This window comes from Pacificimonas flava (genome assembly GCF_000342165.1).
Lineage (GTDB): Bacteria > Pseudomonadota > Alphaproteobacteria > Sphingomonadales > Sphingomonadaceae > Pacificimonas > Pacificimonas flava.
In genome coordinates this window covers 1-57503 of sequence record NZ_AMRV01000005.1, presented here as the reverse complement: position 1 = coordinate 57503, position 57503 = coordinate 1, and the positions used below count along the sequence as shown (strand labels likewise).

The 57503-nt window shown below is 66.4% G+C and carries 52 protein-coding genes (1 of these 52 running past the window's edge); 19 read left to right on the top strand and 33 right to left on the bottom strand.

The annotated features are described in order from the left end of the window. From C725_RS08720 to C725_RS08700, 5 genes are all read right to left on the bottom strand, one after another. Positions 1-394, bottom strand: the 5' end (the start) of a protein-coding gene (locus C725_RS08720) for an amidase family protein (protein ID WP_008602016.1). Its footprint begins 929 nt before the window's first position; only the first 394 of its 1323 coding nucleotides appear in the window; its start codon is at positions 392-394; its stop codon lies off the left edge, out of view. A gap of 100 nt (positions 395-494) precedes the next feature. Further along, positions 495-2552 carry a 3-hydroxyacyl-CoA dehydrogenase NAD-binding domain-containing protein gene (locus tag C725_RS08715; protein WP_008602014.1) on the bottom strand — a complete coding sequence of 686 codons (2058 nt, stop codon included), beginning with the start codon at positions 2550-2552 and terminating at the stop codon, positions 495-497. A gap of 60 nt (positions 2553-2612) precedes the next feature. Beyond that, complete coding sequence (locus C725_RS08710; protein ID WP_008602012.1) at positions 2613-3851, bottom strand: serine hydrolase domain-containing protein; 1239 nt, start codon at positions 3849-3851, stop codon at positions 2613-2615. Positions 3852-3860: 9 nt separating this feature from the next. Next, complete coding sequence (locus C725_RS08705) at positions 3861-4631, bottom strand: acyl-CoA thioesterase (protein WP_008602010.1); 771 nt, start codon at positions 4629-4631, stop codon at positions 3861-3863. After that, positions 4628-5428: an SDR family NAD(P)-dependent oxidoreductase gene (locus C725_RS08700; RefSeq protein WP_008602009.1), complete on the bottom strand. Its 801-nt coding sequence runs from the start codon at positions 5426-5428 to the stop codon at positions 4628-4630. Before C725_RS08700 ends, C725_RS08705 begins: the two co-directional genes overlap by 4 nt. 135 nt (positions 5429-5563) lie before the next feature. Here C725_RS08700 and C725_RS08695 point away from each other — a divergent pair, with 135 nt between their 5' ends. Beyond that, complete coding sequence (locus C725_RS08695) at positions 5564-6310, top strand: 3'(2'),5'-bisphosphate nucleotidase CysQ (RefSeq protein WP_008602008.1); 747 nt, start codon at positions 5564-5566, stop codon at positions 6308-6310. Here C725_RS08695 and C725_RS08690 read toward each other — a convergent pair. The 5 genes from C725_RS08690 to C725_RS08665 form a co-directional block, all read right to left on the bottom strand. Beyond that, entirely contained in the window at positions 6307-6831 is a 525-nt protein-coding gene (locus C725_RS08690) for an LptA/OstA family protein (RefSeq protein WP_008602007.1), read from the bottom strand. The two genes, C725_RS08695 and C725_RS08690, sit on opposite strands and share 4 nt — an antisense overlap. After that, positions 6828-7454 carry a hypothetical protein gene (locus C725_RS08685; protein ID WP_008602006.1) on the bottom strand — a complete coding sequence of 209 codons (627 nt, stop codon included), beginning with the start codon at positions 7452-7454 and terminating at the stop codon, positions 6828-6830. The genes C725_RS08690 and C725_RS08685 overlap by 4 nt, the downstream gene beginning before the upstream one ends. A gap of 16 nt (positions 7455-7470) precedes the next feature. Next, positions 7471-8088: a ribonuclease D gene (locus C725_RS08680; protein ID WP_008602004.1), complete on the bottom strand. Its 618-nt coding sequence runs from the start codon at positions 8086-8088 to the stop codon at positions 7471-7473. A gap of 7 nt (positions 8089-8095) precedes the next feature. Further along, the gene (locus tag C725_RS16835; RefSeq protein ID WP_008602002.1) at positions 8096-8905 is read right to left on the bottom strand and encodes a cold-shock protein; all 810 of its coding nucleotides are present in this window, start codon (positions 8903-8905) and stop codon (positions 8096-8098) included. 262 nt (positions 8906-9167) lie between these two features. Further along, positions 9168-10478, bottom strand: a complete 1311-nt coding sequence (locus C725_RS08665; protein WP_008602000.1) for an MFS transporter — start codon at positions 10476-10478, stop codon at positions 9168-9170. Positions 10479-10641: 163 nt separating this feature from the next. Between C725_RS08665 and C725_RS08655 the strand changes: the two genes are divergently transcribed. Next, entirely contained in the window at positions 10642-12498 is a 1857-nt protein-coding gene (locus C725_RS08655) for a DUF885 domain-containing protein (RefSeq protein WP_008601997.1), read from the top strand. A 997-nt stretch (positions 12499-13495) separates the two neighbouring features. Here C725_RS08655 and odhB read toward each other — a convergent pair. The 5 genes from odhB to mdh form a co-directional block, all read right to left on the bottom strand. Further along, complete coding sequence (odhB, locus tag C725_RS08650) at positions 13496-14797, bottom strand: 2-oxoglutarate dehydrogenase complex dihydrolipoyllysine-residue succinyltransferase (RefSeq protein ID WP_008601996.1); 1302 nt, start codon at positions 14795-14797, stop codon at positions 13496-13498. 64 nt (positions 14798-14861) lie between these two features. Next, positions 14862-17771: a 2-oxoglutarate dehydrogenase E1 component gene (locus tag C725_RS08645; protein WP_008601989.1), complete on the bottom strand. Its 2910-nt coding sequence runs from the start codon at positions 17769-17771 to the stop codon at positions 14862-14864. A 183-nt stretch (positions 17772-17954) separates the two neighbouring features. Beyond that, positions 17955-18830, bottom strand: a complete 876-nt coding sequence (sucD, locus tag C725_RS08640; protein ID WP_008601987.1) for a succinate--CoA ligase subunit alpha — start codon at positions 18828-18830, stop codon at positions 17955-17957. Positions 18831-18934: 104 nt separating this feature from the next. Then, positions 18935-20131: an ADP-forming succinate--CoA ligase subunit beta gene (gene sucC, locus C725_RS08635; protein ID WP_008601984.1), complete on the bottom strand. Its 1197-nt coding sequence runs from the start codon at positions 20129-20131 to the stop codon at positions 18935-18937. 93 nt (positions 20132-20224) lie between these two features. Further along, a complete protein-coding gene (gene mdh, locus C725_RS08630; protein WP_008601982.1) occupies positions 20225-21187 on the bottom strand; it encodes a malate dehydrogenase in 963 nt (320 codons plus the stop codon). 182 nt (positions 21188-21369) lie between these two features. Here mdh and C725_RS08625 point away from each other — a divergent pair, with 182 nt between their 5' ends. Both C725_RS08625 and C725_RS08620 read left to right on the top strand, forming a co-directional pair. Further along, entirely contained in the window at positions 21370-22698 is a 1329-nt protein-coding gene (locus tag C725_RS08625) for a GntP family permease (protein WP_038282632.1), read from the top strand. Between the two features lie 76 nt (positions 22699-22774). Continuing rightward, a complete protein-coding gene (locus C725_RS08620) occupies positions 22775-23074 on the top strand; it encodes a hypothetical protein (protein WP_008601978.1) in 300 nt (99 codons plus the stop codon). Positions 23075-23324: 250 nt separating this feature from the next. On the opposite strand, the gene zapE is transcribed toward C725_RS08620, so the two are convergent. Together zapE and C725_RS08610 are read right to left on the bottom strand one after the other, a co-directional pair. After that, the gene (zapE, locus tag C725_RS08615; RefSeq protein ID WP_008601977.1) at positions 23325-24443 is read right to left on the bottom strand and encodes a cell division protein ZapE; all 1119 of its coding nucleotides are present in this window, start codon (positions 24441-24443) and stop codon (positions 23325-23327) included. Further along, positions 24440-24883, bottom strand: a complete 444-nt coding sequence (locus C725_RS08610) for a PaaI family thioesterase (RefSeq protein WP_008601975.1) — start codon at positions 24881-24883, stop codon at positions 24440-24442. The genes zapE and C725_RS08610 overlap by 4 nt, the downstream gene beginning before the upstream one ends. A gap of 198 nt (positions 24884-25081) precedes the next feature. Between C725_RS08610 and C725_RS08605 the strand changes: the two genes are divergently transcribed. From C725_RS08605 to C725_RS08595, 3 genes are read left to right on the top strand one after another with little or no spacing between them, the layout of a single operon-like run. Beyond that, positions 25082-26401 (top strand): serine hydrolase domain-containing protein, encoded by a 1320-nt coding sequence (locus C725_RS08605; RefSeq protein ID WP_008601972.1) that lies wholly within the window; start codon positions 25082-25084, stop codon positions 26399-26401. Positions 26402-26442: 41 nt separating this feature from the next. Then, positions 26443-26919 carry a disulfide bond formation protein B gene (locus C725_RS08600; RefSeq protein ID WP_243442725.1) on the top strand — a complete coding sequence of 159 codons (477 nt, stop codon included), beginning with the start codon at positions 26443-26445 and terminating at the stop codon, positions 26917-26919. Beyond that, positions 26877-27458 carry a demethoxyubiquinone hydroxylase family protein gene (locus tag C725_RS08595; protein ID WP_051051282.1) on the top strand — a complete coding sequence of 194 codons (582 nt, stop codon included), beginning with the start codon at positions 26877-26879 and terminating at the stop codon, positions 27456-27458. Before C725_RS08600 ends, C725_RS08595 begins: the two co-directional genes overlap by 43 nt. A 9-nt stretch (positions 27459-27467) precedes the next feature. On the opposite strand, the gene C725_RS08590 is transcribed toward C725_RS08595, so the two are convergent. Continuing rightward, positions 27468-27977, bottom strand: coding sequence for a GDYXXLXY domain-containing protein (locus C725_RS08590; RefSeq protein WP_008601965.1), 510 nt, complete (start codon positions 27975-27977; stop codon positions 27468-27470). Next, positions 27974-29083, bottom strand: a complete 1110-nt coding sequence (locus C725_RS08585; RefSeq protein ID WP_008601963.1) for a DUF2157 domain-containing protein — start codon at positions 29081-29083, stop codon at positions 27974-27976. The genes C725_RS08590 and C725_RS08585 overlap by 4 nt, the downstream gene beginning before the upstream one ends. A gap of 148 nt (positions 29084-29231) precedes the next feature. Between C725_RS08585 and C725_RS08580 the strand changes: the two genes are divergently transcribed. Continuing rightward, the gene (locus tag C725_RS08580) at positions 29232-30725 is read left to right on the top strand and encodes a replicative DNA helicase (RefSeq protein WP_051051295.1); all 1494 of its coding nucleotides are present in this window, start codon (positions 29232-29234) and stop codon (positions 30723-30725) included. A 30-nt stretch (positions 30726-30755) separates the two neighbouring features. Here the strand turns inward: C725_RS08580 and C725_RS08575 are convergent, their stop codons facing one another. From C725_RS08575 to C725_RS08535, 9 genes are all read right to left on the bottom strand, one after another. Further along, positions 30756-31520, bottom strand: coding sequence for a siderophore-interacting protein (locus C725_RS08575; RefSeq protein ID WP_243442724.1), 765 nt, complete (start codon positions 31518-31520; stop codon positions 30756-30758). A gap of 103 nt (positions 31521-31623) precedes the next feature. After that, a complete protein-coding gene (locus C725_RS08570) occupies positions 31624-34017 on the bottom strand; it encodes a TonB-dependent receptor (protein WP_008601956.1) in 2394 nt (797 codons plus the stop codon). Positions 34018-34175: 158 nt separating this feature from the next. Then, positions 34176-35003: a DUF3298 and DUF4163 domain-containing protein gene (locus C725_RS15365; RefSeq protein WP_008601955.1), complete on the bottom strand. Its 828-nt coding sequence runs from the start codon at positions 35001-35003 to the stop codon at positions 34176-34178. Positions 35004-35035: 32 nt separating this feature from the next. After that, positions 35036-36397, bottom strand: coding sequence for a cysteine--tRNA ligase (gene cysS, locus C725_RS08560; RefSeq protein WP_008601953.1), 1362 nt, complete (start codon positions 36395-36397; stop codon positions 35036-35038). Then, a complete protein-coding gene (locus C725_RS08555) occupies positions 36394-36981 on the bottom strand; it encodes a CvpA family protein (RefSeq protein ID WP_008601951.1) in 588 nt (195 codons plus the stop codon). The genes cysS and C725_RS08555 overlap by 4 nt, the downstream gene beginning before the upstream one ends. 252 nt (positions 36982-37233) lie before the next feature. Continuing rightward, complete coding sequence (locus C725_RS08550; RefSeq protein WP_008601950.1) at positions 37234-37527, bottom strand: GIY-YIG nuclease family protein; 294 nt, start codon at positions 37525-37527, stop codon at positions 37234-37236. Positions 37528-37648: 121 nt separating this feature from the next. Continuing rightward, positions 37649-39022, bottom strand: coding sequence for a DNA repair protein RadA (radA, locus tag C725_RS08545; protein WP_008601948.1), 1374 nt, complete (start codon positions 39020-39022; stop codon positions 37649-37651). Between the two features lie 57 nt (positions 39023-39079). Beyond that, positions 39080-39943 (bottom strand): hypothetical protein, encoded by an 864-nt coding sequence (locus tag C725_RS08540; protein WP_008601946.1) that lies wholly within the window; start codon positions 39941-39943, stop codon positions 39080-39082. Between the two features lie 12 nt (positions 39944-39955). Next, positions 39956-41443 carry an ATP-binding protein gene (locus C725_RS08535; RefSeq protein WP_149864617.1) on the bottom strand — a complete coding sequence of 496 codons (1488 nt, stop codon included), beginning with the start codon at positions 41441-41443 and terminating at the stop codon, positions 39956-39958. Positions 41444-41661: 218 nt separating this feature from the next. Between C725_RS08535 and C725_RS08530 the strand changes: the two genes are divergently transcribed. The 6 genes from C725_RS08530 to C725_RS08505 are packed head-to-tail and all read left to right on the top strand — an operon-like array spanning position 41662 to position 45435. After that, the gene (locus C725_RS08530) at positions 41662-42690 is read left to right on the top strand and encodes an alanine racemase (RefSeq protein WP_008601942.1); all 1029 of its coding nucleotides are present in this window, start codon (positions 41662-41664) and stop codon (positions 42688-42690) included. Next, entirely contained in the window at positions 42687-43472 is a 786-nt protein-coding gene (locus tag C725_RS08525; protein ID WP_008601940.1) for an MlaE family ABC transporter permease, read from the top strand. The genes C725_RS08530 and C725_RS08525 overlap by 4 nt, the downstream gene beginning before the upstream one ends. Next, entirely contained in the window at positions 43469-44251 is a 783-nt protein-coding gene (locus C725_RS08520) for an ABC transporter ATP-binding protein (protein WP_008601937.1), read from the top strand. Before C725_RS08525 ends, C725_RS08520 begins: the two co-directional genes overlap by 4 nt. Next, complete coding sequence (locus C725_RS08515; RefSeq protein ID WP_008601935.1) at positions 44248-44613, top strand: VOC family protein; 366 nt, start codon at positions 44248-44250, stop codon at positions 44611-44613. Before C725_RS08520 ends, C725_RS08515 begins: the two co-directional genes overlap by 4 nt. A gap of 16 nt (positions 44614-44629) precedes the next feature. After that, positions 44630-45082 carry an iron-sulfur cluster assembly scaffold protein gene (locus tag C725_RS08510; protein WP_008601933.1) on the top strand — a complete coding sequence of 151 codons (453 nt, stop codon included), beginning with the start codon at positions 44630-44632 and terminating at the stop codon, positions 45080-45082. Further along, positions 45079-45435 carry a DUF423 domain-containing protein gene (locus C725_RS08505; protein WP_008601931.1) on the top strand — a complete coding sequence of 119 codons (357 nt, stop codon included), beginning with the start codon at positions 45079-45081 and terminating at the stop codon, positions 45433-45435. Before C725_RS08510 ends, C725_RS08505 begins: the two co-directional genes overlap by 4 nt. Here C725_RS08505 and C725_RS08500 read toward each other — a convergent pair. Further along, positions 45401-46342: a metal-dependent hydrolase gene (locus C725_RS08500; protein ID WP_207790983.1), complete on the bottom strand. Its 942-nt coding sequence runs from the start codon at positions 46340-46342 to the stop codon at positions 45401-45403. The two genes, C725_RS08505 and C725_RS08500, sit on opposite strands and share 35 nt — an antisense overlap. Before the next feature lie 104 nt (positions 46343-46446). On the opposite strand from C725_RS08500, the gene C725_RS08495 reads away from it, so the two are divergent. Then, entirely contained in the window at positions 46447-47049 is a 603-nt protein-coding gene (locus C725_RS08495) for a hypothetical protein (RefSeq protein WP_149864616.1), read from the top strand. Positions 47050-47138: 89 nt separating this feature from the next. Beyond that, positions 47139-47933, top strand: coding sequence for an enoyl-CoA hydratase-related protein (locus tag C725_RS08490; protein WP_008601925.1), 795 nt, complete (start codon positions 47139-47141; stop codon positions 47931-47933). A gap of 15 nt (positions 47934-47948) precedes the next feature. On the opposite strand, the gene tgt is transcribed toward C725_RS08490, so the two are convergent. After that, a complete protein-coding gene (tgt, locus tag C725_RS08485; protein WP_008601923.1) occupies positions 47949-49079 on the bottom strand; it encodes a tRNA guanosine(34) transglycosylase Tgt in 1131 nt (376 codons plus the stop codon). A 205-nt stretch (positions 49080-49284) separates the two neighbouring features. Between tgt and C725_RS08480 the strand changes: the two genes are divergently transcribed. Then, positions 49285-49935, top strand: coding sequence for a PEP-CTERM sorting domain-containing protein (locus C725_RS08480; RefSeq protein ID WP_008601921.1), 651 nt, complete (start codon positions 49285-49287; stop codon positions 49933-49935). Positions 49936-50051: 116 nt separating this feature from the next. Here C725_RS08480 and queA read toward each other — a convergent pair whose 3' ends face one another. The 3 genes from queA to C725_RS08465 form a co-directional block, all read right to left on the bottom strand. Then, entirely contained in the window at positions 50052-51080 is a 1029-nt protein-coding gene (queA, locus tag C725_RS08475; RefSeq protein ID WP_008601920.1) for a tRNA preQ1(34) S-adenosylmethionine ribosyltransferase-isomerase QueA, read from the bottom strand. A 23-nt stretch (positions 51081-51103) separates the two neighbouring features. Further along, positions 51104-51889, bottom strand: a complete 786-nt coding sequence (locus C725_RS08470; protein ID WP_078056229.1) for a peptidylprolyl isomerase — start codon at positions 51887-51889, stop codon at positions 51104-51106. 182 nt (positions 51890-52071) lie between these two features. Then, a complete protein-coding gene (locus C725_RS08465) occupies positions 52072-55098 on the bottom strand; it encodes a TonB-dependent receptor (RefSeq protein ID WP_038282562.1) in 3027 nt (1008 codons plus the stop codon). A 222-nt stretch (positions 55099-55320) separates the two neighbouring features. Between C725_RS08465 and C725_RS08460 the strand changes: the two genes are divergently transcribed. Beyond that, complete coding sequence (locus C725_RS08460) at positions 55321-56766, top strand: FAD-binding oxidoreductase (RefSeq protein WP_243442723.1); 1446 nt, start codon at positions 55321-55323, stop codon at positions 56764-56766. Between the two features lie 294 nt (positions 56767-57060). After that, positions 57061-57492: a GNAT family N-acetyltransferase gene (locus tag C725_RS08455; RefSeq protein ID WP_008601909.1), complete on the top strand. Its 432-nt coding sequence runs from the start codon at positions 57061-57063 to the stop codon at positions 57490-57492. The last annotated feature ends 11 nt before the right edge of the window (positions 57493-57503 follow it).

Sequence of the window (57503 nt, the reverse complement as noted above, 5' to 3'; positions counted from 1 at the left end):
TGCTGCTGTGCCAATCGGCAAGGACGGGCGGCACGTTCGTCTTGCCCAGAAGGATCGCGCCCGCCGCCTTCAGCCGCCGTACGACCTCCGCATCCCGGTCCGCGATGAAATCCTTGTGTTCGGCCAGTCCCCAGGTCGTCGGCAGGCCGGCGACGTCGAAACTTTCCTTGATCGTCATGGGAACGCCGGCAAGCGGCAGGTCCGCCCGGTCGCTGCGCACGTCGAGGGCGCGGGCGGCGTCCAGCGCCCGATCGAAATCGCGGACGACGACGGCGTTGAGGTCGTCGTCGCGCGCCTCGATCCGCGCGATGGCTGCTTGCGCCTCGGCCAGCGCCGTTGTCCGACCCGCCCGAACGGCATTGGCGGTTCCGATGGCGGATTTCAAAGTCACCACATGTCCTCCCCCAGGAAAGCGGGAGGGTGGCGGACGGACGCCTCTTCGTGCGCGTGCTGCCCGCCGGAATCCGCCGGCCCCTCCCGGACCGGCTACCGGATCAATTGAAGGTTTCGCCCTTCGCGGCCTTGTCCTTCAGAAGCTGCGAGATCTTCAGGTCGGGCATCTTGTCCTGATGCTTTTCGAGACCGGCGAGGATCGTGTCCGCACCCTCCAGGTCGGCCCAGAACATCGGGCCGCCGCGATAGCGCGGCCAGCCATAGCCGTAGATCCACACCACATCGATGTCGGAGGCGCGCTGGGCCATGCCCTCCTCCAGGATAAGCGCCCCCTCGTTCACCATGGGGTAGAGCGTGCGCTCGCGGATCTCCTCGTCGGAGATTTCGCGCTGCGGCGTCCCCTCCTTCTCCGCCCATTTGCGGATCAGCGCCTCGACCGTGTCTGATGGCGTGCCGCGGCGGTTCTCGTCATAGTCGTAGAAGCCGGCGCCCGTCTTCTGCCCGCGCCGGTCCATGGCACAGAGTTCGTCGCGCAGGCTCTCGATCCGGTTCGTGTCGCGGTGCCAGCCAATGTCGAGGCCGGCAAGGTCGGACATCTGGAACGGCCCCATCGGCATGCCGAATTCCTGATGCACCTTGTCGATCTGCCAGGGGGTCGCGCCCTCCATGATCAGCTTGTTCGCCTCTCGCTGGCGCGGGCTGAGCATGCGGTTGCCGATAAAGCCGTGGCACACACCGGCGACGACCGCCACCTTGCCGATCTTTTTGGACAGCGCCATCACCGTGGCCAGCACGTCGGGGCGGGTTTCGGCGCCCCGCACCACCTCCAGCAGCTTCATGACATTGGCCGGCGAAAAGAAGTGCATGCCCACGACATAGCCGGGGCGCTTCGTCGCCTGCGCAATCTCGTCGACGTTGAGGTAAGAGGTGTTGGAGGCAAGGATCGCGCCGTCCTTCACATGCGCGTCCAGCTTGCCGAACACGTCCTTCTTCACGTCCATCGATTCGAACACGGCCTCGATTACGAGATCGCAGTCCGCAAGGTCGGCATAGTCGAGCGTCGTGGAAAGCAGGTCCATCGCCGCCTTCGCCTTCTCCTCGGACATGCGGCCGCGCTTGACGTTCCCCTCGTAATTCTTGCCCATGACGCCGGTGCCGCGGTCGAGCGCCTCCTGCTTCATCTCGAGCATGGTGACGGGGATGCCGGCAGACAGAAAGTTCATGGCGATGCCGCCGCCCATCGTTCCGGCACCGATGATGCCGACCTTCCTGATGGGGATGAGCGGCGTGTCCTTTGGCACATCGTCGATCTTGGCGGCCTGTCGCTCGGCGAAGAACAGATGGCGCTGCGCCTTTGACTGATCCCCCTGCATCAGCTTCATGAACTCCTCGCGCTCGACCTTCACGCCCTCGACATAGGGCAGCTCGGCCGCGGCGCGAACGCAGCGCATGCAGGCGGCGGGGGCATCGAAACCGCGCATCTTGCGGCCGTTCTTCGCCTTGAAGTCGTCGAAAATCTGGCCGATGTGCGCGGCGTCGGGCAGCCGGTCGGTCCGGCGAGAGGTCGCCGGATGGCTGTCCGCCTTCGCCTTTTCCCGAGCGAAGGCGATGGCGTCCGCCTCCAGACTGTCCTCGCCCGCCAGCGTGTCGACCAGGCCGATCTTCTCCGCCTCTCCGGCGCCGATGGGCCGGCCGAAAACGATCATGTCGAGCGCCTTCTCGACGCCCACGACGCGCGGCAGGCGCTGCGTGCCGCCCGCACCGGGGAGGAGGCCCAGATTGACCTCGGGCAGGCCCAGCTTCGCGGACGGGACCGCCACGCGGTAATGGCAGGCCAGCGCCACCTCCAGCCCGCCGCCGAGCGCGGTGCCGTGGATCGCCGCGACGATGGGCTTTGCCGACGCCTCCATCGCGTCCAGCGTCTCCGGCAGGCTCGGTCCCTGCGGCGGCTTGCCGAATTCGGTGATGTCGGCGCCGGCGTGGAAGGTGCGGCCGTCGCAGCGGATGACGATCGCCTTCACGCTGTCGTCGGCAAGGCCGGCCTCGACCCCCTCCTTCAAACCCTGCCGCACGGCGGCCCCGAGGGCGTTCACCGGCGGATTGTCGGAAATGACGACGAGCACATCGTCATGGCGTTCGGTGCGGACTGGACTGGTCATCGTTCGGGGTTCCTCCTCAATTATGTCTCCGCCCCCCGGCGGCATTCGGGCGTCGCGGCGTCAGGCGTAGCTTTCCGTCAGCGCCGCGTGGATCAGTGTCTTCAATTCGCGGCGCACGTTGAACTGCATGGACGGGCCGACCTGCGTCATGAACACCATGATCAGCCGCTCGACGGGATCGATGAAGAAGGCCGTCGAGAAATAGCCGCCCCAGTAGAATTCGCCCTTCGACGCCGGCACCAGCGTCCGGTGCGGGTGCATGGTCGTCGCAAAGCCCAGACCGAATCCGACCCCCTCGTTCGCCGCCTCCGAAAACAGCGATTGCGAGACCTGCGTCAGATCCTTGCCGCCGGGCAGGTGGTTCGCGGTCATCAACGCGACAGTCGTCGGCGACAGGATGCGCGCGCCGTCCAGCTCTCCGCCGTTCAGAAAGGCGTGGCAGAACCGGTGGTAATCGGCGGAGGTCGAAACGAGACCGCCGCCGCCCGACAGCAGTTTCGGCCGCGCGCCCCACGCGCTCTTGTCGCGGCTGTCGAGCAGGCGGTTCTTGCCCGTCGGCGTCACGGCGTAACAGTCGGGCAGCCGGGCCAGCTTGTCCGCCGGCGCGAAAAAGCCGGTGTCGTCCATGCCGAGCGGCCGGAAGATGCGCTCGGCGAACACCTCGTCCAGCGGCTTGTCCGCAAGGCGCTGCACGACGGCGCCGAGGACATCCGTCGCCACAGAGTAGTTCCACGAGGTGCCCGGCGAGAATTCCAGCGGAATCTCGCCCAGCGCCTGCACGAAGCCATCAAGGTCGAAATTGCCGTGGGTGTTTTCCAGCTTCGCCTTGCGGTGCGCATGATCGACGGCGGTGCGATACTGAAAGGAATAGGTGAATCCGGCCGTGTGACGAAGGAGGTCGACCATCTGCATGGGCCGGTCGGGCGCCTTCGTCTGGAAGGGCGCTTCGAACCCGCCGGCGACCAGGACGCCCGTGTCCTTCAGTTCCGGCAAAACTTTCGACACCGGATCGTCGAGCTGGATGCGCCCCTCCTCGAACAGGGACATGAACGCGGCCGATGTAACGGGCTTCGACATGGAGGCGATACGGAAGATCGTGTCGTCGGCCAGCGGAACGCCGTCCTCTCGCAAGGTGCCCTGCGTGGAAAAATGAACCGGCTCTCCATCGCGGCTGACCAGTAGCTGCACGCCGGGCAGGCGTCCCGTGTCGACGTAGCGCCGCTTCAAGAATTCATCGATGTGCGCCAGCCGCGCGGGATCGAACCCCTGCGACTTCGGATCGACCGTCATGATCGTCATGAAACCTCCCTAACCGAACAGCGCTATGGATTGCATGCCGCGCGCGATCAGGGAACCACCGGCGTTCCATACGCTCATGTCCTGGCTCGACGCGCCATCCTTCGCATGGTCCGAACGCGCGCTGAGCAGCCACCAGCCGTCGCGGGTTTCCGGCGGCCGCAGCACGTTGAAGATCCAGGTCAGCGAACTGATCGGCGCGCGCGTCGTCATCACCGCCATCGCCGCGGGCGGCAGGCCGTCGCCCATCAGCACCAGTTCGGTCATGGGGTCGAGGCCGTGCCGATCCTTCAGCCGGAACCAGCGGCGAATATCGGCGCCGCCCCGCCCGGCAGTAAAATCGATGGGCTCCCCCTCGAAATTCTGCGCAAAGCTGGGACCGGTGCCAGCGGGTATCTCCTTCGCCTCGAACGGGGGAACGAGGTCGGGCAGGTCACCATCGGTAAAGGACACCTGGCTTTCCATCGGCCGCATGAAAACGAACATGGCGGAGAGGCCGATGCCGCCTTCCCCCGTTACCGAAGCGGCCACGAAGGCGGCGTTGCGGCCCTGCCGCTCCAGTTTCGCCGTGACGCTGACGCGGCCCGACAGCGGACCGATGAAACTGATCTGGGCGGAGCGCAGCGGCGGCAGGTCCTCCCCCGCCCGCTTGGCCGCCTCATAGGCCAGCGCGGCGCTGATACCGCCATAGGCCGTGCGGCCCTGCTGCCAGCTTTCCGGGATGACGACGTCGAAGCCATCCGCCCGGTCCTCCCGGGATGTCAGGATCGCCGGCAGGCTCATACGGCGACCTGCCCGTAGACCTGACGCGTGACGGGGTGGGATGACGACAGGCCGCCATCGACGGCAATGGATTGGCCGTTGAGGTAGGACGCATCCTCAGACGCCAGGAACAGCGCGACGCGCGCGACCTCCTCCGGCGCGCCGTACCGCTGCAGCGGGTTCAGGCGGCCGACGCGGTCCAGCTTCCCCTTTTCGCGTGCATAGTCGAAGACGGGCTTCGTCATGCCGGTTTCGATGATGCCGGGGCAAACAGCGTTCACGCGCACGCCGGCACCGGTCAGTTGCTGCGCGGCGGTCTTGACCAGGCTCATGACGCCGGCCTTCGACGCGGAATAATGCGCCGAGCCCGCGCCCGAATTGATACCGGCGACGGAGGCGGTGCAGACGATGGCGCCGCCACCCGAATCCTGGATGAGGGGCGCACCGTGCTTGATCGCCATCGCCGGTCCGATCAGGTTCACGCGCAGCGTTTCGGCCCACAGATCGGCGCTTCCCTCCAGCACCGAATCGCGGCCGCCGCCGACGCCGGCATTGGCGAAGATGATGTGAAGGTCGCCATGCGCCGCCTTCGCGGCCGCCACCATCGCCTGCGTCTCGGCCTCAACCCCGACATCCACCTTTCGGCCGGTGGCCGTGCCGCCCGCAGCCTTGATCTCCTCCGCCGCCTCCAGAACGCTCTCCGACCAGTCGGCGAGGAAAACCTTGCCGCCTTCCTCTGCGAACAGCCGCGCGGCCGCGCGGCCGATGCCGGAGGCGGCGCCGGTGACGATGATGGACTTACCCTCGAAACGGGCCATAAGCGGGCCTCTCCCCTGTTCGATCCTGCCCGCTGATGGGTAGGGAGCGCGGCAGCAGCCGTCCACCCCCGCGAAAAGCAGAGTAGGCCGGGTTTTCGCTGGTTTTCCGGGCGCTCGCGCGGAATGATGCCAGGCATGGACGATGCCGAGCTTGCCGCTGCGATCGCCGAAGAGGCCGGATGCCTGCTGACGGCGCTGGCGGATGCAGGTCGGCTGACCGGCAAGGCCCTTGGCGATGAGGGCGACAGGCGGGCGAACGACCTGATCATGGCGCGGCTGGCAGCCGACCGCCCCCATGACGCAATCCTGTCGGAGGAGAGCGCCGACGGGCCCGCCCGCCTGTCTGCCCGGCGGGTGTGGATCGTGGACCCGCTGGATGGAACACGGGAGTACGCCGCCGCCCGCGACGACTGGGCGGTCCATGTGGGACTGGCCGTGGACGGTGTGCCGAGCGCCGGTGCCGTGGCGGTACCGCGGCGCGGCCTCGTTCTCAGCAGCGCCGCGCCGCCGCCGCTGCCGCCCGAGGGCGAGCCCTTGCGGATCATCACCAGCCGCACGCGTCCGGCGCCGATCGCCGCCTATGCCGCGGAGCAGCTCGGCGCGCGGCTGATCCGAATGGGTTCGGCGGGCGCGAAGGTCGCGGCCGTGATGCTGGGAGAGGCAGATGCCTATCTGCACAGCGGCGAGCAGAGCGAATGGGACAATCTGGCGCCCGTGACTGCCGCGCTGGCGGCGGGGCTGCACTGTTCCCGCCTCGACGGGACGCCGCTGCGCTACAACCGCGCGAACGTCATCGTGCCCGATTTGCTGGTTTGCCATCCGGGCAGGGCGGCGGCGCTCGTCTCTCTGGCCGCAGCTTTCGAAGTGCGCGGAAACCCTTAGTCGGTCTGCGCGGGAGTGAAGCGGCCGGTCACGCGTCCGTTCGCGCCGGCGGCGATAGAGGACTGACCCGAATTCAGGTCGATCACCAGCCGCTCGCCCGACAGGGTGTCGCCCCCCCGGTCCAGCCGAACATTGCCCAGGAGCGTGATCAGGCTGCGCGGCACGTCGTAAATGGCGCGCGACGCGCTGGCACTTTCCGCCGGCGTCGTCACCGTCACCGACCCGTCCGCCACGAGTTGGCTGACCGACAGGCCATCGGCATCGGAATAAAGGACGCGGACCGTGTTCGCGGTCAGGTCGAGCGTTGCCTGCTCCACCTCCACATTGCCGCTGAACAGCGCCTCCTTCTGCTGCTCGCGCACCTCTATACGGTCGGCGGCGAAGTCGATCGGTGCCTGCTTGTCATAGTTGCGCAGCGATCCGCCGACGATCTGCGCGCGGCCCGGCCCGGTCACGAGCGCCGCCGCCAGAGCGAGAAGCGCGGAAAGCACGAGGCCGGTCATAATGCGGGACAGCGTCACGGATTGATCCTCATCTTCGTGTTCCCGTCCAGGGTCACGACACGCGAGCCGAGGTCCACCTTCAGCTCGTCACCTTCGAAACGGCCGAGCGGATGCACGCCCTCGACGCGCCCCCTTCCGACCATGCTGCGCGCCGGAATATCGACAAGCATGTCCCCCGTCACCAGCCGATATCCATCCGTTCGCGTCACCTGCACGGGACCGTCGACGAACAGCGTCTCCGCCTCCAGGTCGTATACGCCCTGATCGCCGGCGACACGTGCCAACCCCTCCTCCATCTGCAACCGGGCGCTGAGGCCGCTGAGGACCAGCCGCGGGTCGGCACTGGTCTGCTGAACGCCGCTTCTGGCGCGAATCAGGAACGGCCGGCCCAGATCGTCCTTGCCGCGGTAGACGGCCTCATCGAGGCGCATGCGGTCGCCCGCCATGTCGACCTCGTCCTTGGAAAGGATGAAGCTGAATTCCTGATCCTGCGTCATCGGCCAGACCAGGCCGATCGCCAGCAGCACCGCCGCGGCAGCCGGCAGGGCAACGCGCATGGCGGCGGCGAAGCGGTCCCAACGGGAATGGGGAAGCGCCCAGTCCCGCCGGCTTTTCCGAAGGTCCTCCGCTGCCGCGCTCATGGCCGTCCCGCCCCCTTCAGCTATGGGCGAAGATGTCGACCTGGTCCCAGCCCAGGAGGTCGAGTTCGGCGCGAACCGGTAGGAAATCGAAGCAGGACTGCGCCAGTTGGGTCCGCCCCTCGCGGGCCAGACGCTCGTCCAGCACCTGCTTGATCTCGTGCAGATAGCGAACGTCGGACGCCGCATATTCGACCTGCGCGTCGGTCAGCCGCGGCGCGCCCCAGTCACTGGATTGCTGCTGCTTGGAGATATCCTGACCGATCGTTTCGCGCGCAAGGTCGCGCAATCCGTGCCGATCCGTATAGGTGCGAACGAGCTTCGAAGCGACTTTCGTGCAGTAGACGGGCGCCATGGTGACACCCAGCCACTTGCGGACCGCGGCGATGTCGAACCGGGCGAAATGAAGGATCTTCAAACGATTGGGGTCCGCCAGCAGCGCCTTCAGCACCGGCGCCTCGTAACACCCCTTGTCGAGGCGGACGAGATGCTCGTCCTCGCCCCCGCTCGACAATTGCACGACGCACAGCCGGTCGCGGTGCGGGTCGAGTCCCATCGCCTCGCAATCGACGGCGATGGGACCCGTATGACCTAGCGCGCCCTCCGGCAGATCCCCTTCATGAACATAGGCCGTCAAGGTCGGGTCAGATCAGCTCGATCTTGTCGGCGGACACGCGTCCACGCCGATCGCGGGCCAGCTCGAAGGACACGCGCTGCCCCTCGGTCAGGCTCTGCATGCCCGAGCGTTCCAGCGCGCTGATGTGCACGAAGGCATCGGGCTGCCCATCGTCGCGACTGAGGAAGCCGAAACCCTTCATGGCATTGAAGAATTTGACCGCACCATCCAGCCGTTCGCCGGGCGTGAAGTCGACATCCTGGTCGCGGCTGCCGCCGCCGCCTTGATCCTGACGCGGTGCGCGTGCCGGTGCTGCCGGAGCCTCGCCGTCGATCTCCAGGTCCGATGCGGACAGGCGTCCACCGCGGTCCATCAGGTTGAAACGCACGGCCTGCCCCTCTGCCAGGGTGGTGTGGCCGGCGCGCTCGACGGCGCTGATGTGAACGAAGACGTCCTCACCCTCGTCGCGCGCGATGAAGCCGAAGCCCTTCGTCGGGTTGAACCATTTTACCGTGCCGCTGGCGTTGCCAAGCGACATGCCGGCATCGCGGCCACCGCCGCCGCCGCCACCGCGAAAGCCGCCGCCGCCGCCGCGTCCGCCGCGATCGTCGCCATAGCCACCGCCATAACCGCCGCCGCCACCGAAGCCGCCGCGGTCCTGGCCGTAACCGCCACCGCCGCCGCCATAGCCGCCGCCACGATCATTTCCGAAATTGCCGCCGCCGAAGCCGCCGCGGTCATAGCTCTGGCCGCCATAAGGCTCTTCCGCGCCAAAAAAATCGTCGCCGCCACGACCCTTGTCCCGGCCGCGTCCGCGCCGGCGTCCGTCAGAACTCATTCGATCCCTCGTCCACTCTACCGTCTCGATTCGCAGCCGACCTGGCGCGTCCGGCCGCTCTGACCCCCACTCGAATCGGTAAAGCCGAAATGCGAAGGCAGCACATCTAATATTCGTTCCCGCGCGCCGCGGGCGTCCCTTAATCCGCCGAAAAGCATTTTCGGCAATCTTTATCATAGCGCGCCCGCGTCCGGACCGATAGGGCCTTTCTAAGGGGAACCGCGGATCGGGGTGCTGGTCAACTGGCCGGCCGCTCACCACGCTACGCAGCGCGGCTGGCGGCATGGCGCAGGCGGTCGCTTTTCAGAAAGACCATGAACAGCGCCGCCGGCAGCAAGGTGACGGGAATGACGCAGAACCACACGGTTTCCAGCCAGAACAGCGACTCGGGCGTGTTTTGCGCGCCCGGCTCCGCATTGAAGCCGGCCAGATCGAGAAGCGGCAACAAGACCCCGACCGGCACGGCGTAGCCGAGTTTCTGCGCCGTCGTCAGAACCGCGTTCAAGAGGCCGATGCGGTCGTTCGCCCCCTTCTCCTTCGCAGCGTCGTTGAAATCGGCGAGAATCGAACGCAGGAGAAATGTGGGGGCGGCAAAGCTGATACCGGCCAACGCCATCAGGACGATGCCGAGGCCGACATTGTCGCCGGACAGGAACGGGAAGGCCGCGACATGGAGCGTCATGTGGTAGAGGCAGGCCGCGCCTGTCGTGCGCGCCTTGCCGATGCGCCTCGCGAGGGCGAGCCACAGCGGCAGCGCGGCCAGCCCACTGACGAAGAAGACCAGCAGCATGAGCGAGGAACCCGTGTCGGTGAACCCGCGCGATTGTTCCAGGAAGAAGCGCAGCAGCGCGCCAAGCGAACCGGCGCCGAGGCTGAACAGGATGTCGACGATCAGCAGCGTCCGCAATTCGCCCTGACCGAAGAACAGCTTCAATTCCTGCCAGCCGATCTTCGGATGATCGACGCGGTTGTTGCTGCGCGGAACGAAGATGACGGCGCACAGGATCGCCACCGGCAGCGATACGAGAATGAAGATGCCCATGGCCTGCACCGCGCCGGGCGCATCCTCCCCCAGCACGCCGTCGAGAATCGCCGGCAGCAGCAGGACGAGGACGAGGCCGACCAGATGACCGCCCTGCCAAAAGCTGAAGACCCGGCTGCGCTCGTGATAGTCGCTGGAAATCGTCGCGCCCCACGATGTGTGGGGTACGTTGATGCAGGACTGGCCGGCGTATAGCGCGAGCAGCGTCAGGAACAGAAAGGCTGTACCGACACCCTCCGGCGGAAAGAAGACGAGGGCCGTGGCGACGAAGGCGGCAAGACCGCCCCCGATCAGCCATGGCTTGAACCGGCCGAGGCGCGTGCGCGTATTGTCGGCCCAGTGTCCGACGAGCGGGTCGAACGGCACGTCGAGCGCGCGCACCAGGAAGAAGACAAGGCCGACCGCCGCGAGGTTGAGACCGAGTTCGCCCGCGTAATAGGGCGGCAGGAACGCGACGAGGGGCAGGCCCATGGCCGCGATCGGGATACCGGGTCCGGCATAGGCCAAAAGGCGGGCGGCAGGTTGACGCATGGCCCTCAGGGTTAGAGGCGGCCGGCCCCAACGGCACCTGTGACTTGCGCGAGGCAGGTCGCTGGCCTAGCCACAAGCGCATCGGGGGCGGCGGCACGGCCGGGGGCAATTCGGGACGTGCCGGCCGTTGCGGCAGCTCGCCCCCCATGATCCGGGAGCTTTCATGAATATCAGTCACGGTCTGTCCATCCTGGCGCTTGCCGCCGCCCTGTCTGCATGCGCAGGAGCGCCGGGCGAAACCGCCGCCCCGCCGCCGCCCGCGCAGGCCGGGGATGGTGCCGCCGTTGCAAGCGGCAGCCAGGACGCGGCCCATGCGGCGCTGTGGGCCCTGTTCCGGACGTCGGACGAGGACCAGCTGAAGCGGAACCCGCTATCGGCGCTCGCGCGCGGCGACATGCGCTACGCCGACCGCCTCGGCAATTATCTGACCGACGCGTATTACGCGGCTGAGAAGGCCGCAGCGCAGTCAGAGGTGGCGGCCCTGCAGGCCATCGACCGCAGTGCGCTGAACGAAACCGACCGCCTGGCCTACGATGTCTTCGAATATGAGAAGACGCAGGCGATCGAGGGGCTGACGGACGAGCTTATCGCGCTGCAAGTGGTGCGGCCGCTGAACCATTTCTACGGCTTCCACACCTCCTATCCGGTGCTGGCGAGCGGTGAGGGCGCGGCGCCGTTCAAGACGGTCGAGGATTACGAGAACAATCTGAAACGGCATGCGCAGTTCGTGGAACTGATGGACAGGGCCGTCCAGCGCTTTCGCGAAGGGATGGCGAGCGGCGTCGTCGAGACCAGGCTGACGATCAACAACGTCATTGGGCAGCTGGACACGCAGCTGGCGCAGGACCCGAAGGATTCGCCCTACTACGCGCCGGCGCTGAACTTTCCGGACAGCTTTTCGGAGGCGGACAAGGCGCGGCTGGCAGCGGAATATGAGCGCGTCATCCGGGGCGACATTTTCCCCGCCTATCGCCGGCTGCGCGATTTCCTGGCGGACGAATATGTCGCGCAGGCGCGCGATCAGGTCGGCCTGTCGGCCATGAAGGGCGGCGAAACGCTGTACAAGCGGCTGATCGAGGAAACGACGACGCTGCCCCTGGAGCCCGACTATATTCACGAGCTCGGCCTGAGCGAGGTCGCGCGGATCCGGGGGCAGATGGAGGCGATCAAGACCGAGGTCGGTTTCGAGGGGACGCTGGCGGACTTCTTCGAGTTCCTGCGCACCGACCCGCAGTTCAAGCCGAAGAGCGTCGAGAGCTTCACGCAGGGCTTCTACGACATCGGCGCGAAGGTGGACGCGAGAATCGGCGAGCAGTTTTCGACCATCCCCAAAAGCCCGCTGGAAATTCGCCGCGTCGAACCCTTCCGAGAGGCGGGAGAAGCCGCCGGATCCTATAATAGCGGTACGCCGGACGGCAGCCGGCCGGGCGTCTTCTATTTCAACGCCTACGACCTCGATAACCGGCAGACCTATGGCATGGAGACGCTGTACCTGCACGAGGGGTCGCCCGGGCACCATTTCCAGATCAGCCTGGCGCAGGAGAACGAGGCGCTGCCGAGCTTCATGCGCTTTGGCGGCAACACCGCCTTCGTGGAGGGCTGGGCGCTTTACGCCGAAACGCTGGGGCCGGAACTGGGCCTGTTCACCGACCCCTATCAACGCTTCGGGCATCTGAACGACGAGATGCTGCGCGCCATGCGGCTGGTCGTCGACACCGGCCTGCATTCCAAGGGCTGGACCCGCGATCAGGCGATCAAATACATGCTCGACAATTCGGGCATGCCGGAGGTCGACGCGATTTCGGAGGTCGAGCGCTACATCGCCATCCCCAGCCAGGCCGTGTCCTACAAGATCGGCGCGCTGAAGATTCAGGAACTGAAGAAGAAGGCGATGGACGCGCTCGGAGATCGCTTCGATCCGCGGGAGTTCCACGCGCAGGTGCTGATGACCGGCGCGCTGCCCCTGCCCATTCTGGAGCGCAAGATCGACGATTGGATCGCGCAAAGAACGGGCGGGTAGAGCCGCGGGCGGTGGCGCGAATGCCGCTGGTGCTCGTCGCGATAGCGAGCGGGGGCTTGGTTCACGCTTCACATGGGCAACCCCTCGACCCCGTCATCCCAGCGAAGGCTGGGATCCACCTCTTGGTTTCGCAGCCGCCGCCCGACGTTTCGAATGGGCGAGGCCATGCCGGGTATTCTGCACGGCTGCGCCTTAGATAAAGCTTAGGAGGTGGATCCCAGCCTTCGCTGGGATGACGGTCGTTAGGTGTGCGGTGGTAAGAGGGCGGTCAGCCCTTCTCGCAGGGGGCGAGTTGAGCGGCTAGCCCTCCCCACGGTTGCGGGATCCGGTTCGTTCGGGTGTCGGTTCACTCGTGACATTCGGCGCGCGTCACCCGTGCCGCTCCCTCTAAAATCGTCATCCCAGCGAAGGCTGGGATCCACCTCCCGGTTTCGCAGCCGCTGCCGGCGCTTCGAATGGGGTTAGGCCATGCCGGGTGTCTGAACGGCTGCGTCTTAGATCAAGCTCAGGGGGTGGATCCCGGCGTTCGCCGGGATGACGGTCGTTGGTTGTGAGGTGGTGAGAGAACGACCAGCTTTCCTCGTGGTGGGCGGAGGTAGGACGTCCAGCCCTCCCTGCAGCAGGCGACGGTTGGCCGTCCCGCCTCTCCTCACGACTGCGCTGGGTGCGTTTTGTTCGGATTTCGGTTCGCTCGTGACACTCGCCGCGCTTCATCAAAGCCATCCCCTCGACCGTCATCCCAGCGAAGGCTGGGATCTACCTCCCGGTGTCGCAGCCGCTGCCGGCGTTTCGAATGGGGTTAGGCCATGCGGGTGTTCTGAACGGCTGCGTCTTAGATCAGGCTTCGGAGGTGGATCCCGGCCTTCGCCGGGATGATGGTTTGGGGAGGGAGAGAAACTTGACAGGGCGCAGGCGGCAGGTCGGCAGGCGACGGGTCGGCGCGTCAAAGGTAAGGTGCGCCGACCCTTGTTTTTCCCTTTTCGGGCGGTGTTCCGCCCTACAGGTCGAGGACCAGACGTGTCGGATCCTCGATGGCTTCCTTGACGCGGACGAGGAAGGTCACGGCCTCGCGGCCATCGACGATGCGGTGGTCGTAGCTGAGCGCCAGATACATCATCGGACGGATGACGATCTCGCCATCGACCACCACCGGGCGCTCCTCAATGCGGTGCATGCCCAGAACGCCGGACTGCGGCGGGTTGAGGATGGGCGTCGAAAGCAGCGAACCGAACACGCCGCCGTTCGAGATGGTGAACGTACCGCCCTGCAGCTCCTCCAGCTTCAATTCGCCGTCGCGCGCGCGGCGGCCGAAATCGCCAATGGCCTTTTCGGTGTCGGCGAAGCTGAGCTTGTCGGCATCCTTGAGGATCGGAACCACCAGACCGCCCGGCGAGGAGACCGCAATGCCGATATCGGCATAGTCGCGGTAGACGATCTCGTCGCCCTCGATGGAGGCGTTCACGGCCGGCACATCCTTCAGCGCCAGCGCGCAGGCCTTGGTGAAGAAGGACATGAATCCCAGGCGCACGCCATGCTTCTTCTCGAACATGTCCTTGTACTGATCGCGTGCCTTCATCACCGCCGACATGTCGACGTCGTTGAAGGTGGTCAGCATGGCGGCCGTGTTCTGCGCCTCCTTCAGGCGCTTGGCGATCGTCTGGCGCAGGCGCGTCATGCGCTTGCGCTCCTCGTTGCGACCCGCGCCGGCCGCCGCCTTTGTGAGCGGTCTCGAGTCCACCGCGCCCGCCGGGGCCGTATCCTCGATCTTCGTCTTCGTTTCGCCGGCGCCGCCCGCGCTCTTCTTCGCGGCGCCGCCGGAAACCGCGCGCTTCACGTCTTCCTTGAGCAGGCGTCCGCCCTTGCCGGTGCCCTTGATGGAGGACGGGTCGAGATCATGCTCGGCGAGCAGCTTCTTCACGGCCGGGGACAGGGCATCGCTGGCGGAATCGTCGCCGCCTGCCGCCTCATCCGCGCTGTCTTCGGCCTCTGCGGATCCGTCCTCGTCCTCGGCAGCCTCTGCCTTGTCGGCCTTCGGAGCGGCCGTCTTCGCCGCGCCTTCGCCGCCCGCCTCGATCCGCGCCAGAACCGCGCCGACTTCGACATCGTCGCCCTCCTGCGCAAGGATCTCGCCGAGGACGCCTGCGGTGGGTGCCGGCACCTCGACCGCAACCTTGTCGGTTTCGAGGCTGGCGATGATCTCATCCGCCTCCACGCTGTCGCCGGGCTGCTTCAGCCATTCGCCGACCGTGGCTTCGGTGATCGATTCGCCAAGGGTGGGTACGACGACATCGGTGGGCATTTTCGGGGTTCGTCCTTCTGATCGTGAAAATTGGGCTGATCGAGACTTCGTATGGGAAGGAGGATCAGGCGGTCAGCGCGTCCTCGACAAGCTGTTTCTGCTGGGCGGCGTGGCGAGAGGCAAGACCCGTGGCCGGCGCCGCGGACGCTTCCCGGCCGGCATAGACCGGACGGGCAGGCCCCTGTTTCGCATCGGCCAGCGCCTTCTCGATGAACGGCTGGACGAAGAACCAGGAGCCGTTGTTCTTCGGCTCCTCCTGCGCCCAGACCACCGTTTCCAGGTTCGACATGCGCGCCAGACGCAGCGCCAGCGGATCGGTCGGAAAGGGGTAGAGCTGCTCGATGCGGACGATGGAGGTGTCGTCCAGACCAAGCTCGTCGCGCTTGTCCGCCAGGTCGTAATAGACCTTGCCGGAACAGAGGATGAGACGCTTCACCTTCTCGTCGTCGATCTCGGTCCGATCCGACAGGATACGGCGGAAATGACTGTCGCCGCTCAGGTCTTCGAGACCGGACACCGCCGCCTTGTGCCGCAGCAGCGACTTCGGCGTCATGATCACGAGCGGCTTGCGGAAATCGCGGTGCATCTGGCGGCGCAGAATGTGGAAGTAATTCGCCGGCGTCGTGCAGTTGGCGACCTGCATATTGTCGTGCGCACACAGCTGCAGGAAGCGTTCGAGACGCGCGGAACTGTGCTCCGGCCCCTGCCCCTCATAGCCGTGCGGCAGCAGCAGGACGAGACCGTTGGCCCGGTTCCATTTCGCCTCGCCGGACGCGATGAACTGGTCGATCATGATCTGCGCGCCATTGGCGAAATCGCCGAACTGCGCCTCCCACATGACGAGCGATTTCGGATCGGTCAGCGCATAGCCATATTCGAAACCGAGGACGGCATATTCGGACAGCGGGCTGTCATAGACCTTGAAGCTTTCATCGATGCGCTTCAGCGGCAGATACTTGTCGGAGGAGTTCTGATCGACCCAGACGGCGTGGCGCTGGCTGAACGTGCCGCGCCCCGAATCCTGGCCCGACAGGCGTACGCCGAAGCCCTCCTGCAGCAGCGAACCGAAGGCCAGCGATTCGGCCGTGGCCCAGTCGATCCCCTCGCCCGTTTCCACCGCCTTCACACGCGCATCCATGACGCGCTTCAAGGTGCGGTGCATGGCGAACCCCTCCGGCACGTCGGAGATGGCTTTCATGATGCCCTGCAACGTGTCGGAAGAGACGCCGGTTTCCGCCGCGCGCCGGTCACCTTCGCCGCCGCCGGGCATGCCGAGGCCGGCCCAGCGCCCCTCGAACCAGTCCATCTTGTTCGGCTTGTAGCTCGGCGCCGCCTCGAAATCTCTTTCGAGCATCGCCTTGAATTCGTCGGCGCGGCCGGAGGCCCAGTCCGCATCGACGACGCCCTCGTCCACCAGGCGCTGCGTGTACATCTTGGCGACCGACGCCTTCTTCTTGATCGCCTTGTACATCAGCGGCTGGGTGAAGCTGGGCTCGTCCCCCTCATTGTGGCCGAAGCGGCGATAGCACCACATGTCGATGACGACGTCGCGGTTGAAGCGCTCGCGGTATTCCACGGCCACCTTCGTCGCAAAGGTCACCGCCTCCGGATCGTCGCCGTTCACATGAAAGATCGGCGCCTGCACGATCTTCGCCATGTCGGACGGGTAGGGGCTGGAGCGCGCGAATTGCGGGCTGGTGGTGAAGCCGATCTGGTTGTTGATGACGAAATGAATGCAGCCGCCGGTCGAATAACCATCGACCCCCATCAAGCCGAAGCATTCCGCCACGACGCCCTGCATCGCGAAGGCGGCGTCGCCATGAAGAAGAAGCGGCATGACCTGATCGCGGCTCTCGTCTCCGCGAAGCTGCTGCGCAGCCCGCGCCTTGCCGAGGACGACAGGGTCCACCGCCTCCAGATGGGAGGGGTTCGGCGTCAGCGACAAATGCACCTCATTGCCGTCGAAGTCGCGGTCGGTGGAGGTGCCGAGATGATATTTCACGTCGCCGGAGCCGCCGACATCCTCCGGATTGGAACTGCCGCCGGCGAACTCGTGGAAGATCGCCTGGAACGGCTTCTGCATGACGTTGGCAAGGACGTTCAGCCGGCCGCGATGCGACATGCCGATGACGATTTCCTTCACGCCGCCGGCGCCGCCATATTTGATGATGCTTTCCAGCGCCGGGACCATGGCCTCGCCGCCGTCCAGGCCGAAACGCTTGGTGCCGACATATTTGCGGCCCAGGAAGCCCTCGAACTCCTCCGCCTCGATCAGCTTGTTGAGGATCGCGCGCTTGCCAATGTCGGTGAAGTGAATCTCGTTCTCGCGGCCTTCCACACGCTCCTGGATGAAGCGGCGCTCCTCATCGTCGTTGATGTGCATGTACTCGACGCCGACATGGCCGCAATAATTGCGCCGCAGAATGGCGACGAGATCGGCGACCGTCGTCGCCTCCAGCCCCATGACACCGCCCAGATGCACGACGCGCTGCTGATCGGCGCCGGTGAAGCCGTGATATTCCGGCGTCAACTCTTCCGGAATCTCGCGCTTCGACAGGCCGAGAGGGTCCAATTCGGCCGCCAGGTGCCCGCGCACGCGGTAGGTACGGACGAGCATCATCGCGCGCAGCGAATCCTCCGCCGCGCGGCGAATGTCCTCGGCGGAAACCTGCCGGCGGTCGTCGCTCTTGGGGGCAGGCGCGATCGCGCCGGTCAGTTTCGGAGACACCGGCTGCTCGACCGACATCTGCGTCGGATCGAGCGCGGCGGTCAGATCATCCGTGGTCGCGACCGGCCAGCCGCTGCGCTGCCAGGAGGGGCCGTTCGAATCGGCAACGCGCTCCAGACCCTCGAAATAGCGGCGCCAGCTTATGTCGACACTATCCGGATCGTCCGCATATTTGCGGTAGAGCGCTTCGATGAAGCCTGCGCCCACATTCTCGAGTGCGTCCGGAAACTCGCCTTCAAAGCCCATGCGGCTACTCTCTCCTGCCCGCGCCCATCACGGCGCGCACGAATATTTCAGCCGGGGCGCCCCTCCCCAACGCGATCGGCCTGTCACGGGTCCACTTAGCGTGTCGGCGGCCGGCTTCAACCTTCAGCGGCTCAGGCCGCCCGCGCGCCGATGCGCGGACGGACCCGAATGGCCGCGGGTCGATCAGCCCTTCAGCACCTCGACCAGGGTGGTGCCGAGTTCGCTGGGGGAATCGACCACCGTGATGCCGGCATCCTGCATCGCCTTGATCTTGCTTTCGGCGCCGCCCTTTCCGCCCGACACGATCGCGCCGGCGTGGCCCATGGTGCGACCCTTGGGCGCAGTGCGGCCCGCGATGAAGCCGACCATCGGCTTCTTCTTGGGATAGCTCTTCAGGAACTCGGCGGCTTCTTCCTCGGCGCTGCCGCCGATCTCGCCGATCATGATGATCGATTCGGTCTCGTCGTCTTCCAGGAACATTTCCAGGACGTCGATGAAGTTGGTGCCGTTGACGGGATCGCCGCCGATGCCGACGGCCGTCGTCTGACCGAGACCCGCGGCTGAGGTCTGCGCCACCGCCTCATAGGTCAGCGTGCCGGAACGCGACAGGACGCCGACCGACCCGTCCTTGAAGATATTGCCCGGCATGATGCCGATCTTGCATTCGTTCGGCGTCAGCACGCCGGGGCAGTTCGGGCCGATCAGGCGCGATTTCGAGCCGCACAGCGCGCGCTTCACCTTGACCATGTCGAGGACGGGGATGCCCTCTGTGATGCAGATGATCAGCGGCACCTCGGCCTCGATCGCCTCCATGATGGAATCGGCGGCGAAGGGGGGCGGCACGTAGACGACGGACGCGTCGGCCTTCGTTTCCTTCATCGCCTCGCTCATCGTGTCGAAGACGGGCAGGCCCAGATGCTCCTGGCCGCCCTTTCCGGGGACGACGCCGCCGACCATCTTCGTGCCGTAGGCAAGCGCCGCCTCGGTGTGAAAGGTGGCGGTATTGCCGGTCAGGCCCTGACACAGGACCTTCGTGTTCTTGTCGATAAGGATGCTCACTTGGCTCTCCTGAAGCTGGCCCCCGGGCCGGTCTTCTGCCGGGCGGGGGCGTCATTCCGTTCTGCGGGTCGGGATGCGTGCCGGCGGGACCGGCACGCCGGTCCTCAGCCCTTCTTCACCTCCGCGACGATCTTTTTGGCGGCATCGCCAAGATTGTCGGCGGACACGATCGGCAGGCCGCTGTCGGCCAGGATCTTCTTGCCCTCCTCGACATTCGTGCCCTCCAGGCGCACGACCAGCGGCACGGACAGGTTCACCTCCTTCGCCGCCGCGACGATGCCGTCCGCGATGATGTCGCAGCGCATGATGCCACCGAAGATGTTGACGAGGATACCCTCCACCGCGTCATCCGACAGGATGATCTTGAAGGCGGCCGTCACCTTCTCCTTGCTGGCACCGCCGCCCACGTCGAGGAAGTTGGCGGGCTCCGCACCGTTCAGCTTGATGATGTCCATCGTCGCCATGGCGAGGCCGGCGCCGTTCACCATGCAGCCGATATTGCCGTCGAGCTTCACATAGGCCAGGTCGTACTTGCCGGCCTCCAGCTCGGCGGGCGCTTCCTCGCTCTCGTCGTGCAGTTCCTTGATGTCCGGGTGACGATAGAGCGCGTTGCCGTCGAAGCCCATCTTCGCATCCAGCACCAGCAGATCACCGGAGCCCGTTTCGACGAGCGGATTTACCTCCAGCATGGCGGCGTCCGTCGCAAGGAACGCCTCGTAAAGCGTCTTGCCCAGCTTCGCGGCCTTCTTGGCCGTGTCGCCCGTCAGCTTCAGCGCGGCGGCAACGGCGCGGCCGTGATGCGGCTGATAGCCGGTGGCCGGATCGACGGTAATCGTCAGAATCTTTTCCGGCGTCTCGGCGGCCACGTCCTCGATGTCCATGCCGCCCTCTGTGGAGACGACGAAGGCCGGCATGCCGCTGGCGCGGTCGACCAGCAGCGACAGGTAATATTCCTTGGCGATGTCGGCGCCGTCCTCGATGTAGAGGCGGTTCACTTCCTTGCCCTCGGGCCCCGTCTGGTGCGTGACGAGAACGCGGCCGAGCATTTCCTCGGCATTCGCCTTCACCTCGTCGACGGACTTGACGACGCGCACGCCGCCGGCCGCATCCGCGCCCAGCCCCTCGAACTTGCCCTTGCCGCGACCGCCCGCGTGGATCTGGGATTTCACGACATAGACCGGTCCCGGCAGCTTCTTCGCCGCCTCGACCGCCTCGTCCGCCGTAAAGGCCGGGAAGCCCTTGGAAATGGGCGCCCCATGCTTGGCGAGCAGCTGCTTCGCCTGATATTCGTGGATATTCATCTGTCAGTCCGTCTCCGCTTTCAATTCCGCCGCATCATGTGACCGCCACCCCGGGAAAAAACCGGGACGGCTGAAATAGGGTCAGCGCAGCCCTCAGGCCAGCGAGCTGTCGAGGCCCTTGCAGGCTTCCATCAGCTCCTTCACGGCATCGACCGACACCTGGAAGTTCTTCTGCGCCTCGCCGCCGAGTTCGATCTCGACAACCTTCTCGACGCCCTCCTCGCCAATGATGACGGGGACGCCAACATACATGCCGTCGCAGCCATATTCGCCGGTCAGCCAGGCCGCGCACGGCAGCAGGCGGCGCTTGTCCTTCAGGTAGCTGTCGGCCATCGCGATGGCGCTGGAGGCGGGCGCGTAATAGGCGCTTCCATTGCCCAGCAGCTGCACGATCTCGCCGCCGCCCTTGCGCGTGCGGTCGACGATCGCGTCGATCTTGCCCTGGCTCGTCCAGCCCATCTTGATGAGGTCGGGGATGGGGATGCCCGCGACGGTCGAATATTCGACCACCGGCACCATCGTGTCGCCATGGCCGCCCAGAACGAAGGTGGTCACGTCCTCGACCGAAACATCGAATTCCTCGGCCAGGAAATGCTTGAAGCGCGCGCTGTCCAGCACGCCCGCCATGCCCACGACCTTGTTCGTCGGCAGGCCGGAGAATTTCTGCAGCGCCCACACCATGGCATCGAGCGGGTTGGTGATGCAGATGACGAAGGCGTCCGGCGCGTGGGCCTTGATGCCCTCACCCACTGCCTTCATGACCTTCAGGTTGATTTCGAGGAGGTCGTCGCGGCTCATGCCCGGCTTGCGCGGCACACCCGCGGTGACGATGCAGACGTCGGCGCCGGCGATGTCGGCATAATCCTGCGTGCCCTTCAGGACGGCGTCATAACCCTCGACTGCGCCGGCCTGGCTGAGGTCGAGCGCCTTGCCCTTCGGCATGCCCTCGGCAATGTCGAAAAGCACCGCATCGCCCAGTTCCTTGAGACCGACCAGATGGGCGAGCGTGCCGCCGATCATGCCCGAACCGATAAGTGCAATCTTGCTGCGTGCCATTCCGTCAGAATCCCTTGCGATTGGAAGTTTGGGATGGGCGATAGCGAGCGCCGCGCCATCGGGCAACCGGCACCGGCACAGGAGCGCCCGGCAAAATCGTGAGGGTGCGCGTTCCCGGGGCGCCGGTCTTTCGTTTCGGCGCAGGCTTCGGCATGAGAGCGATCCGAAGAAAGGGGCAGGATATGCTAAGCTGGATCGGGCTCGTGGGGGGCCTTGCGCTGCTCATCTGGCTGACCGTCAGGGGTGTGAACATTCTGATCGCCGGGCCGGTGGCGGCGCTGGTGGTGGCGGTGACGGCCGGGCTGCCGCTGTTGCCACCATTTGCGGAGGCCGCTGGCACCGGGACGCAGGCGGGCGCGGATTTCGCGACGAGTTACATGGCGGGCTTCACCAGCTTCTTCGCCGACTGGTTCCTGATGTTCCTGCTGGGTGCGATCTTTGGCGAGGTCATGGCCGCATCGGGCGCGGCGGCATCGGTCGCGCGCTGGATCACCGCGAAGTTGGGCAGCAAGTACGCGCTGCTCGCCACCGTCCTGGCGGCCGCCGTCCTGACCTATGGCGGCGTCAGCGTCTTCATCGTCGCCTTTTCGGTCTATTCCCTCTCCGTCAGCCTGTTTCGGGAGGCGAACCTGCCGCGCCGGTTCATTCCGGGGGCGCTCGCCTTCGGCTCCGTCACCTTCACTATGACGTCGGCCGGCAGTCCGGAAATCCAGAACCTGATCCCCATGCAATATCTCGGCACCACCGCCTATGCCGGGTGGCAGGTGTCGCTGGTCGTCGCGGCGTTGATGGCGAGCCTGGGCTATGCTTGGCTGTCGCGCATGGTGCGCGCGGCGGTGGCGAAGGGCGAGGGGTTCGAGGCGCGCGGCAGCGACGATGCGCCGGAGGAAGGCCGGCATCTGCCCCCGCCCCTTCTGTCGCTGCTGCCGCTGGTTGCGGTCCTGGGCGTGTTCCTGACGACCCAGAGCCTTGGCAAATGGGCGCTGCTCGCTGCGCTCTCGAGCGGCATCGTCGTCGCCGCTGCGGTCGGCTGGCAAAGCCTGCGCGCGCTGCCGGGCGCCTTCTCCACCGGGGCCACGGGCGCGACCATCGCCATCGCGAACACCTGCGCCGTCGTCGGCTTCGGCTCCATCGCGCAGTTGACGCCGGCCTTTGCACAGGCGCTGGGCGCGGTGCAGAGCCTGCCCGGCAGTCCGCTGATCGGCGCGGCGGTGGCCGTCACGACGATCGCGGCGCTGACCGGATCTGCGTCCGGCGGGCAGACCATCGCCCTGCCGCTGATCGCGCCCTTCTATCTGGGGCAGGGGGCGGACCCCGCCGCGCTGCACCGCACGGTCGCCATCGCGTCAGGCGCGCTCGATAGCCTGCCGCACAATGGCTATGTCGTGACGACAATCCGGGTCGTCTGCGGCGAGACCCACGCCCGCGCCTACGGCGCGGTGGGCGCAACGACGGTGGTGGTGCCGACCATCGGATTGGTCGTGGCGCTGATCCTGTTCAGCATCTTCTGACCGCAGGCCCGTCCCGGGCGTAACAAACCGGGAACGGGTGGACGGCCTTGCCCGTTCAATGGGTAAGGAAAGGAGCATGTTCACCATGCGCAAGATCATGATTTCGCTGGCGGCCTTCGCGGCTGCGGGTATTGCCGTGCCAGCCGCGGCGCAGCCGGCGGACGATACCACGGCCGCCAGTGCCGAGGACGCCTACAAGGTCGGCGAGACCCTGCCAGAGGGGCGTTACGCCTTCCTCGACCCGCGCAGCTATTTCGAGCTGCCGGAGCGCGGCGACACTCTTTACGCGTACAAGGATGGCTGGGCCTATCTGCTGGATCCGGACACGCGGATCATTCGGGATGTCGTCAGCCTGATTCAGGTGCCGCGCTACTGACGCACCTGCGGCGGTATCACGTTTATGGGGAGTATCACGTGACGCGATCGCCAGTCTCCATCGTCACCCCTGCGGAGGCAGGGGTCTACTGCCTGGGCAGCGGTCGGATGATGCAAGGAGTCGGCGGGTGTGTGGATTCCTGCCTTCGCAGGAATGACGAGAATCGAAATTTATTCTTTCTGCCTTTGGCGTGCTGACAAGTGTGCAAGGTTACTCTTCCCGCCCTTGCACGAATCACGTGCTTGTCGGCTTACTCGCCGAGCCCATGGCCGAGGGCCATGTAGTCCTTTGACTGCATTTCCATCAGGCGGCTGATCGTGCGTTTGAATTCGAAGCTGCCGTCACCGGACGGATAGAGGTCGTCCGGCGGCGCATCGGCGGCGATCAGCAGCTTCACCTTGTAATTGTAGAGGGCGTCGATCAGCTGCACGAACCGCGCCGCCTCGTTCCGATTTTCAGGTCCGAGTATGGGCACGCCGACAAGAATCACCGTGTGAAAGGTCTGCGCGACGGCGATATAGTCCGCGCTGCCCCGCGCCTCTCCGCACAGGCGCTTGAAGGAAAAGACGGCGACGCCCTTCAGCGCCTTCGGCACATGCAGCGTGCGGCCGCCCCCGACATCCAGATCGCACCCGCCGACCGCGTTCCTGTCCTCCGGCGGATAGTCGGTCAGGCGAAAGAACGCGTCCGACAGGGCCTGGGTCGCGGCCTCTCCGTTGGGCGAATAATAGGTCTGCACGCCGGCCATGCGTTCCAGCCGGTAATCGGTCGGACCGTTCAGGGAAAGGATGTCGAGCTTCTGGTTCAGAAGGTCGATGAAGGGCAGGAAAAGCTGCCGGTTGAGGCCGTCCTTGTAGAGATCCTCCGGCGGGCGGTTCGACGTCGCGACGACGGTGACGCCCGCCGCGAACAGCGCGGTGAACAGGCGTGACAGGATCATGGCGTCGACGACGTTCGTCACCTGCATCTCGTCGAAGCAGAGGAGCCGCGCCTCGCCCGCGACCTTCTCGATGACGGCGGGCATGGCGTCCGCCCCCTCCGCCCGCGCGGTCTTCATCGCGGCATGCACGTCCAGCATGAAGGCGGCGAAGTGGACGCGGCGTTTGCGCGCCAGATCCGCCTGCGCATAAAACAGATCCATCAGCATGGATTTGCCGCGCCCGACCTCGCCCCACATATAAAGGCCGCGTGGGGGCTGCACCGCATCGCCGCCGCCGAACAGGCGTTTCATCAGGCCGGGCGTCTCGCGCTTCGCCTCCACCTCCGCCTCCAGCGTATCGAGCCGTACCGCCGCCGCGCGCTGATCGGCATCGGGTCGCAGTTCGCCGGCCGCGATCAGCGCGTCATAGGCCGCCAGTGTCCCCGTCATTTGCGGCGCGGGAATTTTCGCAGCACGCCGGAGAAGGTGCAGATGATGCGGTCCTGCTGCATCAGCTCGCCCCGAACGAAGATCGTCTTCTGCGTCTCGTGCACGATTTCGCCCGTGCCGTCGAGCGGCACCCCCACCTCTCCGGCGCCGACAAATTCCGTGTTGCAGGTGAGGGTGACGGCGACATGATCCGTCAGCGACGGCCGCGCGACGCCGAACATCACCTGATCGATAAACGCCATCAGATACCCGCCGTGCAGATAATCCTGCCCGTTGGAATGGCGGCGCTCCGTCGGCGCGCGGCACAGGACGCGGCCGTCCGCCTCCGTACGCAGCCACATGGGACCGATCAGGTCGGAGAAGCGCTGCTGGTCCTGGGCGTGCCAGCGCGTCCAGCCGGCAAAGGGACCCTCGGTCTCGATATGGGGTTCGGGAGGCATGGGCCGGGGAGTTAGCCGCAGCGCGCCCCCTGTCAACAAGTGCGAGTTGCTAGGTACGCGGCTCGGTCCTAGCGTGACGACACAAAGAGCGGCTTGGGGGAAAAAGATCGTCGAATGGGCCGGATGCAGAAGTCCGGCCGCAACGCCAGAAGCCGTCCGCCTTTGCCCACGCCTTATCATCGGAAAGGTTCGTGCCTCATGAAATTCGGGTCTTCACTTCGTTACCGCCTTGCCGCCGCCATCTTCGCGCTCGCGCTGACCGCCCCGGGCGCGGCCCAGCAGGCTGCCCCGCAGACACAGGGCGCGCATACCGGCCACGGGGCGCATGCCGGCCACGGCGCGGCGGCGCTGACCAACCTGCAGGGCCTCGCCGATCGTTACGTGGCAGAGGGCAAGACCGCGAACATGGTGATCGGCGTCGCGATGCCCAGCGGCGAGACGGCCTGGGTGAAGGCCGGCACGCTGGCGATGAGGGGGACGACCCCGGCGGACGAGCAGAGCCTCTACCGCATCTATTCGATGACGAAGCCCATCGTCGGGCTGGCGACCGCGCTGCTGATCGGCGACGGCAAGCTGACCCTCGATACGCCGCTTTCGGACATCTATCCCGAATTTTCAGACATGCAGGTGCTGGTCGATCCGGAAACGCCGGGCGAAACGCGGCCGGCAACCCGGCCCATCACCATCCGCAACCTCATCACCCATACGGCGGGTCTCGGCTATTCGATCGTGCCGAGCGGCGTCGCGGAACTGTACCGTACGCAGGGCATCGTGCCGGGCATGCGCCGGCCGAACCCGATGATGCCGTCGGGCGAGCAGCCGGCGTCGCTGGACGATTTCGTCAGCCTGGTGGCGAAACAGCCGCTGATCACCGACCCGGGCACGGAATGGCGCTATTCCATCGGCCTCGACGTGATGGGCGCCGTCATCCAGAAGGTTTCGGGCATGCCGCTGGAGGATTTCCTTCAGCAGCGCATCTTCACGCCGCTCGGCATGGACGACACCGGCTTCGTCGTGCCGCAGGAGGATCTTGGCCGGCTGACGACGAACTATTTCCTGATGGACGGGTCGCTGATCCCCATCGATAACCCGAACAACAGCGAATATTCCGCACCCGCCCCTTTTCCCTCGGGCGGCGGCGGCCTTGCCTCTACCGGTGAGGATTATCTTCGTTTCATGACCGCGCTCGCGAATGGCGGCATGCTGGAGGGGCGGCAGGTCCTACCGGCCGAGGCTATCGCGCTCGTCACCTCCAACCTGCTGCCCGAGGGCGTGACCTATGAAAGCGGCGGCTACGGCGCGGGCGGACGGGTCGTGACGAGGGCGGACACCGGGCCGATGGGCAGCTATGGCTGGGGCGGGGCGGCCGGAACCCTCGCCACCGCGCTGCCGGCGCAGGGGACCGCCGCCGTTCTGATGACGCAGTACATGCCGCAGGATGCCTATCCGCTGCCGAAGGATCTCGCCGCCGCGCTGATGGCGGACATGATGGCGATGGGTGCGGCGAACGACAATTAGACGCGATTGAACGAACGGTGAGAATGGGCGAAAGGACGCCGATGCGGACCGCCCACCTCCTCGTTCTTGTCGGCCCGGCGCTGCTGCTGGGCGGCGCCCTTTTCGGCCAGCACGTCTTCGGCCTCTATCCGTGCGAGCTGTGCATGTACCAGCGCTGGCCGCATGCCGCCGCGCTCGCCATCGGCACGATCGCCCTTCTGGTGGGCGGGGCGCCCCGCCGGGCGGCCGTCGTGCTTGCCGCCCTCGCCGTCCTCGCAAGCGGCGCGATCGGCGCCTTCCATGCCGGCGTCGAGTATGGCTGGTGGACCTCGCCCCTGCCCTGCACCGCGGTGGAAACCGGCACGAGCGGGGATTTCATGCGCGACATCATGGCGGCGCCAATCGTGCGCTGTGACGCCGCAGCCTGGGAGCTGTTCGGCATCTCGCTCGCTGGTTACAACGCGATCTTCTCATTCTTGATTGGGGGCATGGCCCTATGGCTGATGAACCGAAATTCGAGGCGGCGGTGGCAGAAATAGAGCCGCCGCGCCGCCTGCCGGGCGATCCGGGCGTCGACACGCCCTCCATGATCCGCGTCGATCAGGCCGGGGAATTCGGCGCGGCGCGAATCTATGCCGGGCAACTCGCCGTCATGGGCAGCCGCCATCCTGCCGCGTCGGAGATCGCGCGCATGAAGCAGCAGGAGCAGCGCCACCTCGACACGTTCGACCGGCTGATGACGGAGCGGCAGGTGCGTCCGACGCTGCTGTCACCCTTCTGGGACACGGCCGGTTTCGCGCTCGGCGCGGTCACCGCCCTCATGGGTCCGCGCGCGGCCATGGCCTGCACCGCCGCCGTCGAGACGGAGATCGACCGGCATTATGGCGAGCAGCAGGACGCGCTCGGCGACAGCGACCACGAGCTAAGGGCGCATATCGACGATTTCCGTGCCGAGGAGCAGGAGCACAAGGAAACCGCGATCGCGCACGGCGCGGAGGACACCTTCGGATATCCGGTGATGAGCGCGCTGATCCGCGCCGGATGCCGCGTCGCCATCGCTGCCGCCAAGCGCATCTGACCCCTCGCCTCAGCGCGCGGGCACGATATCCTCCGCAACGAGGCGGCCGCCGCGCGTCAGGCGGACCGTCGCGACCATGGGCTGCTCGCGCAGCATGCGGTCGACCGCACCCGCGCGCCGTTCGTCCAGATAGACGCGCGCCGGCACGCTGACGGCGACTGCCGCACGCTGGCCGCCGAGGGGACGGTCATATTGGACAGCGAAATCGCCCTCCGCAAGCCGCACGGGGAACGCGCATGCCGCCCCGTCCGGTTGAACGACGGCGGTGCTGCCGTCGGGCGGCGGGCCCTCCAGGCAGATCTGGCAGGAGGACCCGGTGCAGTCGGCCGGATCGCCCGACAATCGCCAATCATAGGTGAAGGCGGCGTACCGGCCACGAAGGGGATCGCGCGGATCGTAGCCGCGGACGGGAATGCGCCATTCGCTAGCGCCGCTGAGCGCGATCTGGTTCGCGGCGATCCCGGCGGCGGTGCCGACGAGAGGCAGCAGCAGAGCGGCGGCAAGCAGGGCGGGCTTCATGCGGGCACCTCCCGAAGCAGGCGGCGGCTGGCATAGGCGAGAAGGATGAGGAGTACGCCGGCGGCGATCAGGCCCAGGCCGGTCATGGCCAGCGATCCGAACAGCTCGAAATAGACGATGAACAGACGCACCGCGATGGCCCCCACCGCGACGCCGAACAGCAAGCGGTATCCGGCGCGCGCGGCCGTATAGCCGACCGCTGCCCACATGGCGCCGTAGACGAGCGCGCCGACCAGACGGGACGGCCAATCGTCGTTATGCGGAATGCAGATGGCGAGTGTAAGCGCGATGGCCGGTCCGATCAGCAGCGAGACCGCGACATCCCGCGGCAGGCGTGCAAAGCGCAGCACCAGCCACAAAGACAGAACCGCTGCCGCCGCAACGGGGATCATTCGCATCAGCATCTCGCCCGCATCGCTGCTGCTGATCGTTCCCGCCCAGGCGAGATGGGCCAGGCTGATAGCGGGCAGGATCACGGCCAACCCCGCTTCCGTCAGGCCGCCGCCGAAGGGCCGCCGCGCGGTATAGAGCGCGCCGATCGCCACGAGCAGCCAGGGTGCGGCCATGGCGACACCCTGGATCAGAAGCTCGCCGGCGCTGCTGCCGTCCATGGCCGCCGCGCAGCTCGCCAGAGCCCAGATGGCCATGCCGGAAAATCCGAACGCCGTGAGGCGGGTGCGGCCCGCCAGCAGCAGGGCCGGGCCGGCCAGCGCCAGCCATGTCATCAGCAGGCGCCAGATCTCCCCGGAAAGCTGATAGATCTGCGCCTGCAGGGCGAGGCCGCCGAGGGCTAGACATGCCAGAAGGAACAATGCCCCCTCGCCCAGCCAGCGGCGACGCTGCCGCACGCCGATCCATGCCGCCGCGGCGCTGCCGGCCATCAGGAGGTAATGGACGCCCAGCTTCACGGCTGCCGGGATCGCATCCCAGTTGGAGCCGATGACGGCGATGATGCCCAGCGCGAGCGCCAGAAAACCGAGGCCCGCGACGGCCCACAGCCAGATGGGCCGCGCATGGGCATCCTCGTGCGCCTGAATGCGCGCGGCGGCGGCGGCGTCGATCAGCCCCGCGGTCTGCCATTCGTTCAGCTTATCGCTTAGCGCCATGATGCATGGTTTTGGAGCCGGACCACGCGATTGTCGAGAGACGGCAGCCCGCGTCCACAGCTTATCCACAGGCTTGCGCAGGCTTCTCCCCAGAATCATGCGCGCATCCGCCTCTCCCCTGGCGGCGCTTTCTGCTATGGGCGCCCGCATGGCCAGCAACCCCCTCGTTCCCACCGACATCATTCCCATCGCCCCCGGCAGCACAACGGAGATGCCGCAGAATCTGGAGGCCGAAACCGCGCTTCTCGGCGCGCTGATGCTCGACAACCGCCTGTCGGAGGATGTGCAGCTGAAGCTGAAGCCGGAGCATTTCTTCGAGCCGCTGCACGCGCGTCTCTACGAGCAGATCATGCGCCTGATCGACAAGGGCATGCTGGCGAACCCGGTGACGCTGCGCCCCCTGTTCCAGGAGGATCCGGCGCTGAAGGAACTGGGCGGCCCCGCCTATCTGGCGGCCATGACGGAGAGCACTGCCGGCCTGATCGCCGCGCGCGACTTCGCGCAGCAGATCTACGATCTCGCGCTTCTGCGCGCGCTCATCACCGTCGGGCGCGACATGGTCGAAAGCGCCACCGACACCAGCGAGGACGTCAATCCGCAGCGCAAGATCGAAGAGGCGGAAATGTCGCTCTATACGGTCGCCGAGCAGGGCGAAGCGACCGGCAATGTGCGCGAGTTCAAGACGGCGGCCGCGATGGCCGTCGACATGGCCAGCCGCGCGCTGAAATCGGGCGGGCATCTGTCGGGCTTCACGACCGGACTCGACGGGCTGAATTCGAAGACCGGCGGCCTGCACCGGTCGGACCTTCTGATTCTCGCCGGCCGTCCGGCTATGGGCAAGACGGCGCTTGCCACCAACATCGCCTTTTCCTGTGCCGAACGGTTCATGAAGGACAAGCTGGACGGCGACCCGACCGACAGTCCGGGCGCACCGGTCGGCTTCTTCAGCCTGGAAATGTCCGCCGACCAGCTGGCGACGCGTATTCTGGCGGAACAGGCGCGCGTCAATTCGGAAGATCTGCGTATGGGACGGATCAGCCAAGACCAGTTCCGCCAGCTGGGCCGCGCCGCCGGGCGCCTCGAGACGCTGCCGCTCCTCATCGACGACACGCCGGGCCTGACCATCGCCGCCCTGAGGAGCCGCGCGCGCCGCATGAAACGGCAGCACGGCGTGGGCCTGATCGTCATCGACTATCTGCAGCTGCTGCAGGGCACCAGCCGCAAGTCGGCGGAAAACCGCGTGCAGGAGATTTCCGAGATCACGCGCGGCCTGAAGACGCTGGCAAAGGAACTGAACGTGCCGGTCCTGGCCCTGTCGCAGCTGTCGCGTCAGGTCGAACAGCGGGAGGACAAGCGCCCGCAGCTTGCCGACCTGCGCGAATCCGGCACCATCGAGCAGGATGCCGACATCGTCATGTTCGTCTACCGCGAGGAATATTATCACGCTGCCAAAAAGCCTGAGGACGGCAGCGAAAAGTTCGCGCAGTGGATGGAGAAGGCCGAATCCATCGCCGGCCATGCGGAGGTGATCGTCGCCAAGCAGCGCCACGGCGCCACCGGCATCGTGCCGCTTTACTTCGAGGCGAACGTCACCCGCTTCAAGGACCGCGCGCCGACCGGTTACGAAGACAGCTACGAATAGCCCGCCGCCCGGCGCGCCAGCGTCTTCGGGTCAGGCGGAAACGACGTCCGTTTCCGCATCGGTGCGCTTCGCCACCTTGTGTTCGTCCTCGATCAGGCCGCGTTTCCAGTAGCTGGAGATATACAGGCGGTCGGGGCCGAGGCCGCATTCCGCGCGCAGATACTGGCGCAGGCGGCGCATCGCGTCGAACTCGCAGGCGGCCCAGGCATAGGCCGTGCCGTCGCCCCCGCCGGCCGCGCGCACGGCCCCGCGCACTGCCGCGTCCAGTACCTCCGGCCGCGCCCCGGGCGAGGGGTTGATCAGCCATTCGATGGCCATGCCGGACGGCGCGGCAATATCCTGCCGATCGTCCTCGCTCTGCACCTCGATCACGGCGCGGCCAACCGCATCCTCGGACAGCGCCTCCAGATTGACTGAGATCGCCGGCAACGCCGTCATGTCGCCGCACAGGAGGAAAGGACCACGGCCGGGCGGCAGCGGCTTTGCGGGACCGGGGCCGCCGACCTCAAGTTCATCGCCGGGCGCGGCCGTTAAGGCCCAGGAGGTGGCCGGTCCGGCGGCCGCCCCCTCTCCGTGCAGCGCGAAATCGAGCGTCAGCGCCTCCTCCGTCTGCCGGCGGATCGTATAAGTGCGCACACAGGTCTTCTCGCCGGGAATGCGCAGCTTTACATAGCCGCCATCCTGTTCCGGCGGAAAACCGGTCAGTCCCGGCCCGCCCAGAAGAACGCGGTGCATGTTCGGCGTCACGCGCGTGGTCTCGAGAACGGTCAGTCGCCTCGGTTCGGGTCTTTTCATCATCATGCCTCTCAATCGTACCGGAAGCATGTAGGGATAATGCGAACTGTTCTCAAGTTAGCGGATGGGGCGCCAGCGACGATCGCGCGGCGCCCCTGCCATCCTAGAAGCGTGCGCTGATCCCGGCGCCGTAAAAGGCCGGCTCGCCTTGAATGAAGGTCGCCGTGCCGAAGCCGCCGCCGGTATTGCCCGCGTCGATGATATAGTCTTTGTCCAGAAGGTTCGTGGCGAACCCGAAGATGGAATAGCGATCGTCCATGAAGGACACGGCGCCGCGCAGGTTGACGAGGGTATAGCCGCCCTCGCTGATGGCCTCCGTGTTCGGAATCTCGAAGAAGACCTTGCTGCGATAGGTGACCGTCGGCGTCAGCGAGAGGGCCGTGCCGCTGCCCAGATCGTAGGAGAATTCCAGGCCCGCAGCGGCGGAATGACGCGGCTGCAGGCGAAAGCGGCTGCCCGCATAGTCCGACGCACCGCCATCGTCCGGGGCGTCGATCTTCGCATCGATATAGGCGTAGCTGCCAAAGACGTTCAGCCAGGGGAAGATGCGCGCCTGCGCCTCTGCCTCGACACCCACATTGGACGCCGTGCCGGCATTCACGGGCACGATGGACCCGGTTTCGTCGAAGAAGCTGGTCTGGAAGTTGGAATAATCCTGGTAGAAGACGCCGACGGAACCGACGACGCCGCCGAGCGCGCCCTTGATGCCGCCCTCGTAATTCCAGACGCGCTCTTCCTCGACCAGGGTGAAGTCGGGGATCGTGCCGGCCGCGGACGCCTGGGCGCCGAGATCGAGAACAGGCGCGCGCCGGCCCTTCGACACGGTGCCATAGACATTGATGCCCGGCGTCAGTTCGTAAAGGGCGTTGAAGCGCGGCAGCCACGCATCGAATTCGTCGCTGACGGAAAATACCTGCCCGCCCGTGTCCGCCGTCCCGAGCAGACTCTGTCCGGGAATGCCGAGGCCGGCCAGGATCTGACTTTGCGGCTGAATGTTCGAATAGGTCGACCGCCGACGTTCGTACAGATAGCGCACGCCGGCCGTCAGCTCGAGCCCGTCCATCGGCGCGATCGTGGCGTCGGCGAAGACCGAATAACTGCTATTGTCGCCGCCATTGGTGAAGCTGCTGGCATAGGGAACGGCATCGGCCGCGCCGCCCGTCAGGATGGCGGAGGCGTTCGCCGCGTTCAGTGCGCCGTCCGCGCCGACGCATGGCGCGGCGCCGCCCTGCGCCGCCGACAGGGCGGCCTGAACCGGTGCGAAGGCGGCGAAGGGCGCGCAGGCCAGATAGGTGCCCTCGTCCGTGGAGAAGGGAACGCCCTGCGTACCGTCCTCAACGAAGATATTGCCGCCGACGAAGCCGCGGATCATGCCGCCGTTGTCATAGGCGAGACGCAGTTCGGTCGACATCTGTTCGCCCTGCGCGTCTTCCCCGAATTCCAGATAGAAGAGCGGCGAGCCGTCCGCATCGAACGTCTCCACACTGTCGAAATTGCGGTAGCCGCTGACGGAGGTCAGGGTCAGCGCGTCGGACAGCGGGAATTCGGCCGTCAGGTTCACGTCCAGCACCTGCCGCTCCAGCTTCAGCTCGTCGATGCCGAGCGCCTCCTCGCTGAACGGCGAGCCGCCCAGCTCCGCGAAGGTGAAGGGCGAGGTATCGCCGCCCGTTGGCGGAATCGACCCCGATTTGAACGCCGTGCCGGGGTTGTTCTGCTCCTCATAGGTGACGGTCAGGTCGGCCGTCCCCTCGCCCAGAAAGGCGCGGACGGACCCGCGCAGGCCGAACTGGTCGATGCCGTTCAGATCGTCCTGATCGACGCCCACCAGATCCGCGCTCGCCGTGCCGGGCTCTCCGGCGATGTTGCGGACATAGCCGTCTCGGGTTTCGTAAAAACCGGCGATGCGCGCGGATACCGTCTCGCCGCCGGTGTTCACCATTCCGTTCACCTGAACCGCGCCGAAATTGCCGTAGGAGGCCTGTGCGAAGGCACCGGGTTCCTGCTCCGGCTTGGCGGGCACGACGGAAATCGCGCCGATGGTGGCGGCGGTGCCGAACAGCGTCGCCTGCGGCCCCTTCACCACCTCCACGCGCTCGATGTCGTAAAGCTTGAAATAGGACCCGCGCGAACGCGAAACGTCGACGCCATTATAATAGATGGTGACGCGCGGCGCGATCTGCGCGCTGCCGCTGTCCGACGTGATGCCGCGAATGACGAAGCCGGGATTGTTCGCGCTCTGCTCCTGCACGACCAGGCCGGGAACGAAGGCGCTGAGTTCGTCGAATTCGTCGACATTGATGCGCTGCAACTGCTCACCGGACAGCGCGGACACGGTCACCGGCACGTCGGTGATCAGTTCCTCACGCTTCTGCGCGGTGACCACGATGACCCCGTCGGAAAGCTCGCCGGCCACCGGCTGCGAGGCGGTCTGCGCGTGGCCCGCCGTCGCGGCGACGGCCGCGAGGGAGGCACCGGCAAGGAAGTGCGTGAAGGACATGAAAGGCTCCTGAGAGGGGTTGCATCGTATTGACGATGCGGGCCTCTAGGAAGCTTGTGAGACAGACCGTTTACATTGCGGCGCAGCAATATGAAGAGCTCATGACAGCAACGATTTAGAGCAATATTGTTGCTTTGCAGCAACAGAAATACCGGGCGCTAGCCGGCTGGTACGTAAACCGTCTTCATGGCGCCGCGCAGGCCGTTCGATAGCGGGATGGTGACCTCGTAGCTGCCCTCCGCATACGGCCCGGCGGCATAGGGTTCGACCAGCACCTTCAGCGCCGGCTCTCCGATGCCGCCGTTCGACAGAGCCCAGGGGAAATCGGTCACGTCCGGACAGTCGCTGAAGCCGAGGCCGCCATCACCGACCTCTCCGCCCCGCCGGTCGGCGCGCATCCGATCGAGATTCTCGCAGAATAGCGAGGCGATCCTCTCGCGCGCCTGCGGCCAATTCACGAACAGCGCGCTGCGATCCACGGCGGCCCCCGCCTCCTTGTCCCAGAACAGCGAATCGAAGGTCGTCATGCCGTGCGCCCCGCCGTCATACCGGTAGGTTTCCGAGGTGAAGTTCATCAGGCCCGGTGTTTCGTAGCCGAGCGTCCAGTCCTGCCGGTAGCTGAGCTGGCGCGGATCCTGCCCCTCTTCCGCCAGCATCTGCGAAAACTCCCGCGCTTCCTTCTGCATTTCGGCGCGTGCCGTGTCAGCCTCAGCGCGCATGGAGGACAGCGCGCCCGGCGCGCCGGCGATTTCCGGTGGCGCGTGCCAAGCGAAATCCAGCGTCGGGCTCGTTTCGCGAATGAACAGGTCCGTCGCGAGGACAGGTCCCTGCCTGTCGTCAACCGAGGCGCGCTCGGCCTTCAGGCTTTGATTCTCCAGCCCCTCCGGCACATCGCCGCCACCTCCGCGATCCTGACCGCATGCGCTCAGCAGCAGCATGGCGGCCGCAGCAATGGATGCGAACATCGCCTTCATCGAATAGGGCATAAGCCTCCTCCCGGGTGCAAACCGCGCGGCGCTCATTTGCGGCGCCACGTCGTGCCGTTCGGCCCATCCTCAAGCAGGATGCCCTCCGCCGCAAGCGCATCGCGAATCCGGTCCGCCTCCGCGAAGTCCCTGTTCGCCTTCGCCGCAGCCCGGGCGGCGATGCGGGCGTCCACATCCACGGTCGACTCTGACGAGAGTTCACCCCGCCGCCAGATCGCCGGGTCCTCCCCCAACAAGCCGATCAGCCGCGCACTTGCCGCGAGCGCGGCCGGATCGCCGCTCAGTTGCGACAGGCGCGCGAGCGCCGCCGGCGTGTTCAGGTCGTTCGACAGCGCGGCCACGAATTCCGCATCCGGCGTGCCACCGCTCATGTCCGCGCCCTCCAGCACCCGGTACCACCGGTCCAGCGTCGCCTTCGCCTGCGCCAGAAGATCGTTCGTCCATTCGAGCGGCTGGCGGTAATGCGCCATCAGCATGGCGAGGCGGATGGTCTCGCCCCGGTGACCGGCCTCGATCAGCGACGGCACGGTGACGGTATTGCCGAGGCTCTTCGACATCTTCTCGTCCGACATGGAGAGAAAGCCGTTGTGCATCCAGTAATTCGCCAGCGGCGCGCCGTCATGGGCGCAGCGTCCCTGCGCCGCCTCGTTCTCGTGGTGCGGAAAGATCAGGTCCTGCCCGCCGCCATGAATGTCGATGGTGTCGTCCAGTTCCGTGCGGATCATGGCCGTGCATTCGGTATGCCAGCCGGGACGCCCCCGGCCCCATGGCGAATCCCAGCCGGGCTGGTCCTCCGCGCTTGGTTTCCACAGGACGAAATCCTGCGGGTTCTTCTTGTAGGGCGCGACCTCCACGCGGGCGCCGGCGATCATGTCCTCCAGCGCGCGGCCCGACAGCCCGCCATAGGCGGCGTCGGAGGTGGTATCGAACAGAACATGCCCCTCCGCCGCATAGGCATGGCCGCCCGCGATCAATCGCTGCATCAGCGCGATCATGGTCTCCAGATGCTCGGTCGCGTGCGGGGCGAGCGGCAGCGTCTCGACGCCCAGCGTGCGGGCATCCTCCACATACCAGCCCTCCGCCTCCGCGCTGACCTCGGCAATCGAGCGTCCGCTTTCGTGCGCACGGTCCATGATCTTGTCGTCGATGTCGGTGATGTTGCGCGCATGAACGACGGCATCCGCGCCGTAGCGGTGGCGCAGCAGCCGGGCGAGCACGTCGAAGACGATCTCGGGGCGGAAATTGCCGATATGCGCGCGGGCATAGACGGTGGGGCCGCAGACATACATCGTGATCCGGCCCGGATCGATGGGCACGAAATCGCGCTTCTCCCGACGCGACGTATCGTAGAGGCGGATCGCGCGCCCCGCCTCTCCCGCGCCATCACCCGTCATGGCATCATCCCCTGCGCATCCTCGAACAGATCGTCGAGCGCGTCGCGTTCGCCGGCATCATAGCCCGTCTCCTCCGGCTCCTCGTCGAAGACGGCGCTCTGATCGGCGACGAAATCGCGCACCTCCGCCGCGAACATGGAGACGACGGGACCGGACCGTGCATCCGCCAGCCAGTCCGGCCGGCCGCCGGGCATGAAGCCGAAGATAAGGATCAGGAGCATCCACACGAGCGTGACCGCCAGCAGCCCCTTCACCGCCCCGAAGCCGAAGCCCAGCAGCCGGTCGAGCGGGCCGACGACGCTTTTCTTGACGCGTCCCCCGAGCGCGGAGGCGATGCCCCGCAGCACCAGAAAGGCCGCGAAGAAGAGGACGATGACCGCCAGCACGGCCGCGGCGGTCTCGCTGTCCAGGAACCCCAGCGCGAACCGGCGCGCGTCCTCAAAGAACAGATTCACCGCGACGATCCCGCCGACCCAGGCCATCAGACCCAGGATTTCGGAGACGAAGCCGCGCTTCAGCCCCAGCAGGGCGAGGATGCCGATGACGGCGAAGAAGAAGATGTCGAAGGCAGTAAGGTCGGACATGGAAGCGGCCTGATAAGCAGATTTTCGAGTGAGGTCAGCCCCAAAGCGTTGGAGTGGAGGGGGCTGGGACGGTGAACTGGGCAATTGGGGTGGGCGGGGCAGCAGGCGCGCCGGCGAACGGCTCTTGCTCAGTGCTCACGTCCCTCCAGCCGCGCCGAACCGCCGATAGGCCCCTGCCTTCGCAGGGGCGACGAGTCTCAGCAGTGTTTCTTTCACCGTCACCCCTGCGGAGGCAGGGGTCCATCAGGACTTTCACCACAAGCCTTGCTCGTAAAGATCATCCCAGCGGGGGTTGAGGCTTTCGATCTCGCGGATCTTCCACGCGCGTTTCCAGGCCTTGATCTGCTTTTCGCGTGCGATGGCGTCCTCGATGCGGTCGAAATCCGCATACCAGACGAGGCGGGTCAGGTTCCACTTGCGGCAAAAGCTCGATCTCTTGCCGATGCGGTGCTGATAGACCCGCGCCGGCAGGTCCGCCGTAACGCCGGTATAGAGCGTGCCGTGCCGGCGGTTGGTCATGATATAGACGTGGCCGCCATAGGTCATGGCGTCTCCCTTTTCGCGATGGGCCCCTGCCTGCGCAGGGGCGACGAAAACTTTATTCCACACTTCAGACCGTCACCCCTGCGGAGGCAGGGGTCCATGGCGCAGCGTTGAAGGCCTCCCCTCACCCACCGCCGGCCAGATGCGCCACCAGGTCGGCGAGGTGCGCGAATTCCTGCGCGCGCATGCCCTTGGGCGCGCTGGCGCCGGCGCGGGGCATGTAGGCCTGGTCGAAGCCGAGCTTCTGCGCCTCCTTCAGCCGCAGGGCGAGATGCATGGCCGGCCTGATCTCACCCGACAGTGCCAGTTCGCCCAGCGCGACGGCGCCAAGCGGCACGGGCCGGTCGGTGAGCGCCCCGACGAGCGCGGCGGCGACCGCGATGTCCGCCGCCGGATCGGAAATCCTGAGGCCGCCGGCGATGTTCAGATAGACCTCCGCATTGGAGAAGCTCATGCCGCAGCGCGCCTCCAGAACGGCGAGGATCATGGCGAGGCGGCCGGAATCCCAGCCCACGACAGCGCGCCGCGGCGTCGCGCCCGAAGCAAGCCGCACGACCAGCGCCTGCACCTCCACCATGACGGGGCGGGTCCCCTCCAGCGCGGGAAAGACGACAGAGCCGGCGACAGGCTCCGTGCGCTGCGTCAGGAACAGGCTGGAGGGGTTCTTCACCTCCCGCAGCCCCTCCTCCGCCATGGCGAAGACGCCGATCTCGTCGGTGCCGCCAAAGCGGTTCTTCACCGCGCGCAAGATACGGTACTGATGCGATCGCTCGCCCTCGAAATAGAGCACGGTATCGACCATGTGCTCCAGGACGCGGGGGCCGGCGATATTCCCCTCCTTCGTCACATGCCCGACCAGAAAGACCGCGCTGCCCGACTGTTTGGCGAACCGGATCAGTTCCTGCGAGGCGGCGCGCACCTGCGCCACCGTGCCGGGCGCGCCCTCCAGCATGTCCGAATGCATGGTCTGCACCGAATCGATGATGAGGAGGGCGGGCGGCTCCCCCTCCGACAGGGTCGTCAGAATATCGCGCACGGAGGTGACGCTGGCGAGTTCGACCGGCGCGTCGCCAAGGCCGAGGCGCTGCGCGCGCAGGCGCACCTGATCGGCCGCCTCCTCCCCCGAGATATAGACGGTACGCCTGCCCGATTTGGCGAGCCGGCCGGCCACCTGCATCAGTATGGTGGACTTGCCGATGCCCGGATCGCCGCCAAGCAGCACGGCCGAACCGGCGACGATACCGCCGCCCAGCGTACGGTCGAGTTCGGAAATGCCGGTCTTCGTCCGTTCGGGCAGCGCCGTCTGCGCGCTCAGCTGTTCCAGCCTGAAGCGCGTGCCGCCGCTGGTCAGCGAGTGTTTGGCCGAAAAGGCCGTGACGACCGCGCCGGCATCCTCGACCAGGCTGTTCCATTCGGCGCAGTCGGGGCACTGGCCCTGCCATTTCGGCTGAACCGAGCCGCAGGCCTGGCAGGTGTAGCGTTTTTGCGGTTTTGCCATGCCGCCCGGATAGAACGAACGGCGAACAGCGGCAATGCCTTTCGCCGCGACCCGTCGCTAGAGCGCGAAGCTGACCAGCGCACCGATCGAGAAATCGCTGGTGCCGTCGCTCAGCCCGGCGGAGCCGTAGCCCGTCCAGGTAAAGCCGCCGCCGATCGTGCCGCTGATCGCCGCGAACAGTGCGTGGCTGTCGTCCACGAAGCGCGTGGCGCTCTCGTCATAATCATAGGAAAGAAGGAGGACGGGATCGGCCGTTTCCGCCAGCGGCAGGGTCAGGCCGGCCGACGCGCTGACAGTGTTGCGGAGGTCATAGCCGTCGGGATCGCCCAGAAAGCGATAGCCGGCGGAGACGAAGGGCACGACGCCGCCGACCGGCTTCGACACATCGGCGCTGAGGCTGACGTCGGTCTTGCCGGTGCTGAGTCCCGATCCGTCCGATGCGGTCGGCAGTTTCAGCCGGCCTGTCAGGTCGACGGCAAGACCGTCCGCGCGCCCCTCCAGCGCCGACCATGTCGCGCCGACGGTGATATCGCCCAGCCCGTCACGCACGCGCCCCTCCGGCGAGGGACGCGTCGTATCGACCAGGATCGGACCGCCATCGGTGCCGGCAAACAGCACCCCGTCGCTTTCGACCCGCATATAGGGCAGCGTCGCCCAGGTCCTCAGGGGTCCGCTGTCATAACGCAAGCTGACGGCGGCCACGAAGATGTCGGACGTGGTGGGGCCGCCGAAATCGCCGCTCCAGAAGGCCGGACCGGCACTGATGCTGAACCCGCCCAGGCTCGTCCGGTTGTCGATCTGCACATTCGGCATGGGCGCATCGTCGGAGGCGGCGCGTGCCGGTGCGTGAACGGCCGCAAGCGTCACGAGGCCCGCAAGAAGGGCGGCAGGCCGGGGGTCCCGGTAAAATTTCATATGCATGCGCTCATCCTTCTATCGTCTGACGGACCGAAGCCGGTCGCGCGCGGCCTGGGCCGCGTTCGACAGGCGTTCGGCTTCCGTATCGTCCCGGTCTTCATCATCCGGCTGCTGTTCGGCGGCAGGAGCGGGCGGCACCGGCGCCGGCGGCGGCGTTGCAATGTCCGCCAGGGTCAGCGGCGCGTCCTGCGATTCCGCCGGCGTCGAAGGCGTGGACTGGGTGGATCGCGGGGGCGGCGGCGCACCGGCTCCATCGCGTGGAGCCGGTTCTAACGCCGCGGAGGGTGCCGGATCGGCCGGACGAACGATGTCGACGAAGGGCCGCTGCGCGCGCGGCGCTGCCCGGCGGACGGGCGCGCGCCTTTCGCTATTCTGCTCCGCAGGATCGGCCGCCGCCTCGGCACCGGGGGCTGGCTGCCGCGGCGGGATGGGCGCCGGGATCGACGGGGCACCCGGAATGGGGCGCGGTGTGCGTGCGGACAGATCGGACTTGGCCTCGTTCGCTTGCACCGTCGCCGCACCGGAGCGGCCGCCCGCCCGCGTCAACGCCGCGTCCATGGGCGGGTAACCCACGGCAAGGAAGACGAGGTTCGCCGACAGAAGCGCCGCCGCCGCGAACCCGATCATGCCGGCGGCGCGGCGGCCGCTGCTCCACCGGGACGCCGGCGCCGCATCCGCGCCCGCGCCCGCCGGATTGTTCGGGACAGCACGGATCGGCAGGGCGTGGGAGATTGCCGCGGTCGCGGGTCCATTGGGGTCTTCGGCGCCATTCGCGGGCGCCGGCGCATGGCTCGCACCGTCGCTGTCCCTGGCATCGTTCCTGTCGCTGTCGATCCCCGCCGATGCGCTCAGCACATGCCGTTCGCAGACCATCCCTTCCTCATCGATCAGGGCCTCGATTAGCGCGGCCTGCACCAGCGTCCGCACGATGCGCGGCCGTCCGCCGGATGCTTCGACGATCCGGCTCAGTCCGTAATCCGTAATTTCGGTGGGGGCGGCCAGTTGCAGCGCAAAGCGGCGCACCTCCTCCTCCGAAAACAGGCCGAGCGTCACGCGGGGAATGCCGCCCTGCATCCGGTCGCCGCCGAGTCCGCCGCCGCCGTCGACCGAAACTCCGCACCGCGCGACCAGAACCAGCACCGCGCGCCGGTGCGCCCCCTCATCGTCCATTGCGCCATCGTTCTGCCCGGCGCGCCACGCCGCCAAGGCGGAAAGACCCGCATCGCCAAGCGTGTCGGCCTCGTCGATAAGGAGGACATCGGCACCGTCCGTCCTCAGTTCCTTTCCGCCCGTAAGGAAGACGCGGCGCCCCTCCCTCGCCAGGTCGTCCGCCACCAATGTCGCAAGATAGCTTTTCCCCGACCCGCTCTCGCCGTCGAGCAGAACCACGGCATTCGCACCGCCGCGAATCAGTTCCAGAAGCCGCGCCCGGGCGGTTATGAAGGACGACGCCGGAAAGGGCCCCGCGGCCGATCCGGTCGAGGGCTTTCCTGGCTGATCCAAACCCTTTCGGCCGTGTTCCATCGTTTCAAATCGCGCTGGGCGTTCGCGCCCCTACAACAGCAAGAAGACGCCAATATCGTTACTTATAGTTAACCATTTATTCATTTGCTGGCAAAGGTAGAGTTCATAACTTACGTCAGCGTTCGCACCCCAATCCCGGCGGACGGGCACCCACAAGATTTGCGTCGGATTCCACGGCTGGCTAACGCGGGCGCCGCATGACCAGCCCTCTTCGCCTCTCCATCGACCTTCAGGCTCTTGCCGGCAATTGGCGCTGGTTCGACGCGCGTTCCGGCGCGGCGGAAACCGGCGCGGCGGTAAAGGCCGACGGGTACGGCCTCGGCGCGGCGGCGGTGATCGCCCGCCTGGCGGAAGAGGGATGCCGCGATTTCTACATGACGACCTATGACGAAATCGCTGCGGCCGGCCCGTTGCCGCCGGGCTGCACGGCCTACGCCCTGCACGGATTTCGGCAGGGCGACGATCCGCGCATGCCGGTTGTTCCGGTGCTGAACAGCAAAGAGCAGATCGCGCACTGGCGGCAGGCCGCGCCCGGACGGGCATGCGACGTCATGGTCGACACCGGCATGAACCGGCTCGGCATCGGCTGGCGCGAGTTCACCGCGGACCTGCTGGCCGGCCTGAACCTTCGCACCCTGCATTCGCACCTTGCCTGCTCCGATGAACCGGACAGCCCAATGAACACGGAGCAGCGTACGCGGTTCGCCGGGATCGTCGACGCCGTGCGGCCGGCCCGCGCGGCGCTGTCGGGCTCGGGCGGCGCCTGCCTTGGCCGGGCCTACCATTTCGGGGCGATCCGGCCGGGCCTCGGCCTCTATGGCGGGGTTCCCCATCCGGCCGCGGCAGGGCAGTTGGCGAGCGTCGCGGCCCCGGCGGCGGAAATCCTCCAGGTGCGGGCGGTCGCGGCGGGTGAGAGCGCGGGCTACAATGCGCGCTGGACCGCCACGCGGCCGACGCGGCTCGCCACCGTCAATATCGGCTATGCCGACGGCTATCTGCGCGCCTTCTCCTCCTGCGGAGAGATGCTCGTGCAGGGGCGGCGCTGCCGGGTCGCCGGCCGCATTTCGATGGATCTGACGATCGTGGATATCGGCGATGCGGATGCACGGCCCGGCGACTGGGCGACACTGGTCTATTCGCTTGCCGATGCGGCAAGAATTTCCGGATTGAGCCAATATGAGTTGCTGACCGGCCTCGGTCACCGCTATCAGCGCCGCTACCTATGACGGACAGCTTCACCCGACTGTTCGCGCCCATCGGCGCGGCCGCCCTCTCCTTCTTCGCCGCCATAGGCCGGGCGGCGATCTTCGCCGGCCGCGCACTACTAGCTGCGGTAAGGCCGCCCTATTATCCGGCGCGCTTCGTGCAGCAACTGCTCAGCATCGGCTATTTTTCGCTGCCGGTCGTCGGCCTGACCGCCCTGTTCACCGGCGCGGCGCTGGCGCAGCAGATCTATGTCGGCGGCGAGCGCTTCAACGCCGCCAGCACGGTGCCCGCCGTGACCGTCATCGCCATCGTGCGCGAGCTGGCACCCGTCCTCGGCGGCCTCATGGTCGCCGGCCGCGTCTCGAGCGCGATGGCGGCGGAGCTTGGCACCATGCGGGTGACAGAGCAGATCGACGCACTCGTGACGCTCAGGACCGACCCGTTCCAGTTCCTGGTGGCGCCGCGTCTCCTCGCCGCAATCGTGGTGCTTCCGATCCTCACCCTCGTTGCCAATGCCATCGGCGTGATGGGCGGTTATCTGCTGGCCGTCTATCGCCTCGGCTTCAACGCGGCGAGCTATCTGGAAACGACACGCGATTATCTGGAGGTGACGGACATCGTTTCCTCGCTGGTCAAGGCGGCGGTGTTCGGCTTCGTACTGGCGCTGATGGGCTGCTATCACGGCTATCACACGTCGGGCGGCGCGGCAGGCGTCGGGCGCGCGACCACGAACGCGGTGGTCAGCGCCTTTCTTCTCATCCTCCTCGCCAACCTCGTCATAACCGTGCTGGTGTTCGGATGAGCCCCGCCCCCGACCCCGCCGCCATGGAGGAGCGCAACCCCGGCGCCGCCATCGAGATTGCCGGCCTGCGCAAAAGCTTTGGCGAGAAGATCGTGCTCAACGGCGTGAACCTCGGGGTTCGGCCGGGCGAGTCACTCGTCATCATCGGTGGCAGCGGCACGGGAAAGTCGGTGCTGCTGAAGTGCATCCTCGGCCTGCTGCAACCGGATAGCGGCACCATCATGATCGACGGCATCGATATGACGGAGGCGCCCGGCGGCGACCGGGCCGACGTGCGCCGCCGTACGGGCATGCTGTTCCAGGGCGGCGCCCTCTTCGATTCGCTGAACGTATGGCGCAACGTCACCTTCGCCCTGACGCAGGGCCGGGCGCGAAAGGGGCGGTCCATGCGCAGTCTCGCGGTCGAGCTGCTGGCAAAGGTCGGCCTGGACGAATCGGTCGCCGATCTGCGGCCGGCGGAAATCTCCGGCGGCATGCAGAAGCGCGTCGCCCTGGCCCGCGCCATCGCCTCGCGCCCCGATCTCGTCTTCTTCGACGAGCCGACGACCGGCCTCGATCCGATCCGGGCGAACACGATCAACGACCTGATCCGCGGGCTCGTCACCGATCTCGGCTGCTCCGCCATCACGATCACGCACGATATGGAATCCGCACGGCGTATCGCCGACCGGGTGGCCATGCTGCACGAGGGGCGCATCATCTGGCAGGGACCGGTGGAGATGCTGGACGATTCCGGCAATGCCCGCGTCGACAAGTTCATCAACGGACGGACGGATTGACGCTGCTGCGCATCGACCATGTGCAGCTCGCCATGCCGGCGGGCGGCGAGGACGCGGCCCGCGCCTTTTTCGCCGATCTGCTGGGCATGGCGGAAGTTCCGAAACCGGAGACATTGTCGCCGGAAGGCTGCTGGTTCGCGGCCGGCACGGTGCAGATCCATATCGGCAGCGATCCGGATTTCCGCCCCGCCAGGCGCGCGCATCCCGCCCTTTGCGTGGAGGCGCTCGATGCTCTCGCAGCCACGTTGGGAGCCGCCGGGCACAGTCCGGAGTGGGACGACCGCTTGCCAGGGGTGCGACGCTTTTTCGCCAGCGATCCGTTCGGCAATCGCATCGAGTTCATGGAAAGCGGCGGCGACTGAGCCTATCTGAAGGCCGATGACCGAGCCGCTTTACAACACCCGTATCCTGCGCCTTGCCGCCGAAATTCCGCTGCAGGCGCGTCTGGAAACGCCGCAGGCCAGTGTGCAGAAGGTGTCGCCCATTTGCGGCAGCCGCGTGACCGTCGACCTCGATCTGGACGAGGGGGGCCGGGTAAAGGCATTCGGTCAGGAGGTGCGGGCCTGTGCCCTTGGTCAGGCGTCCGCATCCCTGCTGGGGGAGCGCGTCATGGGCCAAAGCGCAGGTCAGCTTGCCGCTGCCCGGGACGCGCTAAGGCTGTTCCTGGGCGACGAGGACGGCGCACTGCCTACGGGGTGGGAGGATTATGAGGTTTTCGCGCCAGCCCGGCCGCACAAGGCGCGTCACCCCTCCATCCTGCTTGCGCTTGAAGCAGTTACCGAGGCTGCGGAAGCCGCGCTGACCCGAAACCGCAAGGCGGCGGCGGAATGAGCCGCTATCTCGCCGTCCTTGCCGGGCTGCACGGCCTGTGCGGCGTCGCCTTCGCAGCCATCGGCGCGCATGCACCGGCGGGTCCGGTCGTCACGACCGGCGCAACGATGCAACTTATTCATGCCGCCGCCGCCCTAGGCGCGCTGGCGCTGCTTCCCGGCGGATTGGGCCGGCTCGCCGTCCTCCTTCTCCTTGCGGGAACGCTGCTCTTTTCCGGCGCGCTCTACCTGTCCGGTCTCGGCGGCGTTTCGCTGGGCCCGGTCGCGCCCGTCGGCGGCGTCACGATGATGGCGGGCTGGGCGCTGATCGTCGCCGCCGCTATTCGCGGTCCGCTGCGGACACCGGCGCCCTGACGGTAAAGTTGCTGCTGGCGAAGCGGTCCGTATAGCGCGCGTCGCTGACGATCACCTCGCCGCCCTCGAACCGGGCGAACGGCACGCGCGACCAGAACAGGAAATCGCGCAAGGGTTTCGACCCGGCTGCGGCGGCGGCGATGCGCGGATCGTCCATTGCATCCGGCCGGGGCGGCGCGTCCAGCACCACCGGTCCGCCAAGGGCAACCTCGCCCCAACCCACGCGGCGATCCTCCGTCCGGTAGATCAGTCGGCGGCGAAAGGGATCGACCGGCGGCGGACTGGCGATGGCAAGCTCCGCCGTGCCGTAGCCCGCCTGCGCCACGGCCGCGCGGGCAGCGCTCTCGCTGGCGGCGGAGAAGGCGCCCATGCCCGCGATATAGGCGCAGAGGATCAAAATGGCCGCCTGTGCCGGCAGCCGGGGCCGCTTCACACCGCCCCGCCGCCGCCGCTGCGCCCAGAAGGTACCGATGGCCAGCACCGTCCACAGCCACACATCGATGATGAACAGCGTATCGCCGTAGAACCAGCGGTCCGAGAATGGCGCCAGGCAGCGCACGCCATAGGTGTTCAGGAAATCGAGCGCCGGATGCGACAGCGCACCGATATAGGCGAGAAGAAGCAGCCAGCCCGCCCGCACCGGCAGCCTGTCCGGCGGACGTTTTCCTCGCCGCGCCTGCCACTTGTCGAACCCCAGCATCGCCAGCGTCAGCAGCACCGGCAGCAGCAAGAGCCCGATAGGGCCGTGCGTCAGGCCCCGCCGAAAGGCGAGGTTCTCTCCGAACACCAATGCGATCGCGTCGAGGTCCGGGATATTCGCGGCGATCATCAAGGTCGCAAGGCCGAGGCCCGATTTCTCCTTCAGCCCCGCTTCGCCGAGGGCCGCGCCCGCCAGCGTGTGCGCCAGATTGTCGATGACCGGTCTCCCCTCTCGCGTCTCCGGCTCCTATGCCGTGACGGCGCCGCGATTGCCAAGCGGCAAAAGGCGCCTAGAACAGCGCGAAGTCCTTGGTGAACGGGGTTATCCTTATGTGGCGCACGGCAGAGCTTCGGTGGTGGTGGCGAGGCCGGGAGGTGTCCGGGCTGCAGGATTGGCTGATGCAGGGCGCGGCGCCCAAGCGCGAGACGCGCACCGACCTTTACCTCGCCGATCCGAACCTGACCGACATCAGCCTGAAACGGCGCGGCCGCGAACATAGCGAGGTGAAGGTGCTCGTCGGCCTGCCCGACATTTCCCTGCCCCCGTCCATGGCCGCGCAGGCGGAATTGTGGCTCAAGAGCGAGGCCGCGCGGCTGCCGCTGACGGACGAGGGGACCGTCGCGGTGGGGAAGGAACGCCGCCGCCGCATTCTCCGCTTCGCGGACGGCGGCTGGCATCCCGTCGACAGCGAAGAGGAGGCGGAGAACGGCGCGGCGCTGGAATATGCGCTCGTCGAAGCGCACGGCGAACGCTGGACGAGCCTTTGCCTGGAAGCATTCGGGGAGGAGGACCGGCTGCCGGCCTTGCTGCAAGGGGTGGTCACCTTGCTGGGGCCGTGGCCGGGCGATGTGCCGGCACCGGCGATCAGCGGCGGCTATCCCTTCTGGCTGGGCGAGATCGCGCGCGGCCACTAGCGCCTCGCCCCTCTTTTTGCGGGGTGGGGCGCGGACCGGCATTCTTTAAGACGGTCTGGAACCGCGATCCCGGCAGGAGGGCCTTCCCCATGACCTACGACAACATCCTTCTGGAACAGGACGACAGCGTTGCAACGCTGACGATCAACCGACCGGAAAAGCTGAATGGCCTCGACGTCAGAACCGTCGAGGAAATGCTGAACGCGGTGCAGAAGGTGCGCGATGACGACGCCGTCCGCGCGCTCATCATCACCGGCGCGGGCCGAGGCTTTTCGTCAGGCGCGGACCTGTCGGCCGGCGGCTCGGGCGGAGGGACGAGCGGTCGGCCCGACGCCGGCAAGGTGCTGGAGACGCATTTCAATCCGCTGCTCGAAAACATGATGGCGCTGAACGTGCCGATCATCACCGCCGTCAACGGTCCGGCGGCGGGCGCGGGCTGTTCGATCGCCCTCTTCGGCGATTTCGTCATCTGCGCCGAAAGCGCCTATTTCCTGCAGGCCTTCGTCAATATCGGCCTCGTCCCCGATGTCGGCTCCACCTGGCTGCTGCCGCGCGTCATCGGCCGGGCCCGCGCGCTGGAGATGATGATGCTGGGTGAGAAGGTGCCCGCGGAGAAGGCGCTCGATTGGGGCATGGTCTACAGAATCGTGCCCGATGCGGAGCTCATGGACGCCGCAAGCTCGCTTGCCCGCCGCTTCGCCAGCGGTCCCACGCGGGCTTATGCGCTAATCCGCCAGGGCATTCGCGACTGCATGGACAAGCCGCTGTCGGAGGGGCTGCGAGCGGAACGGCAGAACCAGATGCACGCGGGCCGCACGGGCGATTTCGCCGAGGGCGTGCAGGCGTTTCTGCAAAAGCGAAAGGCGGAGTTCAAGGGCGCCTGAAACGCCGCGCCCGCATCAGTTCGCGCCCGAATAGCGGGACAGGAAGGCCCGGGCATGAGCTTCCGCCCTTCCCCCCGCAATCGCGCCGCGGAGGCCCGCCATCACCTGCTGGTAAAAGGCGAGATTGTGCTCCGTCATCAGCATGGCGCCGAGGATTTCGCCTGCGCGGATAAGATGGTGCAGATAGGCGCGGCTGAATTCGCCGCAGACGGAACAGCGGCAATCCGCATCGAGCGGCTCCACGTCCTCCTTGAAACGGGCGTTGCGGATATTCAGCGGCCCATCGTGCGTGAAGGCCTGCCCCGTCCGGCCCGACCGGGTCGGCAGCACGCAGTCGAACATATCGATGCCGCGCATCACGGCATGAACGATGTCGTCGGGCTTTCCCACGCCCATCAGATAGCGGGGCCGGTCCGCGGGCAGCATGCCGGGGGCGAAATCCAGAACCTCCAGCATCTGCGCCTGCCCCTCCCCCACGGCGAGGCCGCCGACGGCATAACCATCGAAACCGATCTCCATCAGCGCCTCTGAACTTTCGCGGCGCAGATCTTCGTGCATGGAGCCTTGCTGGATGCCGAACAGCGCCGCCCGCCCGGCATGATCTGCGCCGCTGTCGAAGCCCTCGCGGCTGCGCCGCGCCCAGCGCATGGAGCGCCGCATGGAGGCGGCCGCAACGTCCCGCTCGACGGGATAGGCGGTGCATTCGTCGAACGCCATGACGATGTCGCTGCCCAGATTGCGCTGGATTTCCATCGAGCGTTCCGGCGACAGCATGTGGCGGCTGCCGTCCAGATGGCTCTTGAACGCGACGCCTTCCTCGCTCTGCTCGGTCAGGTCCCCCAGGCTCATCACCTGAAAGCCGCCGGAATCGGTCAGGATCGGGCGCGTCCAGCGGCTGAACGCATGCAAACCGCCCAGGCGCGCGATCCGCTCGTCGCCCGGCCGCAGCATCAGGTGATAGGTGTTGCCCAGAATGATGTCCGCGCCGATCGCGCGAACGGTTTCGGGCTTCATCGCCTTCACGGTCGCGGCGGTCCCGACCGGCATGAAGGCGGGGGTGCGGATGTCGCCGCGTTGCATACGAATGGTGCCGGTGCGGGCGGCGCCGTCGCTGGCTGCGATGTCGAACTCGAAGCGGGGGGTCATGACCATCCGTTAGAACGAAGCCGGGCCCGCGCGCCAGTGTGCAATGCACAACGTCCTGTGTCGAGAATCCTTACAAATGGTTAACGCGGTTCTTGCACCGCGCGGACGAACGGGCGTGGATTCAACGAGTCGCTGAATTTGGCACGGTGATTGCTTTATTAGACCCGACAGGCATGTTTTCACTCCTACACAAAGGGGAAGAGTTATGAAGGTTTCCGTTCTTACCGCCGCTGCGATCTCGACCGTTGCGCTTGCTGCCGCCGCGCAGGCTGCTCCCGTGACGCCCTACCTCTCAGAGCAATCCCAGGGCGCTTTCGTGGAATCCGATGGTGAGAATTCGGGTTCGGTCGACGCCTCGCGGTCCGATATCAACGCAGTCAACGAAGGTGTTTCCGGCTTTTATTCGCTGGGCATTGACGGCTTCGTGAGCTTCGACGTTTCCCCGCTGAAGTTCGACCAGTCGGTCTTCTCGATGGAAATCACCAACGATGCGCCGTCCAGCACCTTTCCGGAAGCCGCACGCTTCATCTTCTCGGGTGCCGACGGAACGGCGTCGGTTGACGTTGCGACCTTCGGCGACGCAGTTCGCACTCCGACCGGTGGCATCAGCGTGACGCGCACCATCAGCGGTGATATGTCCTCGTTTCTCTTTGACCTGAACGGGCTGTCCTTCAGCACACTGACGATCGAGGATGCGACGTTCGACTATTTCGCCGACACCTACACGAGCCGCGGTTCGGACGGCTTCGACATTGGCGAGTTGCAGTTCACGCCGGTTCCGGCGCCGGGCGCCATCGCGCTGTTCGGTCTGGGCTTCGCGGCTCTCGGCCTGCGCCGCCGCCGCCGCGCCGCCTGAACCCCCGCGTTCATAACGGCTTGAAAAGGGGCTGGTCCGTATCCGCGGGCCGGCCCTTTTCATTTGGCCTGCGGTACGGGAGAGTTGGGGACGATGCCGGCGCAGCCGGAGATGTTTCAGCCCGGCAGCAGCAGGCTGGAATCTCCGTAGGAATAGAAGCGGTAGCCGCTTTCGATCGCGTGCGCATAGGCCGCCTGCATGATGTCCAGCCCCATCAGCGCGCTGACCAGCATGAACAATGTGGATCGCGGCAGATGGAAATTGGTCATCAGCCCGTCGACCGCGCGAAATCTGTAACCCGGCGTGATGAAGATATCGGTGTCGCCGGAGAAGGGCCTGACCATGCCGTCCGCGCCGGCCGCGCTTTCGAGCAGCCGCAGCGATGTCGTCCCGACGGCGATCAGCCGCCCCCCCGCCCGCCTGGCCGCATTCAGCCGCTCGGCGGCGTCCGGCGCGATCTCGCCCCATTCGCTGTGCATGCGGTGCTCTTCGGTATCGTCGGCCTTCACCGGCAGGAAGGTTCCAGCGCCGACGTGCAGCGTCAGCGTTTCGCTGGCAATCCCGCGCTCGGCCAGCGCAGCCATCAGTTCAGGTGTAAAATGAAGGGCCGCCGTTGGCGCAGCCACGGCACCGTCGCGCGCGGCGAACATCGTCTGGTAATCGTCGGCATCCCGCTCATCGATGTCACGCTTCGCGGCGATGTAGGGCGGCAGCGGCATGGTTCCGGCCGCGGCAATGGCCGCCTCCACCGGACCGTCCGATTGGAAGCGGAAGGCGACGCTGCCGTCCGGCCGCTTCTCCGCCACCTCCGCTGACAGCGCGTCGGAGAAAGTGACGGTGTCACCGACGCGCAGCCGCTTTGCATTCTTGACGAAGGCGAGCCAGTCCGTCTGGCCCTCTCGCTTGTGCAGCGTGACGCCGACACGGGCATCGCCGCGCCGACCGGAAAGCTGCGCCGGGATGACCCGCGTGTCGTTGAACACCAGCACGTCGCCGGGTTGCAAAAGCTGCGGCAGGTCGCGAACCACGCGGTCGGCCATCCGGCCCGCCTGCACGTGGAGCAGCCGCGCTGCATCACGGGGAGACGCCGGCCTGAGAGCGATGCGCTCGTCCGGCAGGTGGAAGTCGAAATCGGAAACCCGCATCAGTCCTCGTCCGGGTCGGCGGGCTAGCGCGGCTCTTCCACCGGCTCCGCTGCCGCTTCGCCCGCTTCGGCCGGCGCCGTCGCGGACACTTCTGCGCCATCCTCATCGACAATGGTGGGCGCCGCCGGTGCCGCGCCCGGCCCCTCGGCGGCAGGCGCGCTCGCCGCACTGCCGAGCCCGATGCCGGCCGGTAGCTGCGTCGACAGCTCCCCGACATCCTCCTCGCCGCCGGGCGCCTGCGACTGCGCCAGGCTGGGTGGCGGCGGCGGAACATTGCGGCCTATGCGGGCCTGCACAATGCTATCCGGGCTCTGCGGCGGCTCGCCGGGCGCAATGGCGTCGACATATTCCATGCCGGAGAAAACCCGCCCGAAAACGGTGTAATTTCCGTCGAGTTGGGTCCGCGGCATGAAGGTGATGTAGAACTGGCTGTTGGCGGAATTCTCAGCCTGCGCCCTTGCCATGGCGACAGTGCCGCGCAGATGCGGCGTCTTGGTGAACTCCGGTTCCAGATCGGGCAGGTCCGACCCGCCCTGCCCCGTGCCCGTCGGATCGCCGCCCTGGGCCATGAAGCCCGGAATGACGCGGTGGAAGATCAGCCCGTCGTAAAAGCCTTGGCCCGCCAGCGTACGGATCCGCTCGACATGGTTCGGCGCGATGTCCGGACGCAGCAGGATCACCACGCGCCCGCCGGTCGACAGGTCAAGGTTCAGAATATTCTCGTCCGGAATCGAGGTCGGCACCTCGCGCGCCTGCGCAGCGGCGCCGGTCGCCAGCAGCAGCGAGCAGAGGAACAGGAAGAATTTCATGCTGTCATCGTCCATGCGTCAGGGGGATGCCGCCAGCCTAGCGGATGCGTGCCCGGCGTCACAAGCACGCCGTAGCGATCCCTTCCTGTATGCGCGCTGTACGCATCCGGCCAGCGAAAAGGGACGGCCGCCCACCCTTCGAAAAGGGCAGGCGGCCGCTACCGGACCTGATCTGGCCGCCTCTAGAAGCGGAAACCCACGGCCGCGCCGTAGCGACGCGGATCGGTCAGGAAGATGTTGGTGAACAGGCCGGAGGATTGATCGGTGATATAGCGCCCGGTCTGCGCCGTGGTGTCGAAGGCGTTCTGAACGAACCCGCGAACATAGAAGCGATCGTCCGGTGAATTCACCGTCAGCTGCGCGTTGACCAGGACGTAGCTCGGCACCTTGTCGATCGGCCGGTTGAAGTTCGATGCGAAGAAATCGCCGGTAAGATTGGCATCCACACGGGGCGTGATGGTCCAGCCGCCCGCCGTTTCGATGGCGTATTGCGCACCGACGGATACCTTCCAGTTCGGCGAGTTGATCAACTGGTTGCCGCTGAGGTCGTATTCCACCCCGGACGGCAGGACCGGCGTTCCGTCGCCCAGGAAGTCCACGTCGATCAGGTCGCTTGCCGCGCCGAGTGCGCCGCTTGCCGCTGCGGCCGCAAGCTGGCCGCAAACGGAATAGGCACCGAGCGCGCTTGTCCCGTCAACGGCCACGGGTGCGCGCAAAAGGTCGGGATCCTGGCCCTGCGTTACCAGGTTGCTCAGGCCTTGGTTGAACCCTGCGACCAGCGCGCCCAGCGTCGCCTGATCCAGCGCGCCAGGCTGCGCCGTCGTGAACACGCAGTTCGATGCGTTGGTGATATCCTTGATGATGACCGCGTCGCTGCGCCCGCCCGAGGGGTCACGCGTGTCGACGAGTTGCAGATCCTTGATCTTCGTCTTCTGATAGGAAATTGTCGCGTTGAACGTCACCGCATCGACGGGGCTCAGCAGCGTCTCAAGTTCCACACCGTAGACTTCGGCGTCCGTATTGTCGTTGAACGATGTCCGGTTGACGATCCGGCTGACCTGGAAATCCTTATAGTCGTAATAGAAACCGGTCAGATTGATGGCCGCCACGCCGCCGCCGAAGACGTTCTTTGTGCCCACCTCGAATGCATTGATGAATTCCGGCTCGAAAGCGGCAGGCGTGTCCGGGAACGCCGCCGGGTCGAACGGAGGGTTGATGCCGCCCGGTTTATAGCCGCGCGAGTAGCTGGCGTAGACGAGCGTGCTGTCCGAAAAGGACGTGACCGGGTTCCAGTCGATGACCACCCGCCCCGTGAACTCATCGAAATTCGCGGTTTGCTCGCGAAACACCTGATTGCCCTCGACACCGGGATCGGCGTCGAAACCGCTGCCGGCGAAAAACTCGTCCGTCAGCGCATCCGTGCCGAACGGGACCGGGACGTTCACCAGGAACTGCCGGTCGCGGACGAATTTCTCGTCCTTCGACCAGCGCAGGCCGCCGGTGATCTTCAGCTCGTCGGTGATGTCGTAATAAAGCTCACCGAAGATGCCGTAGCTGTCGAGCGTGTAGAGGTCGGTGTTGCTGTCGTAGAAGGACGGACCGAGCGCGGCTTGAAACCCCGATGCCGGACCGCCCAGTAGCAAGCCGGCATAGTCGAGGAGCGAGGCGACGACGAAATAGTCGGAATCGCGGACCTTGTAGTTCAGGTAGAGGCCGCCGAGCTGAAAGTTGAACGGGCCGTCGAAGTCGGACGCGACGCGGCCCTCCACCGACCACTGCGTGCTCTTGGCGGCGGAGCGATCATATTCCGTCGTGTTGTCGGCGCAGCGATTGATCTTGCCGCCGATGAACCCGACGAGATCCGTGTCCGCTTCCGAGACGCAGATCTGCCCGTTCTGGAACAGCGGCGTGGATAGCAGTCCGCCTGCAATCGCAGCCGCTTCCGCCCCGAATGCGCCATCTGCGGCCGCCTGTAGTCTGGCGAGCTGCGGTAAGGCCGAGTCGGTCGTGGCGAGGTTGTAATCCGTCCGCGTGTCGATGGACCCGTCCGTATAGCCACCGTTCAGCGTGACGGTGAAATTGTCGAACTCATGCTCCAGTTCGCCCTGGATGATCAGGCCCTCGGACTTGTAGGTGGGTTCGAAGTCGATGGCGACCTTGCGGAAATCGGTGGGGTTCACGGCGCCGCTGTAGCCATCGTCACCATAGACGCTGCCGAACGCGAAGGGCGCGAGCGCGGGAGACGCGGCAATACTCAGAAACTCTGCGCTGGTCAGAATGGTGGCGAGCGAGGATCGGCCGTTGATCGTGTCGAAACCGAGTTCATCAGGACGACAACCCAGAATACCGCTGGTATCGGTCGAGCAGAGCTGCTTCTGAATGCGAGAGCGGTTGGAATCTTCGTTGCGATACTGCGCCGTCACATAGGCGGTGGTGCGGTCCGTCGGCTCGAACATGACCGTGCCGCGCAGCGCGTAATAATCACGTCCGTCGATCCGATTGCCGGTGTTGAGGTTTTCGGTGAATCCATCCCGGTTCAGATAGATGCCGGCCAGACGGACGGCGGCGATATTGCCCAATGGCACGTTCACCATGCCACGCGCCGTCTTCGAATCGAAATTGCCATATTCGAACTCGCCGGCGGATTCGAACTCGAAGGTCGGTTTCGCGGTGATCAGATTGACGACGCCGCCCGTCGCGTTTCGACCGAACAGCGTGCCCTGCGGCCCGCGCAGCACCTCGATGCGTTCGATATCGAAGAATTCCGTTTCGAAGAGACCGCCCGACACCAGGGGCACGTCGTTGAAGTGGACGCCGACGCCCGCATCGCCCGACGTGGCGACCGATGCGGAGCCGATGCCGCGGATGGTGATGTTGTCGCCGGTGAAATTGCCCTTCGTGAAGGTCGTGTTCGGCAGCGCCTGCTGCAGGTTCAGAGAGTTGTTGATCTGCTGGTCCGCCAGCGCCTCGTTGGAAAAGGCGCTGACCGCGACCGGCACGTCCTGCAGGCTTTCGGCGCGGCGCTGCGCCGTCACGACGATCTCCGGCAAGCCGCGGGGCGCCACCTCCGGTATGCCGCCGGGGCTCGTCCGGCTGGCGGCCTCCGCCGGCGATTGGACCTGCTGCGCGGCAGCCGCCGAAGCGGTCACGAGTGCGCATGCGGAAACAGTTGCGAAAAACGCAATACGGGCGCGATCTGGCCTCGACATAATCGGCATCCTCCCCAGGACTATGTTCGTCGCCACGCGGCCCTCTCCAGCCTACGAAGCGCGATTCATGCGGAAAGATGACGGACCTTCGGCCTCTTTATCCCCCCGACGAATGGATTCATCTTGCGCCCGGCTTCAGAGACTTGTCTAGTCCCGCGAACCTCACAAAATCTCTCATTTGACTATGAAACGAGTTAGGGCGTTACATTAATGCAACAAGTTTTGAACGAAGCGACCGGTCCGGCGCCCTTGTCACTGACGGACGACCTCCGCCGCCGCTTCATCGAGGCTGCCGGTGCCGGCGGCGCCATCACCGATCCGACGGACATCGCGGCCTTCACCGAGGATTGGCGCGGAACGAAGACCGGCAACAGCCCACTGGTCCTCCGCCCTGCCGATACGCAGGCGCTGTCCGCCATCGTTCGGCTGGCGAACGAGACGCGCACGCCGCTGGTGCCGCAGGGCGGCAATACCAGCCTGTGCGGCGCCAGCGTGCCCGAGGCGGAGGGCGCCGTCATCATCAGCCTGCAGCGCATGAACCGCATCCGCACGCTCGATGCAGCCGGGATGAGCGTGACGGCAGAGGCGGGCGTGATCCTGCAGACGCTGCACGAGGAGGCGGCGAAGGCGGACCGCATGTTCCCCCTGTCGCTGGGCGCGAAGGGGTCCGCCACCATCGGCGGCTTGATCAGCACCAATGCGGGCGGCACCCAGGTGCTGCGCTACGGCACCATGCGCGCGCAGGTTCTGGGGCTTGAGGCGGTGCTGCCGGACGGGTCCGTCCTCGACCAGCTCACGCCGCTCAGGAAAGACAATACTGGCTACGACATCAAGCAGCTGCTGATCGGCGCCGAGGGAACGCTGGGTTTCGTGACGGCGGCGAGCCTGCGCCTGCTCCCGGCGCCGAAGCAGGTGGCGACCGCCTTCGCCGGCCTCGCCGCGCCGGAGGACGCACTGACGCTTCTCACCCGCATGCAGGCGGAAACCGGCGGCGTGATCGATTCTTTCGAGCTGGTGCCGCGCATCGCCATCGACCTTGTGACGCAGCATGTGCCGGGAACGCGCGATCCCTTCGCGCAAAGCTATCCATGGTATGTCCTCATCGAACTCACCTCCTCCCAGCCCGGCGCCGAACTGCCGGAAATTCTGGAGCGCGCGCTGGTGGCGGCTCTGGAGGACGGCACCATCGCCGACACCGTCGTTGCCCAGTCGGAAACCCAGCGAGAGGATTTCTGGCGCCTGCGCGAAACCATTGCGGAGGGGGAGCGCGCCGACGGCCCCTCCCTGAAGCACGACATTTCCGTCCCGGTCGCGGACATGCCCCGCTTCGTGACGGAGGTCGGGGACGCCATCGAGGCGCGCTGGCCGGGCGCGGCCATGTTCTCCTTCGGCCATCTGGGCGACGGCAACATCCACTTCAATGTCCGGTCGGAGGAGGATCGCCTGCCGCGCGCGGACCTGATGGCGAAGCACGACGAGATCGCCGCCTTCGTCTATGACCGCATCGCCGATTATGGCGGCTCGATCAGCGCCGAACACGGCATCGGCACGCTGAAGGCCGGCGAACTGGCGCGCATCGGCGATCCGGCAAAGCTCGTTGCCATGCGCGCCGTGAAGCAGGCGCTCGACCCGCACGGCATCATGAATCCCGGCAAGCTGTTCGCCTGAGCCGGCGGAGGGGCGGACGGCGCGCCTGACTGAAGGCCAACACTTACCCCAAGGAGCGTCATCCCGGCGAAAGCCGGGACCCACGCCATGGCCGTGCAATCAAACCCCAGGCCTGGCTCTCTCGGGATGCATCCCGCCCCCGCAGGGGTTCATTCAGAGGCGCGAAACGCAGGCGGCCGTCCTATTCGGTGACGTCTTGGATCATCGCCGCCGCCCGTTCGTTGCCGGGGCATGCAACAGACACCGAGACTCCGCCCGCGAAAATCCTCAGACGACCCTTTTATCGACGATCTGGTGAAGCGCGCCTTCGACCAGCCGGACGAAGCCAATCTGGTACGCCAGCTGCGCCAGGACGGCGCCGCGAAGATCGAGCATGTGGCGGTGGAGGGCGAACATATCGTCGGTCACGTCATGCTGTCCGCCATGGAGAGCCCGCCCCGCAGCCTTGGCCTCGCACCGCTGTCGGTAGCGCCCGAGCGAGAGGGGGAAGGCATTGGCGGCATGCTGGTTCGGGCCGGCGTATCCGCTGCGCGCCGGCAGGGCTGGCAGGCCATCTTCTGCCTGGGCGAGCCGGACTATTACGAGAAATTCGGATTTACCGCCGAAGCGGCCGCGCCCTATCCCAGCGACTATTCGGGCCCGCATTTCCTGATGGGCTGGTTCGGGAAGAAGCCGGCGATCGCGCCCGCCGACTACGCTCCGGCCTTCTCGGGCATTTCCGTTTAAGACCGCGAACG

Excerpts from the sequence above, each read along its gene's own strand:
- C725_RS08715 (WP_008602014.1), bottom strand. The coding sequence starts at position 2,552 with ATGACCAGTCCAGTCCGCACCGAACGCCATGACGATGTGCTCGTCGTC.
- C725_RS08710 (WP_008602012.1), bottom strand. The coding sequence starts at position 3,851 with ATGACGATCATGACGGTCGATCCGAAGTCGCAGGGGTTCGATCCCGCG.
- C725_RS08705 (WP_008602010.1), bottom strand. The coding sequence starts at position 4,631 with ATGAGCCTGCCGGCGATCCTGACATCCCGGGAGGACCGGGCGGATGGC.
- C725_RS08700 (WP_008602009.1), bottom strand. The coding sequence starts at position 5,428 with ATGGCCCGTTTCGAGGGTAAGTCCATCATCGTCACCGGCGCCGCCTCC.
- C725_RS08695 (WP_008602008.1), top strand. The coding sequence starts at position 5,564 with ATGGACGATGCCGAGCTTGCCGCTGCGATCGCCGAAGAGGCCGGATGC.
- C725_RS08685 (WP_008602006.1), bottom strand. The coding sequence starts at position 7,454 with ATGAGCGCGGCAGCGGAGGACCTTCGGAAAAGCCGGCGGGACTGGGCG.
- C725_RS16835 (WP_008602002.1), bottom strand. The coding sequence starts at position 8,905 with ATGAGTTCTGACGGACGCCGGCGCGGACGCGGCCGGGACAAGGGTCGT.
- C725_RS08665 (WP_008602000.1), bottom strand. The coding sequence starts at position 10,478 with ATGCGTCAACCTGCCGCCCGCCTTTTGGCCTATGCCGGACCCGGTATC.
- C725_RS08655 (WP_008601997.1), top strand. The coding sequence starts at position 10,642 with ATGAATATCAGTCACGGTCTGTCCATCCTGGCGCTTGCCGCCGCCCTG.
- odhB (WP_008601996.1), bottom strand. The coding sequence starts at position 14,797 with ATGCCCACCGATGTCGTCGTACCCACCCTTGGCGAATCGATCACCGAA.
- C725_RS08645 (WP_008601989.1), bottom strand. The coding sequence starts at position 17,771 with ATGGGCTTTGAAGGCGAGTTTCCGGACGCACTCGAGAATGTGGGCGCA.
- sucC (WP_008601984.1), bottom strand. The coding sequence starts at position 20,131 with ATGAATATCCACGAATATCAGGCGAAGCAGCTGCTCGCCAAGCATGGG.
- mdh (WP_008601982.1), bottom strand. The coding sequence starts at position 21,187 with ATGGCACGCAGCAAGATTGCACTTATCGGTTCGGGCATGATCGGCGGC.
- C725_RS08625 (WP_038282632.1), top strand. The coding sequence starts at position 21,370 with ATGCTAAGCTGGATCGGGCTCGTGGGGGGCCTTGCGCTGCTCATCTGG.
- C725_RS08620 (WP_008601978.1), top strand. The coding sequence starts at position 22,775 with ATGTTCACCATGCGCAAGATCATGATTTCGCTGGCGGCCTTCGCGGCT.
- zapE (WP_008601977.1), bottom strand. The coding sequence starts at position 24,443 with ATGACGGGGACACTGGCGGCCTATGACGCGCTGATCGCGGCCGGCGAA.
- C725_RS08610 (WP_008601975.1), bottom strand. The coding sequence starts at position 24,883 with ATGCCTCCCGAACCCCATATCGAGACCGAGGGTCCCTTTGCCGGCTGG.
- C725_RS08605 (WP_008601972.1), top strand. The coding sequence starts at position 25,082 with ATGAAATTCGGGTCTTCACTTCGTTACCGCCTTGCCGCCGCCATCTTC.
- C725_RS08600 (WP_243442725.1), top strand. The coding sequence starts at position 26,443 with ATGCGGACCGCCCACCTCCTCGTTCTTGTCGGCCCGGCGCTGCTGCTG.
- C725_RS08595 (WP_051051282.1), top strand. The coding sequence starts at position 26,877 with ATGGCTGATGAACCGAAATTCGAGGCGGCGGTGGCAGAAATAGAGCCG.
- C725_RS08590 (WP_008601965.1), bottom strand. The coding sequence starts at position 27,977 with ATGAAGCCCGCCCTGCTTGCCGCCGCTCTGCTGCTGCCTCTCGTCGGC.
- C725_RS08585 (WP_008601963.1), bottom strand. The coding sequence starts at position 29,083 with ATGGCGCTAAGCGATAAGCTGAACGAATGGCAGACCGCGGGGCTGATC.
- C725_RS08580 (WP_051051295.1), top strand. The coding sequence starts at position 29,232 with ATGGCCAGCAACCCCCTCGTTCCCACCGACATCATTCCCATCGCCCCC.
- C725_RS08575 (WP_243442724.1), bottom strand. The coding sequence starts at position 31,520 with ATGAAAAGACCCGAACCGAGGCGACTGACCGTTCTCGAGACCACGCGC.
- C725_RS08570 (WP_008601956.1), bottom strand. The coding sequence starts at position 34,017 with ATGTCCTTCACGCACTTCCTTGCCGGTGCCTCCCTCGCGGCCGTCGCC.
- C725_RS15365 (WP_008601955.1), bottom strand. The coding sequence starts at position 35,003 with ATGCCCTATTCGATGAAGGCGATGTTCGCATCCATTGCTGCGGCCGCC.
- cysS (WP_008601953.1), bottom strand. The coding sequence starts at position 36,397 with ATGACGGGTGATGGCGCGGGAGAGGCGGGGCGCGCGATCCGCCTCTAC.
- C725_RS08555 (WP_008601951.1), bottom strand. The coding sequence starts at position 36,981 with ATGTCCGACCTTACTGCCTTCGACATCTTCTTCTTCGCCGTCATCGGC.
- C725_RS08550 (WP_008601950.1), bottom strand. The coding sequence starts at position 37,527 with ATGACCTATGGCGGCCACGTCTATATCATGACCAACCGCCGGCACGGC.
- radA (WP_008601948.1), bottom strand. The coding sequence starts at position 39,022 with ATGGCAAAACCGCAAAAACGCTACACCTGCCAGGCCTGCGGCTCGGTT.
- C725_RS08540 (WP_008601946.1), bottom strand. The coding sequence starts at position 39,943 with ATGCATATGAAATTTTACCGGGACCCCCGGCCTGCCGCCCTTCTTGCG.
- C725_RS08530 (WP_008601942.1), top strand. The coding sequence starts at position 41,662 with ATGACCAGCCCTCTTCGCCTCTCCATCGACCTTCAGGCTCTTGCCGGC.
- C725_RS08525 (WP_008601940.1), top strand. The coding sequence starts at position 42,687 with ATGACGGACAGCTTCACCCGACTGTTCGCGCCCATCGGCGCGGCCGCC.
- C725_RS08520 (WP_008601937.1), top strand. The coding sequence starts at position 43,469 with ATGAGCCCCGCCCCCGACCCCGCCGCCATGGAGGAGCGCAACCCCGGC.
- C725_RS08510 (WP_008601933.1), top strand. The coding sequence starts at position 44,630 with ATGACCGAGCCGCTTTACAACACCCGTATCCTGCGCCTTGCCGCCGAA.
- C725_RS08505 (WP_008601931.1), top strand. The coding sequence starts at position 45,079 with ATGAGCCGCTATCTCGCCGTCCTTGCCGGGCTGCACGGCCTGTGCGGC.
- C725_RS08490 (WP_008601925.1), top strand. The coding sequence starts at position 47,139 with ATGACCTACGACAACATCCTTCTGGAACAGGACGACAGCGTTGCAACG.
- tgt (WP_008601923.1), bottom strand. The coding sequence starts at position 49,079 with ATGACCCCCCGCTTCGAGTTCGACATCGCAGCCAGCGACGGCGCCGCC.
- C725_RS08480 (WP_008601921.1), top strand. The coding sequence starts at position 49,285 with ATGAAGGTTTCCGTTCTTACCGCCGCTGCGATCTCGACCGTTGCGCTT.
- queA (WP_008601920.1), bottom strand. The coding sequence starts at position 51,080 with ATGCGGGTTTCCGATTTCGACTTCCACCTGCCGGACGAGCGCATCGCT.
- C725_RS08470 (WP_078056229.1), bottom strand. The coding sequence starts at position 51,889 with ATGAAATTCTTCCTGTTCCTCTGCTCGCTGCTGCTGGCGACCGGCGCC.
- C725_RS08465 (WP_038282562.1), bottom strand. The coding sequence starts at position 55,098 with ATGTCGAGGCCAGATCGCGCCCGTATTGCGTTTTTCGCAACTGTTTCC.